The organism is Streptomyces sp. LN549 (assembly GCF_043203805.1).
Classification (GTDB): domain Bacteria; phylum Actinomycetota; class Actinomycetes; order Streptomycetales; family Streptomycetaceae; genus Streptomyces.
In genome coordinates, this window is the sequence record NZ_JAZHRI010000002.1 from 57,672 (window position 1) to 115,342 (window position 57,671).

Sequence of the window (57,671 nt, forward strand, 5' to 3'; positions counted from 1 at the left end):
CGGCCACCCTCAACCAGCTTTTGACGGACCGCACCGGACCGCTCCGCCTGACCTCACACAGCGGCAGCACTCCCTGGCACCCTCACCTCGACCGCGAGGACAACGCCCCCTGGGACGAGTGGCTCCTCGCCTCGTCCTGCATGGCCCTGACCGTTCTCGTCTGGGACCGCCAACGTCCGCCAGGCAGGATCTGCGCATCCCCCACCTGCCAGAACGTCTTCATCACCCAAGGCAGCGGCCCGGAGCGTCGCTACTGCTCCCGCCGATGCGCGACCCGCGAACGAGTCGCAGCCCATCGGCGCTCCCGCTCTGCCGAGCAGCCGAGCGAAGCCAAATAGGGCGCCAAGGTCCAGCGCAACATCGCTCAGCCTTCGATGAGAATCACTGAGCTCCGCCATCTTGAAGTGGCTGGTCAGCGGGGTGGCGTGACCTCGTTTCGGGGTGCTCGTGCTGGCCGTGGGCGGCAGTCTGTGTTGCAGATCGTCCGGCGGGTGTGGTTTTGCCGATGAGATCCCCGTCCTCGAACGGTCTACCCAGCGACACGACCGTTCTCGACAGGAGTGCCATGTCCACCATCCAGCCCGTGATCCTGACTGCCAACCAGGAGGTTCTGCTCGGCTTCTATAAAGAATTGTTCGGCGCTGAGGAGATCTTCCGGGTGCCGGAGGAAGGCCCCACCTTCTACCTCGGCCTGCGCATCGGCGACACCGACCTCGGGCTGGTGGCCAAGGAGAACCCGGGTACCGGGGCGGCGCCGCGGATCCTGCTCAGCATCGGTGTCGACGACGTCGACGAGACGCTCGCCCGGGTGGAGGCGCTCGGCGGCTCGGTCGGCGGAGGCCCCAATGACATGCCGTGGGGACAGCGCGTCGCCCACATTAAGGATCCCGACGGCAACCCGGTGAACCTCACTCAGCCGATCCCGGCCCGTTGACGCGGTTCCGGGGGGGGGCGGCGGCCTCTCGCAACAGTGCCGGCTCGTCCGGCTGCTGCAGGAGCACCAGGCGGTGGGCCAGGTTGCGAACCCAGACCGGCAGATGCCCGTCGACCATGTGCGGGCTCAGCTCACGCAGCATGGCGCGGATCGAATCTGCGTCAGCGAAGGTCAGTTCTTCGACGAAGTAGTGCTCTTGGCGGTCGCCGTCGCACTTCGGCGTAGGTCGGTACTCGTCCCCGTAGAGACACCAGGCGTGCTCCGTCAGGGTGCTGTGCATGTTCTGGAGCGTATGCCGCCTTGATCCGCCGGACAGAGCCTGCCCGGACCGCTCCGCGATGCTGCTCCGTTGGGCGAGACCGGAACGATGCCTCGGCGCCCCTCAGCCGACCATCTGCGAGGATCGCACAGTGCTGCGAACCGTTGAGATCACTGCCGAACTGACAGTGCCCCTCCGAGGTGAGGTCTTCCACAACCTCCACTGGCAAAAGAAGCTGGACCTGAGCTTGGACTGCTTCACCTGTGAGCGCAGCGGGCGCACTACTCACTTCCGATATGGCGAGGAATGCGCGGTTTGTTCAGGTAGTGAGAGAGCGGAGCATCCGGCTGCGGCTCGTGTTGCCGCCTTCGACGTCACCGATGAACGGGAACGGACGGTGCTCCGGGCTGTCGTCGACTACTGGTGGGCGCCGTTCCATGACATCAAGCGGGACCAGCCGGCGGCCGCGTTGACGCGCACGCCATGGGTTCGGCTGCACCTGGGATACCGCTGCCCGGAATCGCAGAAGGCCGAAGCGCTCAGCATCCAGAGCAACATGGTTCGCCCTGTGAGCCAAGCCTGCATCCACTGTGCTCACCCTCTCGCCACCAGCGCACAGTCCCCCGACATCCGCTTGCTGTCTTGATCCTCACCGGCATTATTTTCCCGGTCGCCGGCGAGCGCGTGAGTGTCGTTCCCGGTCGCTAAGTGGTCGGCTCCGGAAGTCCGTCGGGGGTTGATCAGGCTGACTGGGCGGCGGAGAATTCTTCCTGGTGATCGGTGGTGCGCCGGTCGAGTCTGGCCAGCAGATCGTCCAGTTCGGAGGTGGTGAACCTCCACTGGAACGGCTGTGCCGTGGCGTTGTAGCGGTCTTCGAAGTCTCGGAGCCGGTCCCTGACCTGGGTCAGGTTGGTGAAGTCGTTGGGTGAGACGACCTTGCGCTGCACCACGGAGAAGTAGATCTCCACCTGGTTCAGCCATGAGGCGTGGACGGGGGTGTGCACCAGGACTGCGTTCGGGAACGCCGTGGCCAGCCGGTCGGCGGCTTTCGTGCCGCGGTGGGAAGAGCCGTTGTCGACGATCCAGAACACCCGTTTCGCACTGGCGTAGGGCTCCTGGCTCATGACCTGGGCGACCAGGGCCATGAACGGCTCGATGCCGGTGCGGCCGAAGACCTTCGCGCGGTGGACGTCGTAGGCAGCCAGGTAGGCCAGCGCGCCGCCCCGCCCGTAGGTGTGGTTCACCCGCATGGCGCGGGCCGCTCCGGGGGACAGGGTGGGGTGGCAGCGGCAGCTGGCCTGGATGGAGGTCTTTTCGTCAGAGCTGACGACGTACTCCTGCGCGCCCAGTGGAACACCCTCGAACGTGGACGCAGAGACGGGGCCGGTAATGCCGCGTGCGGTCAGTTCGGCGGCCAGCTCGGGACATGACCAGCGCGACAGCGGGATGCCGGTCTCGGCTGGTAACTGGCAGGCCAGGGCCTTGGTCTCGGCGACCTGCACCGGGGCGAACCGGGCGGGGCGCCCAGAGCGTCTGGCGTCGGCCAGGGCCGGCAGGCCGCCCTGGGAGAACCGGCCTCGCCACCGACGTACCGTGTCCAGGTGCAGGCCCGTCTCCCGGGCGATCCGGGCGTTGGAGTGGCCCCGCGCCGCGTGCAGCACCACCTGCGCCCGGATCCGGGCCTGGTGAGGGGTCTTGTGACCGAAGGCCGCCTTTTTCAGGCGCTGCCTTTGCGAGGCGGTCAGGGATATCGGGCAGGCGGCGGCAACGGGCAAGGCAGGCAAGCCGATCAGCAGGAGTGGATCTTACCTGCGGGAGCTTGCAGTGCCCCCGCCACGACGACCGGGCGGGTTGGACGCATGCCCACCCGTGCCGGAGCCGATCAAGTCCCTCCTTCGCCCAGCTGACCGCCCGCGCCCGCGCCTGCTGCCCCAGCTCGCAGGTCTGGGCGTCCGTCACCGCGGCGGTTGGCCTGTGTGACGGCGAACTGGCTGTCGGACAGAGCGTCGGTCCCCGTCAGGGACTGCGGCCTCTGCACGACCCGGACGCCCCCAAGGACACCGACGACGGGAGTTCGGATGGGTGTGAGGGGGTCAGGAGGCCGACGTGGCCAAGTAGTCGCCGTGCTCCAGGTCATCGAGAAGTGTCGGATGGGTGGGAGACCAGCCGAGCAGCTCCTGTGTGTGGGCACTGGAGACGGGCGCGTCGAAGCCGTAGACCCTGGCCATGAATGGGCTGACGTAGTGCCCGGCGGCCTCGTCGGGGGTCAGCGAGACCGTGGGCAGGTCCAGGGCCCGGGCGATGGTCTGCGCGATGCTCTTCATGGTGACGCCGCTTTCGGCAACTCCGTGCAGCACGCTCCCCGCAGGGGCCTTCTCCAGGGCCAGGCGGAACAGGACCGCGGCGTCGAGCCGGTGTACTGCGGGCCACCGGTTGGTGCCGTCGCCGACGTAGGCCGAGACGCCGGTCTTTCGCGCGGTGGCGATGAGCATGGGGATGAAGCCGTGATCTCCGGGGCCGTGGACGGTAGGAGCGAGGCGGACCACGCTCGCGCGTACTGCCCGGGCGGCGAAGTCCAGACAGGCTCGCTCGCCCGCGATGCGGAAGGCGGCGATCCCGGCCGCGTCGGGTTCGTCCTTCTCGGTGGTCTCCCGGCCGGCGGGCATGACCAGCGTGCCTGAGGTGATGACGAGCGGCTTGCCCGAGTGTTCCAACGGCTGGCCGAGGGCCTCGATCGCGGTCCGGTCGCGCCTCATCATGTCGTCGAGGTCGGAGAAGTCGCCGCCGTAGGCCATGTGCAGGACGCCGTCGGCGGCTTTGGCGCCGCGGCGCAGGCTGTCGTGGTCGTCCAGGGAGCCGCGGCGTGGTGTGGCGCCCAGCGACTCCAGCCGGGTGGCTGCGGCATCCGAGCGCGCCAGACCAGTGACGTTGTGGCCGGCCGCGAGGAGCTCGGCGACGACGGTGGGGCCGGTCTGGCCGGAACCACCAGTGACAAAGATATGCATGAAACGCTCTTTCTGTGGGTGTGTGCACCGGGGCGCTGAACGGGTCCGGTGCGGGTGAGGCGGGATTGGCCTGCCTTCGAGGGCAGCAGCGCAGCGACCTGTCGCATGCGCCTCGTCAGGGCCTGCGAGGCGGAACGGAGACCTTGATCGCCTCGACGGCGTTCGGACCGAAAGGTCGGGGTCGCTGCCACCAGCGACGAAACCCTCCCACTCAACGACAGTCACTGGCGCTAAGTAGCGCCAGTGACTGACATTATGTAGCGCCAGTAACTGGCGTCAAGTGGTGCCAGCCGCTGGCGTATGCGGTATCTTCAAGGGGTGCCACGAAGCGGAGCAGAAGCGCGCCGCCGCCTTCAGCAGGCGGCTCTGGAGCTGTACCGGGAGCGCGGGTTCGACCGGACCACCACGGCTGAGATCGCCGCCCGGGCAGGCGTCAACGAGCGCACGTTCTTCCGGCACTTTCCGGACAAGCGCGAGGTGCTCTTCGGCGGCGAAGCCGACCTGCGCGCCGCGCTGATGCAGGAGGTTGCTGACGCCCCCGATGGCCTGCAGCCACTCGGCATTCTGCTGTGCGCCTTCCGGAAAGCCGGACGAATCCTTGAGGACAACCGCCCGTTCTCCGAGCCACGGCTAGCGGTCATCGCCAAGACGCCAGCCCTGCGAGAACGTGACTTGGCGAAGGCCGCAGCCCTCACCGAAGCCGTAGCAGAGGCGCTACGTCAGCGTGATGTCCCCGACCGGCTGGCCAGCCTGGCCGCACAAACCGGCTGGGCCACCTTCCACCACGCCGCCCAAGCCTGGATCGACGACCCCTCACAGAGCTTGGACGCACACCTCCTCCAAGCCTTCGACGATCTGCACGCCCTCTCCGCGACCGTCCCAACGGGGCAGGCGCGGCCTGAAAGCTGATACCGCTCCGCCCGCCACCACCTGTCACCGCGAGCAAGCGGGTTCCAAGACCTCGACGAAAGGAGGGGCCGAACCCACCAGCACCTGGGGCTTCGTCCCTTACCTCACCAGCAGCGACAGGTACGAAGACACCATCCTGCCCACGGGCGGCTTCGCCGGTGACCGAGAGGGAACCCTGAACCGTGCCTGCAGCCTCTACCTCGCCATGGCTGAAATCTGACCAATCGCTCCTCGCGGCAACGGCTCCGGAGTCAACCCCCGCAGGACTTTCGGAGCCGACCACTAAGGTGCGGCGGCGCATGCAATCGCTGATCACCGACATCCACGAACACGCCGACGCTGCCCGCTTCCTGGCCTGGCCTGGCGACTTTGACCTCGACCGGGGAGACCATGGCGAGGACGTTCACCTCGCGTCGTGCCCCTTCACGGGGCCGCCGGTACCGCCGGTCCGGCTCGCCGTCCGGCCCCAGGCCTGCGATCGCTCGCACGAAGAGTTCAGCAAAGTCCTCCTCGAGGTACTTGATCGTCGTGCGGCCGGGGCTGTCGCTCTCGTGCGAGGTTGATCTGCACGTCGACGAGCACGCAATCCGCGATCTGCTTGCCGGCGCGGTAGCTGAACGGGACCGCTGTGCACAGGCCCTCGCCTTGAGCTCACCGATAAGACCTCGACAGGATCCCGACATGCAGGTTCCAGGTGGTGTGATCCCATCGCTGCTTCAAGGGCCCGTTGAAGCGGTACTCGGCGTACATGCTCAGGGCGGCTCGGAGCTCCTTGCGGTCACGCAGCGGATGGACGCCGCGTTCCTTGAGGAAGGTCATCCACTCGCATAGGCAGCCCGCGTTGTTCTCCCACGTACGAACAGCTGAAGCTCCTTCGAGGGGAAGCTCCCTCAGCCACTGGTTGGCGTACACGGCGGGGCGAGGTGAGCCGAGGGCGTCCTCGAAGTCCAGGTCGTCGTCGATGAGGATCGGCATCCCGGTCCGGATGAGCGGCTGACGGGACACATTCCAGGACTCCCACCCCTTCGGAAGTGAAGCTGCTCATGTGCATGACCGGAGACGCTGGGTATCCGACACCTCAATGTGCAACAGACTCGAATGACCTGTCCTTTGACAGCGAAGTTGGTCCGGCCGGAGCCGCTGACCTGCGCGGACCAACTTCGCTGTCGAAGCTGCTCCGGAGCAAGTCACTTATCCCGATGAGCCGTTGCGACCGTCGTGGGCGACCAGCGGCCAAGTCCTTTCAGCCATCAAGCGGCGACAAGCTCTCTGCCATACCCGGAGCCCTCGGACTCGCCGATGCTGCGAATGACTGGCGTGGGCCCGCGCCAGAACCGCATGACAAGCTGAGTCGTGCGGTCAGGGGGTAAGTAGACTTGGTGGGGACGATGCCATGCTGGTTGAGGAATCGGCGGCGATCGCCGCGGCGAGTGCTTCGCTGCGCCATACGAGCATCGGTATGCCGGACAGGTAGTAGTGGGTGCCGCTGGTGAGGTGGCCCAGGGCAAGAAGCGATGGCTGGGGCCTGCCGTTCCGGTCGACGAGCCGTCCGGTTTCCGGCTGCACGCGCAAGCCGCCGTCCGGGTGCTGTTGTCCGCACCCGTTACGGATCAGCGAGTCCATCAGTTCATCGGGCGTGGCTGGGTGGGCCGCCGGTGGTGCGGTAGCGGCGGCGATCACAACGTCGGCTTCCACCATGTGGTGCAGCGCTGTGACCCGGAACCCCTGCTTCGCCGGCGTGACCTTCTCAAGGCCGCGCAGGACTTGCAACTGACAACCGTCCGCCATCTCAACGAGTGTGCCGGCTGTCGCCGCGGGCATGGGGGAGGTGAAGCTGGCCCACAGTCGGTGGTAGCGGCGAAAGAACTGCTGCCGATCGCTGCGGGGCAGAGTCGGCCACCAATAGTGCACGGTGGTGATCAGAGCCCAGGTGGTCACCTGAAGCCAGTCGACGTCGGGTACGTGTTCCCGGTCGGCGAGTTGTCGGCGTACACGGCTCAACCCCCAGTCCGCCATGGACATCTCGGAGGCGATTTGCCTTGGCGTGGCCCCGGCGCGAAGTGCTTCTGCCCGAGCCAGAGCAGCCACCGACGACAGCCGAAGAGGTGAGGACGAGCGCTCAAGGCGGTCCCGAAGGGTTTCTGGGGTCATCAGTGACGGCCGCCCGACCTGTCGTGGGCGGCGTACGGCAGCCAGGATGCCGTCACGGGAGAGCAGTGTGATCCGCCCCTGATGTCTTTGGGCGCGCAGTCCCAGGACGGCGTCGACAGCGGTGAGCCCGCAGCCGATGACGGCCACGGAGGCCGACGGATGAATGGTGTCCAGAGTGGAGGCCACGGGATAGGGACGGCTGATGTAGGAAGGGTGACCCGCGAGTTTGTAGGGGTCGTAACCGGACGGTTCTCCGACGCACAGCACCGCGTAGTCGCACGGGACGGTGGCCCCGTCCTCCAAGCCGACCAGTGTCTTGTCACCGTCGAGCGCGACACTCACGACGCGTTGGCGCAGCCATTCGACACGCCAGCCGGAGGCCGTCAGGTCGTCCAGGGTCTGAGAGAGAGTTTCCTCGAGGTAGCGGCCGTAGACATGCCGAGGCGGGAAGCTCTCCTGCGTCCACAAGTTGGAGGAACAGCTCTCGCCGGGGTGACGGGCGAGCCACCGCTGGGCGTGCTCTGGATCGTTCGGGTCCAGCGTCATCATGGTGGGTGGGGCGTTCACCACGATCTCGTCCCGGTCCATCCGGTACGCCCTGCCGCGCCACAGGTGGTCCGAGGGCTCCACTATCACGAGGTCAACGTTTCGAGAGCCGAGTGCGCGGGCGAGCGCCATGACGAGACAGGCCGCGGCCGTGCCCCCGCCCACGATGCAGATACGCATGCGCAGCTCCTAGGCTTTCGGGGGCGCTGTGCCGGCGGATGGGCGCCTGCGAGCCAGCGCGAAGCGGTAGGTGATGCTGCCGAGGAACCCTTCCTCGTGTGCCCTGCGCCGTGCTTCGTCCTTCAGCGAGCGGGCGAGGTCTTTACCGATCGTCCCGCTGTCGAGCATCGTGTCCACGCCTCGGTCGATGATGGTGTAGGCGTAGGCCGAGTGCGCAGCGGTGTAGTCGTGGGCACCTGCCTGCACGAGCTGGAAGCCTGCCGCCTCCAGCAGGCGGGGAAGGCATCGCAGGTCGTGCGTGTTCACGACGTACTGCGCACGCCAGGCGGCCACGCAAGCGTTCAACGGATCATGCGGGCCCAGCGAGAAGTCCGTCGATGCGTAGTCGCCGTCCAGCACGGCGATCTGCCCTGCTGGACGGCACACCCTGTATGCCTCTTGGAGCACCGAGCGGATGTCCGGAGTGTGGCTGAGCAACGTGTACATGAGGACCGTCGAGAACGACTCATCGGCGAACGGCAGCCGATACGCGTCGGCTGCCAGGAGCTTGAGGTTCCCGGCCGTTCCGCTCGATTGGCCGGCCATCCTCAACAGGTCGACGCTGTGGTCGATGCCGACAACTGTGGCGCCGGGCGCCCGGTCGCAGAGGTCGGCGAGAAGCTCACCGGAACCACAGCCGATCTCCAGCAGTGGCCCGGAGGTGACATCGACGGCCGTGAGGAAACGCTGCAGCATCTGGTACTGATCCGGGTCCTGCCTGCGGGAGTGCAGTACTGATGCAATCTGTTGCGTGGTCTCGCGATCACACGTGGCCAGCGAGGAGAACACGTCGTCGTTCATGAACGGTCACTTCCCGTGGTCTGTGCAGGCTCGACGCGGAAAAGGCCCGCTTCGTCCTCCAGCCTGCTCAGCACCTCGAGAGACTGCCGGACCACGGACTCCTCGGGATGGACGAAGTAGACGATCCCTGTCTTGCCCTTGGTCAGGGTGCTCTTCTGGATCGGTTGCCCGACGTACGGCAGTCCCTGCACACTGTGGAATCCCGGGAGCCGACGTACGGATGACAGACCTGGCACCGCTGCCAGAATTCCGGACTCCCAGCAACGCACGAACGCCTTGCCCATCACCTGCGGCGGGGCGTAGGCGTCGGAGAAACGGGCCTTGAACGACGCTGGGTCGTCGAGGCTCTCTGCCAGTAAGTGCTGCTGGCTGTTGCCGAACGCGGCGAAGTAGGGATCGGGGTGAAGCACTGGTCCCAGGATGCGTGCATTGACCTCGATGAGGCGCGGGCCGTCAGGGGTGAGGCGCACGTCCGCATTGGCCGCGCCATTACGGATACCCAGAGCGTCCAGGCAAGCGAGGATGTAGGACACCACCTCCCGCTCGGCTGCCCCAAGGCTAGGGCAGCTGACGTTGTACCGGCGCACCGGAAGGCCGTCGAGTTCGGCGATGACATTTCGTGCCACCTCACACACCACGTGCTGGCCGTCCAGACTCACCGTCGTCACCACGTACTGCTCACCCTGCAGGTATTGCTGTACGAGAGTTCTATCGTTCGGCAGGCCCACGAGGTTCATCTGTTGGTGAATGTCCAGGAAGTGTGTCACCGCCTCTGTTTCCGTCCAGCACACCCTGCAACCGTCGCTGCCGGAGCTTTGGCTGGGCTTTACGACCACGGGAAACCCAAGGTGCCGAAGAGCCCTGGTCAGGTCTTCCACCGTTCCCACTGCGGCCTGCCCCGCGCAGGGCACGCCGGCCTTCCGCAGAGCTTCGCCCATCAGAGCCTTGTCCCGCCGCGCGGCAGCCGTATCGTCTTCGTTGCGCGCCAGGCCAAGGGCTGCCGCAAGGTCATGGGCCAACGCGACGCCGAACTCGCTTGCAGGAAGGATGTGTTGGATACCCCGGTGGCGCAGGGCGGCTACCGTGTCCGCCATGTTTTCACTCGCGATCAGGACAGGCGCACTCGCGTCGCTTCTGGCCGTTTTTGAGAACCGCTTCTCGTACAGGTGCACGCAGGCCTGGCCGCGTTCCCTGAGGGCGGAGGAGAGGAAGACACCGCTGGAAAGGGGGTCAACCAAAGCAATCATGGTGGTCCTCTTGCTTACGATGTGGTGGACGCACCGTTCGTCTCAGCGGCAGCTGTCCAGGTGGGTGTGTGGATGTGTTCTTTTCGGGGTGTGGCCGGTAACTGGTGACGAGACGCGGCAGCAGCCCCGTACCAGAAAGCGCAGAGCGCACCCGCTACCCAACGCGGGCGTCCCCGACAACAGACTCCATAGCCGCTCTGACCGGTCCAGCTCCGTTGACCCGCCCTTTCGGCCCGGCACCGATACCTCCCGGAGCTGCGACGCACCGCGGCCACTCGACCGCAGCAGATCAAGGCTAGGAGCGATAGAAGAAGCCAATTCGGCAAAGCACCCAACCAAGCCATGGAACAGTCCGGAAACCCTCCCTTGACTCCTGCCGACCTGCTGAAGCCCGTGGGTGATCTCCGTCCCGTTACTGGCGGCTCACCCGGCGGGCAGGTTCGTCGCGCAGGGGCACACGGGCTGGGATGCCTTCGCGGTGGCGGAGGTGACCGCACTCGGGCCGGTGCAGGCGAGGTAGGGGACCAGGATGCCCAGGTGCGGCTGCGCGGCGACGTTCACGTCGAGGCCGGCGGTGCGAGGCGATGCAGGTGTACTGGACGGCCGCCGTGGTGGAACTGCTGCCGCCTGGGCTGGTCACCTGTGCGTGCACGGCGCCAGGCCGCTTCCCGGATGGCCAAACCGGCGTTCCCGCGCACCATGGATACCTCGTCGTCGCTTCGAGCAGACAACACGTGATTCCTCGGGGGCGGTGCCCGGTCCCGTCGGAGCACGCCAAGGGCACCACTGGCAGAGGAGGCTGGGCTGACAAAGGCACGGCGCGGTGAACGCTGGCTCATGGTCGGACAGGTACCGGTCGGAGCGTCGATCACGGCCCCTCTTCGTCGGCGGTCCCCAGCCTCGGACACGATGGAACGCACGTGACTCCGGCCGGGCCCCCTCGTCGACGAACACGGGTGCAATGGTCACCGACGGCACCGCCCTCCGCACCGCAGCAGATCAGCTCACAGCCCCTGCCCCGTACTCGTCAGGCTTCGCGCCAGGACCCCACAGGCTCCTGCCGAACGACCGCGAGGAGAGCTTCGATGTCGTCAAAGCCCAACGGCACGATCGGCAGTTTGGCGAGCTGACTGAGCCTCATTCCGGCGATCATCCGGTACCGGGGACTGCCCTCCTGCGGGTACGCGTCACCCATGGTCTTCCGCACTCGGTCCAGAAGACGCTCGATGGCGGGCCCACCGACGGCGTGCGCGCGCCACTCGCCGACGGTTGAGTCGGCGTTCAGGGCGTCTGCGTGCGCGTCCCCCTCGATCGTGACGGACGTGGTGACACGGATGTCCCGGCTGGAGGCGCCCACCTCGATGGTGTATTCGAGTCCTTCGACGAGCCAGGCGTCGGCGCCGATGTCGAAGTAGGCGAGGTCCGAGCGGGCGATGTGAAGGGTGACGTCGCGGGTCTCGGCCGGAGCGAGGAGCACGGCGGCGAATGCCCGCAACTCCCTGACAGGTCGACGTATTTGTGAGCCGGGAGCACGCGTGTATGCCTGCACGACTTCGTGGCCCGCGCGCGGGCCCGTGTTGGTGATCGACACAGTGACGTCGAGACCGGCGTCTCCTTGGGTCACCCGCAGATTGGTGTACTCGAAGGTGGTGTACGAAAGCCCGTGGCCGAAGGGGTAGGAGACTTCCAGATCGCGTGTGTCGTAGTGGCGGTATCCGACGAAGATCCCCTCTCCATATCGCGCGTGCCCCCTCTCTCCCGGCCAGTCGGCGTAGGCGGGGGTGTCGGTGAGGCGCAGCGGGATGGTTTCGGCCAAGCGTCCTGACGGGTTGGCCGTTCCGAAGAGGAGGTCGGCGGTGGCGGTGCCGCCGGCCTGGCCGAGTAGCCAGCCCTCCAGGACGGCGGGCACGCGGTCGATCCAGTCGGCAAGGCGGACGACACCGCCGTTGGCGAGGATCACGACCGTGTTCGGGTTGGCCCCTGTCACGGCAGCCAGCAACTCGGTCTGTTCGGATGGAAGTTCGAGGTGATCGCGGTCGTAGCCCTCGGATTCGAAGCTCGGCGGAAGTCCGAGGAAGAGGAGGACCACGTCTGCTGCCCGCGCGGTGCGCACGGCTTCCTCCTGCAGGGCTGCCACGTCGCCCTCCGGGTCGTCGACCGGGAACCCGGGAGCGAAGTCGATTCGGGCGGAGGGTGCGGCGAGGGCCAGCGCGGTGAGTGCGTCGTCCAGCTGGGTGGGGGTGACCTCCGAGCTGCCTGCGCCCTGGTAGCGGGGTGTGCGGGCGAACTCACCGAGCACCGCGATACGGGTGTCCGCCCTGGGGTCCAGCGGCAGCAATTCGTTGTCGTTCTTCAGTAGTACAGCTCCGCGGGTGGCTGCCTCGCGGGCCAGGGCGTGGTGGGCGTCCCGGTCGTAATAGGCATCGGGAACGGCGTGGGCCGTTGCCTTCAGAGCCAGTTCGGCGACGCGGGCGGTGCTCACGTCCAGGGTCTTCTCGTCGAGTTCACCGGAGTTGACCGCATCGACCAGCCGGGCGGGACCCAGGCCCGAGGAGGAGGGCATCTCCAGGTCGAGGCCGGCTGCGAGAGAGCGGGCGCGGTCGAGGACGGCGCCCCAGTCCGAGACGACGACGCCTTCGTATCCCCATTCGTCGCGCAGCAGGTCGGTGAGGAGCCAGTGATTCTCCGAGGAGTGGCCGCCGTTGAGGCGGTTGTAGGCGCACATCACCGTCCAGGGTTGGGCCTCGGTGACCACGCGGCGGAAGGCGGGCAGGTAGATCTCGCGCAGCGTGCGGGGGTCGATGTCGGAGCTGACGGACATGCGGCCGTTCTCCTGGTTGTTGGCGGCGAAGTGCTTGAGGGAGGCGCCGACGCCCTGGGCCTGCAGGCCCTTGACCCAGGCTGTGCCCAGTACGCCGCTGAGGAGCGGGTCTTCGGAGAAGTACTCGAAGTTGCGGCCGCACAGGGGGCTGCGCTTGATGTTGATTCCAGGGCCTAGCAGGACGTGCACGCCGTGCGCGAGACACTCGCGGCCGAGCGCGCGACCGACGCGCTCGGCCAGGTCGGCGTCCCAGCTGCTCGCCAGCGTGACGGCGGGCGGGAAGCAGGTTGCGGGGGCGCTGCCGTTGATGCCGAGGTGGTCGGCCCTCTCGTCATCCTGCAGGCGCAGTCCGTGCGGCCCGTCAGAGAGGCGTATCCCCGGGATCCCGGCATGTGGGAAGGATTCGGTGTCCCACCAGCTCGCGCCGGTTGTCAGGGCGGCCTTCTCGTCCAGGGTCAGCCGGGCCGCAGCTTCCTGCGCGGCTCCAGGAGTGGCGGAGATCGGCTTCGGCGCGTCGGTCACTTTGAGCTCCTTGGTGGTGCGGAGGGGGGACCCGCTGGAAGGTCGGGGGAAGTGATGGAGAGGCGCCCGGTGGCTGCCCCGTTCGTCGCCCCGGCCACCGCAAGAGCCGGTGTACGTGCTTGCGGCAGCGCGGTTGCGGTGCTGATGGCGCTCTGGTCGTGGACGAGGGGAGATCCGAGCAGCGGGCTACGCGGGAGGGAAGGCAGCCCCCACGATGCTCACCGGCGGAGTTCTCCCCCGGATGCCCGAACCGGCGGTCAAGTGCTGGGCCCGTCCCGGCAGGGTGCCGGGACGCTCGACGGGTCCTGCCCGGCACGTGGCCTTCCGGGGGTTGACCGCTCGGGTTCCGTTGGCCGCGAGTGGTCCGATGCCGAGAAACAGTACGCCGTACTGTTTTTGCTGGCAAGGGGCGGCCCTCCGATCCGGCACGGCCCATAGGCTGGCCCGGTGACAGCGAAGAACTCGTACGCCAAGGGCGCGGCCAAGCGGGAGGAGATCCTCCAGGTCACGCTGGAGATCTTCGGCCGGGAGGGCGAACGGAACACGACACTACGGGCGGTCGCCGTGGAGAGCGGCATCAGCCTCACAGGTCTGATGCACTACTTCGACTCCAAGGACCACCTGCTCACGGAGGTCCTGCGCGCCAGCGACCGAGCAGCGAAGATCCGCTTCTACTCCCCTGCCACCGTTCAGGACCCGGGCGAATTCCTGGCCCGGGCACTGACGGCGACCGCGGCCAACGCCGCCCGCGCCCGGCTGTACGTCACTCTGGCTGCCGCCGCGACGGACGCGGCTCACCCGGCGCACACCTACTTCAAGGAACGCTTCCACCTGCTGCGAACGGCCATCGCCAAGCACCTGGCGGCCGAGGCGGACGAAGGCCGTGTCGGCGCCGACGTCGATCCGGACTTCACCGCCTCCGCACTCATCGCCTCGTCCGACGGCATCATGCTCCAGTGGCTGAGCGACCCGGCGGTCGACATGGCCGGCCACGTCCGCCGCATCTGGCGGGCGCTCACCGGCTGAGTGTCCGCTTCACCTGGCCGAGGCCGTTCTGAATCCACAGTTCCCGCTGCTGGAAGCCGGCGTGTTGGCCGACCGGGCGGCCACGCGATAGCGATGGCAGTAGGAGTGGTGGCATAGGTAGGAGCCGCCCCGCATCACCCTTCGACTCCCGCTCCGCGGGCCGCGGGGGTCGGCCTCGGGTGACTGCGCGTAGTAGTGCGGGTCGAACCAGTCGGCGCACCACTCCCAGACGTTCCCGGCGACCTCGTGGAGGCCAAATCCGTTGGGCGGATAGGTGCGTACGGGCGCGGTGGCGAGCCAGCCGTCGGCCCCGGTGTTCACGTACGGGAAGCGGCCCTGCCAGATGTTGCAACGCCACTCGCCGTCCGGCAGCAGTTCGTCACCCCAGGGGAACCGCCTGCCTTCGAGGCCCCCGCGGGCCGCGTACTCCCACTCGGCCTCCGTCGGCAGGCGCCGTCCCGCCCACGTGCAGTAGGCCGCGGCGTCGTCCCAGGTGACGTGCACCACGGGGTGGTCGTCCTCCGCGTCGGACAGGGGGCCGTGCGGATGCCGCCAGTCGGCGCCCCGGACGTCGAGCCACCACGGGACGGCAGGATCGGCCACCGCGACGTCCCCCCGGCTCGCTGCCACCGCGAGATGGAAGACGGCCGAGCTCCCTTCCCGTTCGGCCCCGGTGACGTACCCGCTGTCCTCCACGAAGTGGCGGAACATCGCCACGGTGACCGTGGTGGCGTCGATGGCGAACGGGGCGACGTGTACTGCGTGGACAGGTCGTTCCCCGTCCGCCGGATACCCCTCACCGAAGGCGTCCCCCATCCGGAAGGCGCCTCCGGCCAGCCGCACCTCGGGGTGTGCAGGCTGGTGCGCGGCCGGCTCGGGTGGCGGGCCGGCGGGGACAAGCCGGGATGTCGATGTGCAGCAATCCATTGACGTCTCCATCTCCCGAGTATATGAATTCACACATAGGTGAGAACGCACATAGGAAGTCGGGCACATGAAGTTCGAGTACGTACTGCTGGGTCTGCTGGCTCGCCGCCCCTACGACGGCTACGAGCTGCGCAAGTGGCTGGAGACAGAGGGCCAGTTTCTGTGGGCCAAGGCACATCACAGCCAGATCTACCGAAAACTCGCCCAGCTGGAGACCCAGGGGTGGGTCCGGCACGAGACAGACGTACGTGAGGGCCGCCCGGACGCCAAGGTGTACCGGCTCACGGAGCGCGGCCACCAGGCCCTACTGGAGTGGATTCGTACACCGTACGAGCCTTCGACCCGACTCCAGGACATCGACTTCACCGCCCGCTTCAGCGTGACGGCGCCACTCGACCGGGAGGCCGCCGTCGAACTGCTCAGGACAGAGCTCACGTATCGCCGGGACCAGATCGCCAAGAACCGCAACCGGGACCGCACCCTCCTCTACGAGGACCCGGCGCCCGGCCTCGACCAGGCGGTCGACCGGGAGGTCCACGAGTCCCTGCACCGGCTGGGGGCGGGAGCGATGGACTACTGGGTCGACTGGCTGGAGAAGTCTCTGCACCGACTCACAGAAGGGAAGACCACCGGATGAAGGCCATCATGGTGATGTTCGACAGTCTCAACCGGCACATGCTGCCGCCGTACGGCGGTGACTGGACGCACGCCCCGAACTTCGCCCGGCTCGCCGCACGGGCCGTGACGTTCGACAACGCGTACGCCGGCTCCATGCCCTGCATGCCGGCCCGCCGGGAACTGCACACCGGGCGCCACAACTTCCTGCACCGCAGTTGGGGCCCGCTGGAGCCATTCGACGACTCCATGCCCGAACTGCTCAAGCAGAACGGCGTCTACACCCACCTGGTCAGCGACCACCCGCACTACTGGGAGGACGGCGGTGCGACCTACCACGGCCGCTACCACACCTGGGAGTTCTTCCGCGGCCAGGAGGGCGACCCCTGGAAGGGGCAGGTCGCAGAGCCTTCCATACCCGAGGACCTCAAGAAAGTGCGGTTGGGCGAGGGCTACCGGCAGTACTGGGTCAACAGGCCGCACATGGCAACCGAGGACCGGCATTCCCAGACCCTCACCTTCGACGCGGGCCTTGAGTTCGTCCGCACCAACCGGGACGCCGACCGGTGGTTCGTCCAGATCGAGACCTTCGACCCGCACGAGCCCTTCTTCAGCCCCCAGAGGTACAAGGATCTCTACCCGCACGACTACGAAGGCCCGCATTTCGACTGGCCCGACTACAAACGCGTCGTGGAGACGGACGAACAGGTCGACCATGGGCGGCTGGAATACGCGGCACTGCTGTCCATGTGCGACCACTCGCTGGGCCGCGTCCTGGACACCATGGACGAACTGGGTCTGTGGGAGGACACCCTGCTCGTCGTCAACACGGACCACGGACTGCTGCTCGGGGAGAAGGGCTGGTGGGGCAAGAGTGTCCAGCCCTGGTTCAACGAGCTCGTCCACCTTCCGCTCTTCGCCTGGGACCCGCGCACGGCAGCCTCCGGTGCCCGCCGCGAGGCACTTGTACAGACCGTCGACCTGGCGCCGACCTTCCTGGAGTTCTTCGGCATCGACCGCCCCGGCGACATGCAGGGCTCGCCCCTCCCCATGGCTGAGGACCTGCCCGCTCGAGAGGCCGGGCTCTTCGGTATCTACGGCGGGCACGTCAACGTCACCGACGGCCGTTACGTGTACATGCGCGCACCCGCGGCACCCTCCAACTCTCCTCTGCACGAACACACTTTGATGCCCACGCACATGCGCGGCCGGTTCTCCCCCTCCGAGCTCGCCGACATGGAACTGGCCGACCCGTTCTCCTTCACCAAGAACGTCCGCACCGTACGCGTACCGGGCCGGGCCCTCCTCAATCCGTATCACCACGGCACGCTCCTCTTCGACCTGGAGAACGACCCCGAGCAACACACCCCACTCGTCGACGACGCCGCGGAACTGCGCATGGCCATCCTGATGGTCGACCTGATGCGAGCCAACGACGCACCGCCCAGCCAGTACGAACGCCTCGGGCTGCCCGCAGAGGGGCCGGTGACCGACGCCCATCTGCTGGTCAGGTCGCAGCGCGACCAGGCGGCACGGGCGGCTGAGCCGCTGCCGCGTGCCGAGGACTACCCGCAAGGCCGCCTCTCACTTCGCACTCCGATCCAGGCCCTGGTCTCCGACCCCTTCGGCATCGAAGTCCTACGCACCCATCTGCCCGGTGTCGCCGACTCCGAAATGCTCCAGATGGTCGGAGCGACCCCGCTGATCGATGTCGCCGCGATGGCGGGCGCGATGATCCCCACCGACGCACTGCGCCGGATCGCCGAGGACCTCGCGAAACTCTGACACGAGCCGGGTGGGACGCCGGGTAATACGCGGCGAGCGGACCCACCTCGTGCATCAACCTTGCGGCTCCGGCACGCCACGCCGCTGGCGGGACACCTGCCCCATCGGCCCTCCCGCCCCGGCCTCCATTTCCGGCCGGCCCTCGCCCGACCCCTGTCGTGGACGTCTGCAGCCTGTCGTCGCCCCTTACTGCCTCCCCCGCCCGCCAAGGTCGCGGCGCCCTCTCCGGTGGGCGGGCTGCCTCCGTCTGCTCGCTGCTTGACCGCAGAGAATCGAGAAAGCACGATGCCCGAGCTCAGCAGAAGCCCCGCGCAACCCGTCGCGAACCCTCCAGAAACACCCGTGCAGGTCAAGGGACGCTGGCGCCAGCTCTCCCTGCTCGGCGGCACCATGCTGGTCGACAGCACAGAGGCCAGCCTGGTCAGCAGCCTGTTCCCACTTATCAGGCAGTCACTTGGCGTCTCGCTCGGCGCCCTGGGCATACTCACCGCGGCCAGCAAGATCGTGGGAGTGTTCACCGGACCGTTCTGGGTGTGGGCGGCTCAGCGCTGGTCACGCAAGAGCGTGCTTGTCGTGGCCACCGGGCTATGGGGCCTGTGGGGCCTGGCAGCCGGCTTCTCGCAGAACTTCACCCAACTCCTGATCCTCTACACCATATTGGCGGCCGGCTACGCCGCCGCGAACCCGATCATCACCGAGCTCATCGGCGACCTGTTCGGCAGCTCGTCCCGAGGCCGCGCGATCGGGTTCGTGTACGGGGCGATCTCTCTGGCCGGCGCGGTGATCGGTCCGCTCAAGGGGCAGCTCGCCGGGGTGGAAGAGGGGTGGCGCTGGGGGCTGTGGGGTATTGGCGGTTTCAACATCCTGCTGGGGATCGCCCTGCTGATCTGGTTCCGCGACCCGGGTCGGGGAGCCTCCGAGCAGCAGCTTGCCGACCTCGACCGGACGACCAGGGAGGCCGTCTCGAAGCTCTCCTGGGCCAAGGCGTTCTCGCTTCTCCGGATCCGCAGCCTGGTCATCCTGCTCGTCTCGCGTCTGCTCTCCGGACACCTCCTGATGGGCACGTTCGGCGTGGTGTTCCTGGTGGACGTGTACGGCTTCAGTACGCAGCGGGCCTCGCTCGTCATTCTTCCGTTCGGCGTCGGCTACTTCCTCGGCACCCTTCTGGGCGGCTTCGCCGTCGACCGGGTGTCCCGCCGCAACCCTCGCTCCGGACCGGTCGCGGTCCTCCAAGCAGCCCAGTTCGTCTTCGCCGTCTTCGCCTTCTTCGGCACCCAGTTCCGATACGACAGCATCCTCGTGTTCGGCGCCCTTTTCGCCCTGATCGGCACCGCGCAAGGGATGAATCCCAGCATCAACCGGCCGATGGTCATGGCCATCACCCCACCCGAACTCCGAGGCGCTGCGTTCGCGTTGTACGCCTCCATCGCCGAGGCGATCGCCTGGGCCGGCTACAGCCTCGGCGCGGGCTTCCTCGCCGACGCGGTCGGCCTGCGCATGGTGTTCCTGTGGGTCCTCGTCGTACTGATGCTGGTGAACGGCCTGTTCCTCACGCTGCTCTACCGGCCGTACGCGGCGGACACGGCACGTGTCCAAGAAGAACTGGATGCTCGCCGCAGGGACGTCCTGGCCCACCCGCGCTGACCCACTCCCCGAAGCCCCACCACGCCCGCACTCCTGCCACTCCCCTCCTGTTCTCTCGACGAAATGCGAGTCAACCCCATGGCCCACGCACGCCACCTGCCCGCCAGCTTCCTCTGGGGCGCCTCCACCTCCGCGCACCAGATCGAGGGCGGAAACACCAACAGTGACTGGTGGCAGTACGAGCACATGCAGACCCCGTTCATCAAGGAGCCAAGCGGCGACGCCTGCGACAGCTACCACCGCTGGCGCGAGGACATGGACCTGCTGTCCGAGCTGGGTTTCACCGACTACCGGTTCAGCATCGAGTGGGCGCGCATCGAACCCTCGCCCGGGGAATTCTCCCAGGCCGCGATCGCCCACTACCGTCGCATGGTCGAGGGCGCACACGAACGAGGACTGCGGCCCCTGGTAACGCTGCACCACTTCACCGCACCTCGGTGGTTCATGGAACGCGGCGGCTGGGCAGCCGCCGGCTCGGACGGCCTCTTCGCCCGCTATCTCACGGCAGCAGCGCCCGTCTACGCCACCGGCGTGGAACACGTGTGCACCATCAATGAGCCGAACATGGTTGCGGTGATGGCCGCCGTCCACCGCGCCCATCTCTCCGGCGACCCACTGCCTGCGACCGGGATGCCACTGCCGGACGGTGCCACATCCGAGGCGTTGATACGGGCCCACGCGCGCGCCGTCGAAACGGTCAAGTCCTGTGCCCCGCATGTTCGTACAGGATGGTCTGTAGCCAATCAGGCATACCAGACCCTCCCCGGGGCGGAAGATGCCGCCGCGGCCATCCGGCGCCAGTCGGAGGACGTCTTCCTGGAGGCGGCACGCGGCGACGACTGGCTCGGCGTGCAGTCCTACACTCGCGCCTTCATCGGCGCGGACGGTGTCCAGCCCGTCACCGAGGACGCCGAAGTCACCCTCTCGGGATGGGAGTTCTACCCACAGGCCCTGGGCCAAGCCGTGCGTGACAGTGCCGGGCTGGCCCCCGGCGTCCCGCTGATCGTCACGGAGAACGGCATCGCCACCGCCGACGACACCCGCCGCATCCAGTACACCTCAGAGGCTCTGGACTCCCTCACCAGCGCCATGGACGACGGCATCGACGTCCGTGGCTACTTCCACTGGAGCGCCCTGGACAACTACGAATGGGGTCGCTATGCACCCACATTCGGGCTGATCGCCGTCGACCGCGAGACCTTCACCCGCACACCAAAGCCCTCGGCAGCCTGGCTCGGCGCCATAGGACGCCGTCGCATCCTGCCCCTGAGGGAAGAGTGAGACCGGCACTATACCGCCAGGGCGGGGCGGGTTGATGGTGGCCGGCAGCCGGCATGGGCACGGACCTCGAGCTGGACCTTGTCGCAGAAATTGCGCCAGAGGCGCCATCGGTCGCTGACCTGTACCACGTCGGGCAGGGCGCGTCGGACGGCCTCGGCGTAGGTGGCCGAGCCGTCCCGGCACACGACCTCGACACCAGGATTCGCGCAGCCACGTCTCGAGCGTGTCCGCACTGCGGTTGGGTAGTACGTCGATCCGCTCGCCGGTCTCGGCGTCGGTGCCGTTCGGTTTCGTCGGCGTCGATCCAGAACCGTTCGTTCACAGGGCCCCACGCAGCGCGGTAGGCCTGATGGGTGAATTCGCCCGGGTGCCAGGCCGCTCCGTATGCATCGCCGAGAGCCGAGGGGAGGTTGACAGCCGCAGACGGGTACGCACAATTCCACGCTGTCCGCGCGTCGCACGCATCCGCGGGACCGTTCCCTACGGAAGTATCGCCACCAAGCGGGCGGAATTCCGGGACCGCCGGATTGCTGTTCCGACCCCCTTGCGGCAGAAAGGTAGCCCGTGCCTCAGCCGGACGTCGTCATCGTGGGCGCAGGGGCGGCTGGGCTGGCCTTGGCCCACGAACTATGCGCACCGACGGACGGCACCCCCGTGTCGGTCGTCCTCGTCGACGCTCCGCCAGGTCCGTTACGGCCTCCGCCTCGCACGTGGTGCTTCTGGGAGCCCGACGGTGGTGCGTACGACGACGTGCTGTCCGCATCCTGGGAACGGTTGCGGGTCACGGGCCCTGACGGGGCGGAAACCGTAACGTGCCCTGCTCCTTTTCGCTACAAGATGCTCCGCTCGGACGTGTTCGAGTCACTGGTCCAGCGACGGCTGTCGAAGTCCGCCAACCTTCGCCGGGTGGAGGCGACGGTGACCGGGGTCGGGGACGAACCAGGAGGCGGCGGCCGGGTCGTCGCACGTGATGCCCGGGGCGAGCGGATTCTGTTGCACGGGAGGTACATCTTCGATTCGCGGCCGCCCACCCGGCTGCCAGCGGCGCGCACCACCCTGTTGCAGCACTTCACGGGCTGGTTCGTGGAGGCAGACCGGCCGGTTTTCGATCCCGCGACGGCGGATCTGATGGACTTCCGTACTCCGCAGCCATCGCACGGCCTGTCGTTCGGCTATGTGCTTCCGCTGGGGCCGCGCAGCGCCCTGGTCGAGTACACGGAGTTCTCCCGAAACGTTCTGGACGCGCAAGGGTACGAGGGGGCGCTGCGTCATTACACCGGCGCCGTGTTGGGCATCGGGACCCATCGGGTGACAGCGGCGGAGAGGGGCGTCATTCCGATGACCGACGGCCGCTTCCCGTTGCGGGTCGGCAACTCGGTGTTCCGCATCGGAACGGCGGGAGGGGCCACCCGCCCGTCCACCGGCTACACGTTCGCCGCCGTCCAGCGCCAAACCAGGACCATCGCTGCGCAGCTACGCGGCGGCGGGCGGCTGCGGGTGGCGCCGGCCTACGGTGCGTGGCAGCGCGCCCTGGACGCCGTGATGCTGCGGGCGCTGGACAGCGGCCGGGTGGACGGCGCGGAGTTCTTCTCCGGGCTCTTCCGCACGGTTCCGGGCGAACGGCTGCTGCGATTCCTGGACGGCACTTCACACAGGTACGAGGACGTCCTGGTCGGACTGCGAACACCGGTCGCCCCGATGCTTCGCACCGTTGTCGAACTCCCTTTCAGGCCGAAGCGGCGGGCACCTGTGGGAGCGCCGTCGCCCCTCTTCAACCCCCCGCCACACCCGTTCCAGACGCCTCCTGATCAGGAAAAGAGCGAGCCATGACCCTGCTGCGCGACGACGACCTGTTCGCCGCGTTCGACCACGGCGCCCTCGCCTACGACCGGCTCACTGCGGTCAATCCCGGCTACCGACGCGACTTGCGGCGCTCGGCGCGCAGACTCGGACTGACGGACGGCGGCCGAGGCCGGCGCCTGCTGGACCTCGGCTGTGGAACGGGGGCATCCACGGCCGCGCTCCTGGCCGTGGCCCCGGAAGCGGAGATCGTGGCCGTGGACGCGTCCGCGGGCATGCTGGAGCGTGCCTCGGCCAAGCGCTGGCCGGCCAACGTCACCTTCGTGCACGCGGCGGCGGAGGCCATGGATCCGGCGCAGGTCCGCGGCCGCTTTGACGCCGCGTTCGCCGCGTACCTCTTCCGTAACGTCAGCGACCCGGATCAAGTCCTCTGCCTGGTACGTGAGCTGCTCGTCCCGGCCGGGCGGCTCGCCGTCCACGAATACACGCTGGGCTCCGGCCACTTTCACCGGGCGGTGTGGTTGGCGGTCTGCGGCGCCGTGGTGCTCCCGGCCGGGCGGCTCACCGGAGACGAGGCCCTCTACCGTCACCTGCGCCGCAGCGTGCTCGAGTTCGACACGGCCACCGCCTTCGCGGACAGGGTGCGACGCGCCGGATTCGGACACGTGCGGGTCCTGCCGCTGCCCGGCTGGCAGACGGGCATCACCCATACGTTCGTCGCTCAGGCACCGGGCGCCGTACGGGGGCGGACATGAGGCACGCAGGGGCCGGGTCCGACGGCCACCGGCGGGGCCGGGACCGAAGGGCCGCTGTGCTCCGCGGACCCGGCGGCCGTGAACGCTTCACCGGCAGTGCGCCCTCCGTGGCCGTGATCGGCGGTGGCATCGCGGGACTGTCCGCAGCCACGGTGCTGGCCGAGCGCGGTGCGCATGTGACGTTGTACGAGCGGGAGCCGGGTCTGGGCGGGCGGCTTGCGGGCTGGCCCACCGAGATCGCGGACGGCACCACGGTCACCATGAGCCGCGGCTTTCACGCCTTCTTCCGTCAGTACTACAACCTGCGCGGCTTGTTGCGCCGGGTTGACCCGGGACTGCTCACGCTGACCGGGCTCCCCGACTATCCGCTGCGGCACAGCACGGGTCTGTACGACAGCTTTGCTCGGGTGCCGCGCACTCCTCCCTTCAGCGCTGTGGGTTTCGTCGCGCTCAGTCCCACCTTCAGCTGGCGCGACCTGCTCCGGATGAGGCCGCGGGCCGCGCTGCCGCTGCTGGACGTGCGGGTGCCCGACGTCTACGAGCAGCTGGACGGGGTGAGCGCGCATGACTTCCTGCTACACATCCGGTTTCCGGAGGCCGCCCATCATCTGGCCTTCGAAGTGTTCTCGCGGAGCTTCTTCGCCGATCCGCGGGAACTGTCCGCGGCGGAGCTGGTGCTTATGTTCCACATCTACTTTCTGGGCTCCAGCGAGGGGCTCCTGTTCGATGTGCCGGACGAGCCATTCCCGCAGGCACTCTGGGAACCGTTGTCGCGCTATCTGGAGGGGCATGGCGCGCAGGTGCGCACCGGAGCGGCGGTGGAGAACGTGACACCCGTTCCGAGCGGCGGGCACGAGGTCAGCGCCGACGGCGGGACGAGGCGTCATGACGCACTGGTCCTGGCCCTGGACACCGACGGACTCCGGAATGTCGTGGCAGCCTCGCCCGGGCTGGGCGACATGGCCTGGCGCGCGAAGGTGGAGGGTCTCAGGACCGCGCCGCCGTTCCTGGTCTCGCGGCTCTGGCTGGACCGTCCGGTGGCGCGGGAGCGCCCCGGCTTCCTCGGCACCAGCGGTTACCCGCCGCTGGACAACGTCAGTGTGCTGGACCGTTGGGAGGGCGAGGCCGCGCGCTGGGCACGCCGCCACCGGGGAGCGGTGCTCGAATTGCACGCCTACGCAGTCGCACCGGACGCGGACCGCGCCGAAGTGCAGACCAGAGCGGTCGAACAGTTGTACCGGGTCTACCCGGAGACACGAAGTGCCCGGATCGTGGACGTGCGGCACGAATGGCGCGCGGACTGCCCGCTTTTCTCGGTCGGCGGCTACCCACACCGGCCCACGGTCCGCACACCCGACCCCACCGTGACGGTGGCGGGAGACCTGGTCCGCACGGAGCTTCCGGTGGCGCTGATGGAACGGGCCGCGACAAGCGGATTCCTCGCTGCCAACGCGCTGTTGGAGCGCTGGGGGGTGCGCGGTCAGACGCTGTGGACGGTGCCACGCGCCGGACGCTCGGCGGTGCTGCGTGGGCTGGCCGGGCTGGGCACCGGCTGAGGGGAACACGGCGAAGCGGCGTCGGACCGTGAGCCGGTGCGCCCAGCAGGACCCGGGCCGGACGGTCGGCGCGGTTCAGCCAGGCAAGCGCCCGCTGCTGCGCAGTTCCCATCGCCGCTCCGCGTACGCGAGATCGTCCCGCCACAGCCGACCGGCGGAGGCCCGCATGAGCGGGCGCAGCAGCGGGGCGGCGGCGCGGGCAACGGCGAACCCGCGGCGGTCGGAGGTGGCCAGGAGCGCCTCCGTCACCGCGGTCCGGGGCATGCCGGTGCGGTCGGGTCCCAGGGGTGTGGCATGGGACTCGACCACGGAACCCCGGCCCTCGCCGTGCGTGATGTGCATGACGACGGTACGGGGTTCCGGCGCGGTGAAGCGCGCACGCACCGGAACCACGACGCGGCCCACGATCTTGAAGGCGACATCGACGGCGAAACTGTCCTGCTCACCGTCCTTCGCACCGGAGGGCGTGCCGGTCACCGTCAGATCGACGAATGAGTACGGGTGAAACCACGCGCCGTGCCACGGGTCGAGCCGGTTGGCCACCACGTCCTCCGGCTCGCAGACGCCGACGCCCTCGTACACGGATTCGACGGAGTCCCGCACCCGCGGGCGGGGCGGAACGACCGGCCGCTCCAGCGGCGCCTCGCCGCCGACGTGGTCGAGACGCACCCAGGCGAGGACCCCGTCGTCGAAGGCCGGATAGGGCTCCCACCCGGCGAACGGCTCACCGTTCAGCGCGAGTCCGTGCCAGTGACAGACCAGCGTGCCACACCGGACAGGGCTGTCGCGCAGCGGCGCTCCGAGGTGCGGGCACATGCCTGGACCCGCGCGCAGCCGGCCCAGCGCATCGCGCCAGGCCACCACTTCGCTGCCGCCGACGGTACGTCCGACCGACCGCTCGGCCGTGACGGCGCGGGACGCCCCCAGGACGTACCAGTTGCCGGAAGGCCGTCCCAGCGCGCGTTTCAGCGCGTCGGCGATGAGGCCGGGCTTGGCATCGCGCCAGGTCGGTGGTTGCCGGTCCCACGGGACGGGGGCGCGGCGCAGCCGCAAGGGCATCCGGCCGCGTCCTTTTCGGTCGTCGCGTGTCATGCCACCTCCTCGCGCACCGGTCGGGCCAGGTCTCCGGGTGCCGGTGCAGCGGTCGTGGCGGGCCGCGTCGGCCGGGCGCGGCCGCCATCCGCTGCGGCCCTGGCGGCCAGGGCACGAACCAGTCCGTCGAGGGCCACGGCGGCCCGGCGCCCGTGAGGGACCACTGCCCGCCGGTGCAGGACGGCGTAGCCGTCGTCCTCGATCGCGTCGAGGATGCCGCTGTAGAGGACGAACGCGGTCCGGATACAGGGGCGTGAGACGGGCGCGAGCAGGGCGAGGCCAGGGAGTGCGGTGCGGTAGACGCAGCGGTTGTGAGCCGCGGCAGCCTGCATCGCACGGGTGATGCGGGCGTCGCGCCGACCGGTGGCCCTGCTCCATTCGAGGTAGTCGCGGTCCACTCCGTGCGCGGCCAGCAGATCGGCCGGCAGATAGAGCCGGCCGCGGTCGAGGTCCTCCCCCACATCCCGGAGGAAGTTGGAGAGCTGGAAGGCGACGCCCAGTGCGGCCGCGTACGGTGCCGCCTCGTCCAGCGGACCGACGGTTCCCAGCACAGGCAGCATCTGCAGGCCGATCACGGCGGCTGACCCGTGCATGTAGCGGCCGAGTTCCTCGTAGGAGGCGTATCCGGTCACGGTCAGGTCGCTGCGCATGGAGGTCATGAAGGCGGCGAAGTGACGGTGGTCGATGCCGTAGACCGCGGCTGTGTGGATGAGCGAGCGGATGACCGGTTGCGTGGAGGCGCCGGTGCGCAGGCCGTTGTCGAGGCGTTCCTGGAGACCGCGCAGCGCGTGGGCGCGTTCGTCGGGGGTGGCACCGCTGTCGAGGTCGTCCACGATGTCGTCGGCCCACCGGGCGAAGCCGTACAGAGCGTGCACGGCCGGGCGGCGCTCGACCGGGAGCAGCCGGGTCGCGAGGAAGTACGTCTTGCCGTGCCGCGCGTTGAGTCGGCGGCACGCCGTGTACGCGGCTCGCAGGGCAGGCTCGTGGATGCCGGCCGCGTCAAGTTCACGGGTGGTCATGCGGGGCCGCCTCTCGGCACGGGACGTGGACGGGGACGTGCGGACCGCGGACCGGTGATTCTCTCCGCGGCCAGCCTTCCGGAGATGAGGACGGTCGGCACGCCGACGCCGGGGGTGGTGCCGCAGCCGGCGAGCACGGCGTTCTCCGTGCCGCGTACGAGGTTGCGCGGGCGAAAGGGACCGGTCTGGGGAAAGGTGTGCGCGGCGGAGAAGGGCGTGCCAGCCGCGTGTCCCTGAGCGGCCCAGTCGACCGGTGTGACCAGACACTCCTCCTCGATCGCGGAACCAAGCCCGGCCATGCCGCGCTCGTCGAGGGTGGTGAGCAAGGTGTCGCGATAGCGCGGTGCCAGCTGCTGCCATTCGCGGGTGCCGGGTCCGACGTCGGTGTTCGGGCACGGCGCCAGGATGTAGTGGAGGTGTTTGCCGGGCGGTGCGAGATCCGGATCCGTGTCGGTGGGGCGGGTGATGAGCAGCGACGGATCCGACATCAGGGATCCGTGGGTGAGTTCGCGGAAGGTCTCCTTCCAGGCCGCGCCGAACGCGATGGTGTGGTGGGCGAGGCCGGGCCAGGTGCGGTCGGTTCCCGCGTGCAGGATCACCGCGGACGGCGAGTGGCGCAGAGCAAGCGGTCGCCGGGGGCTGCGGCCGAGCAGTCGGTAGCTGACCGGCAGGTCCGGGGTCAGGACGACTGCATCGCATGGGATGCGCTGCTGGTCTGTGACGACGGCAGTGATCCGTTCTCCGCGACGCTCCAAACCGGTGACAGTGTGTCCGTAGCGGAATTCGGCACCCGCCTCGATGGCCGAACCGGCCATCGCCTTCGGCAGGGCGTGCATGCCTCCCCGCGGGAAATAGACCCCTGCGATGGTGTCCATGTAGGCGATGACGGCGTAGGCGGCGAGCGCGCGGGCCGGGGGTACACCCGCGTACAGGGCCTGGAAGGTGAAGACGCGGCGCAGCCGCTCGTCCTTGATGAAGTGTCCGACGCGTGCGTCGAGCCGTCCGAAGCCTCCGAGGGCGGCGAGCCGGGCCAGGTCGGGGTGGAGGAGTTGGAGCGGAGAGTCGAAGTTCGTATCGATGAACCGGCGCATCTGCACCGCGTAGAGGCGCGCCAGCCAGGCCCGCAGTCTGCGGTAGCCGACCGCTTCCCTGGCACCCGCGAACTGCTCGACCGCGGCTTCCATCGCCACCGCGTCCGTGTGGACGTCCAGTTGAGTTCCGTCGGCGAACCGCGCCCGGTAGGCGGGGTGCAGAGGGATCAGTTCCAGCCGGCCGGTCAGACTGTGGCCGACTGCTGCGAAGGCCTCCTCGACCAGATCCGGCATGGTCAGCACGGTCGGCCCGGTGTCCATGCGGTAGCCGCCTCGCTCCAGCAGCCCGGCTCTTCCGCCGGGCGAGGAGTCTCGCTCCACCACGGTGACTCGGCGTCCGGCACCGAGCAGATGAAGCGTGGCGGACAGGCCCGCCAGCCCGGCGCCGACGACCACCACGTGGTCGGTGGGGCCCTTCACGGTCATCACCGGACGGTGCCTCCTTCAGGAGGGCCGGTCAGCGAGGGCGGTGCGGATGGGAGTACCTGTTCCGGCGGGTGCGGAGCGGACGCGGGCCCGACCGCAATCGGCCCGGCGGTATCCGCAACGGGGGCTGCCGTTCCGGACGACGGCGGGGTCGCGCGCGCGCCGCCGACGCTCTGCAGCAGTCCGAGGAGCCGGTGCCCGGCACCGGGCTCGACGGCAGCCCGGGCCAGGTGTCGGGCGGCGTGCTGCATGAGCCGGTCAGCCCTGTTCTCCACCTCGGCGCGCGCCCCGGTGTCCACGAGTACATCGCGGACTTCGGCCAGGGCTTTGTCGCTGAGTTCGGCCCGGCCCACGGCGGCGTCGAGTACGGCCCGGACGCCTTCACGCGCTCCCGCGCGCGATCGCGCCACGGCCATCAGGTAGGTCGGTTTGCCCTCTTGGACGTCACCACCCGACGGTTTGCCGGTCACTGCAGGGTCGCCGAAAACCCCAAGCAGGTCGTCGCGGAGTTGGAAAGCGAGGCCGGCGCAGCGGCCGGCCGACGTCAGCGCACGGGTGGTGCTCTCCGCGGCGCCCGCCAGAGTGGCTCCCAGCGTCAGCGGACGCGCCACCGAGTACAGAGCACTTTTCAGGTAAGCCGTTCGCAGGGCACGGGCCGCGGAACGTGATCCGGTGATCTGACCGCGCAGGTCGAGGTACTGTCCGGCCACCATCTCGGTTCTCATCGCTCGCCAGATGCTTCGCACCCGCTGCAAGACGGCCGGAGCCATAGCCGTCTCCGCGACGGTGTCGTCGGCCCAGGCAAGGGCGAGATCTCCTGCCAGCACCGCAGCGGACTTCCCGAACGAGTCGCTCAGCACCGAGTCGCAGGGCAGGCCATGGCTTCTGGCGAATTCGACGTGCACGGCGGGGCGACCTCGGCGCAATGGTGAGCCGTCCATCACGTCGTCATGGACCAACGCACAAGTCTGGATGAGTTCGACGGCCACCCCGAGGCGCAGAGCCGCATCGATGTCCGCCGCTTGGGAACCCGCACCGCATGCGCGCATGCCCCACCACAGGAACTGGGGACGCATGCGTTTACCCCCGCCGAGAGTGAAGTCGGCAACACGTTCGGCGACTTCTCGGGAGAAGTCGGAGTCGATCGAGGCAGCCTGATCGATCCTTTCCCGCAGAACAGCCTGTGCCTTGCCCAGAAAGGCTCCGGACACATCCTCGTCCACCGACATCGGGCCTTCCGGATCCGGCTGGCCGGGGGAGAGTGGCTGGTCATCGGCCCGGCTGCGGAGCATCACAACTTCCTCCAGTCGCGGTGTTCAGCGCATGTCGCCCCCTTTCCGAGCCTGCGTCCCGATTGGATGCGCTGCACGACTGCCTTCCAGCGGGGCGAACGGCTGGTCGTCCGAGAGGAACACGACAGGCTGCAGGTTCGCGCGCAACCACGGCGCGAACACGCGACCTCGGTGCACGAAGTGACCCGGCCGGGTGACAGCGCGCGTTCAGCGGGCCCGGGGGCGGGTGATGCCGTCAGCTCGGAGGGAAGGGCGAGTGCTGAAGCAGGTTCGCCAGGTGCGTGGCGTTGGCCGCCAGTGTCTTCGTCGTCGAGGCCACGCTCTCCGGCGTCACTTCCAGGTCCTGGTAGTCGGTGCCCGGCTGGGCCTCGACGATCCAGTAGGTGACTGCGCCCGGCGAGAGAGTGAACCCGAGATCGTTGAGGCCCTGGAACAGTCGGGTGACGGCGTAAGGGTGCAGACGAGCGCCACGGCGCTGACCATGTGAAACCTCTTACGTGCAGGCGCGTGAACGGACGCCTGCGGGGCGGGGTGAATCAGGGGGTGAGCAGGGTTTTGATCATGCCGTCCTGCTTGGCCTGGAAGGTCTTGTACGCCTGTGGGCCTTCTTCGAGGGGCAGCCGGTGCGTGGCGAAGTCGTCCACGCCGAGCGTGTCGGCATCATTCAGGAGCGGGAGGATGTCGTCGACCCACCGCTTGACGTTGGCCTGGCCCATGCGCAGTTGGATCTGCTTGTCGAAGAGCGTGAGCATCGGCACCGGGTCGATCGCGCCGCCGTAGACGCCGATGACGGAGACCGTGCCACCGCGGCGCACCGCGTCGACTGCCAGATTGAACGCCACCATGCTGTCCACCCCGGCGCGCCCCATCAGCTTCTCGCCGAGGGCATCGGGCAGCAGGGTGGCGAACTGCTGAACGGCCTTGGTGACCGGTGCCCCATGGGCTTCCATCCCGACTGCCTCGATCACTGCGTCGGTGCCGCGCCCTTGGGTGAGCCGCCGGACTTCGTCGCCGACGTCCTTGCCGTACTCGTTCAGGTCCAGGGTGTGCACCCCGTTGGCCCGGGCCCTGGCGAGGCGTTCGGGGACCATGTCCACACCGATGACCAGCTCAGCGCCCTGGTGAAGGGCGATGCGGGTGGCCATGTCCCCGATCGGTCCCAGTCCCAGTACGGTGACGCTGCCCCCCTGGGGGATGTCCGCGTACTGCACGGCCTGCCAGGCGGTGGGCAGCACGTCGGAGAGGTAGACGAACCGGTCGTCAGGCGGCCCGTGCGGCACCTTCACCGGCAGGGTGTTCCCGAACGGCACGCGAAGGAATTCCGCTTGGCCGCCCGGCACCTGGCCGTAGAGCTTGGAGAAGCCGAAGAGCGACGCACCGGTGCCGCGCTCGGTGACCTGGGTCGTCTCGCACTGCGACTGCAGGCCCTGGTCGCACATCCAGCAGGTTCCGCACGAGATGTTGAACGGCACCACGACCCGGTCGCCGGTCGTCAGGGCGGTGACCTCAGGACCGGTCTCCTCCACGATGCCCATCGGCTCATGGCCGAGGATGTCGCCCGGGTCGAGGTAGGGGCCGAGTACCTCGTAGAGGTGCAGATCGGAGCCGCAGATACCGGACGAGGTGATCTTGACGATGATGTCGGTCGGGTCCTGGATCTTGGGGTCGGGGACCGTATCGATACGGACGTCACGCTTTCCGTGCCAGGTGAGAGCCCTCATGATGGTGCGTCCTTCCTACCGCGGTGCTGTTCGTTCCGATGTTGCGTGGTGTCCGTTCTCCGGCAATGCCGGGTGCAGAACCGAAGTGCACATGCTCCGGTGGCCGGGACTTGTCACGCAGTGTTTCTGTCTCGTCGGTTCAGGGCGCCGTGTGCGCGGCTGAGCAGTGCGGATGACATCCGCCCTCGCAGCGCGGCGCGGGCGGCGTTGGCACCGGGGGCGCCGTGCACGCCGCCGCCGGGGTGAGCGGCGGCAGAGGCGAGGAAAAGGCCCTTTACGGGCGTTTCCGGCCGGCCGGCGCCGGGCGTGGGGCGGAACACCAGTTGCTGGTGGATGGCCGTGGTGCCGTTGTTGATCGCCCCGCCGTGCAGGTTCGCATCCATAGTCTGGAGCGTGGGTGGTGCCAGCAGGCGGCGGGCCCTGATCCGGGAGCGGAATCCCGGCGCCCAGCGCTCCACCTCGTTCTCCATGCGATCTGCCATGGCCTCTTGTTCCCGCAGGTCCCAGACTCCGGTCAGGCCGTCCTCTCCCGCGTCGCCCCTGATCCGGTGCGGGACGTGGGTGTACGCCCATGCGGATTCGGTGCCGGCCGGGGAGCGTGTGCCGTCGGCCGTGGTCATCTGGCCGAACAGGAGGAAGGGGCGGTCGGGTACGTGGCCGGTCACGATCTGCGCGGCAAAGCGGGTGAGGCCGTCGACACCGTCGGCCAGATGGACCGTGCCCGCCGTCGAGGCCTCTTGGGCGGTCCAGGGCACGGGGCCGCTCAGCGCCCAGTCCACCTTGTACGTGGCGAAGTCCCATTGAAACCGCACGAGATCGTCCAACAACGTGCCCGGCAGATACCGCGCGTCGACCAGCCCGCCGTACAGCGCGGGCGCGGAAACATCGGCGAGGACAGCACGGGATGCCGGGACGGACTCGCCCCCCACCGTGCGTGCGGCGACGGCTCGGCCGGCCCGCACCACGACTTCGCTCACGCGCTCATTGCAGCGGACCACGCCGCCTCGGCGCTCGAGCCGCGTCACCAAAGCCGACGTAAGCGAACCGGCTCCGCCGACCGGGACGGGAAAGCCGTAGGCCTGGCCGAGCATGGACATCAGCCAGCCGAAGCCGCCGCTGCCGGCCGACTCGGGGGCCAGGTCCGCGTGCAGCGCGTTGCCCGCAATCAGCAGCCTGCCTGCCTCTCCGCGAAACTGCTCCTCTCCCAGGCGCCGAGCCGGCAACAGAAGGGAGCGGGCCAAGCGCAGGCCGCCGGCGGTCCGGAGCCTTGCGGCGAGGCGGACTGCCGGGCGGATGGGCGGGAACGGAGTGAAGAGCGCGTTGACGATATCGGGACCCATACGGTTCCACGTCTCGCACAGGGCGAGCCAGACTGCCCCATCACCCGCGGCGAACATGTCCAGGCCAGCGGCCGTTTCCTCACCCCCGCGTTCGAGAAGCCCGCACCGCCCGTCGGCCAGCGGATGGGCCAGGACGCGAGGGGCGTGACTCCAGATCAGTCCCTCCTGCTGCAACTCCAGGTCCGCCAGCACCGGGGAAGCGGCCGCCAGAGGGTAGAACGCACTGAAGATGTCGCTGATGTACTCGGGGTGGACGCCACGGTCGCTGCGGACGGCGCCGCCCGGCTCCGGCTGCTCCTCCAGGACCTCGACGCTCCAGCCCGCGTCGGCGAGGAGATTTGCTGCGACGAGACCGTTGGGGCCTGCTCCTATGACAACCGCGTCCGGCATCGCTGCCTCCTCTTGCCTGCGGCGGCGCACGGGGGACAGGTGCCCGCAGGGATGGGGGTCAGATCTCCGCGGATGCGCGTCGCGGGGAGTGCTCGACGACTTCGGCCAGCCGGGCGAGCATGGAGCGGTGGCGCAGCTGGATCAGGGCGTCGACAGCCGTGTTGTGCAGCTTCCCGCCCGGTCCTCGCAGGGGGTGTTCGTCGATGAGGACGAGGGCGGCCTCACCCCAGGGTCGTACCTCCACGGCGATTCGCGCGGTGCCGAGCCATCCGCTGTCGACCTCTAGTTCCAGCACGAAAGGTGCCTCGCAACGCCGGACGATCGTGCTCCCCGACCCTGTCCACGGTCCGAGCCGCACGGTGTAAGCGATGCTCGAGCCGACCTGGGGCCACGCACCGGAGTGGGGCCGTGTCTCGGATGTGCCGACCACCCAGTCGCCGTACCGCGTGCCGTCTGCGAGTACCGCCCAGACGTCCTGCGGAGGACGTTCGATCAGTCGGTGACGTACAGCCATGAATCCTCCTTCCGAAGCACGGATTCACTCACAGCAGTCCGCGTGCCCGCCCTCCGCGGAACCACCCCTCCTTCCCACTGTGGCAGGTCTACGACGGATTCGCCGCTCGTCGGCCGGTGAACCGGGCACACGGGGGCTGGCTGAGGCCCCGCGAAGCCAGTGCTCTCCTCAGACCGGCCAGGGAGTGAGGCACATTCGGTGAAGCGCAGGGAGAGCCGCTAAGGGCTGTCCCGCAATTCCTGGTGGATCAGCGCGCGGCGTCAGATGCGGTGCATCGCAAGGCGGAGAGGCGCCCGCATACTGGATGTATTCGGGTGTTTCGACAACGCGGCGAGGTGCCGTAGCTGTCGTCGTGCGCCCGCCAGGAATTGCGGGACAGCCCTTAGGCACCGGCGGCGCCACTTGCGCGCCCGCCGGCCCCCAGGAGCCCGGTGGAGGAGAACTCGGTGCCGAGCACGGTGCGACGGGACCAGAGGCCGACGACGGGGGGCAGCCCCGCCCGCACCGCTTGTACGCCACGTAGCCATGACGGTACGTACACGGTGGCCGATCGCTTTTCGACGCCGGCGGCGAGGCGAGCGGCCACGTCGGCGGCAGGATAGACCTTGCGTGCGGGCCGAGGCATGTGCGCCCGCAGTTCACGCAGGACGGCGTGCTGGTCGGCGTCGCGGATCAGGTCGGTATCGGTCCAGTTCAGATATGCGATCCCTACGGCGACCCCGCGAGGGGCCACTTCAGCGCGCAACGCGTGGGCAAAGGACTCCACACCGGCCTTGGAGGCGCAATAGGCGCTCATCATCGGAGCGGCGCCGATGGACGCGAGCGAGGCGATCTGCAGGTAGTAACCGTGGGTAGTCAGCAGGTCAGGGAGGAAGGCTCGTGCGGTGACAGCACTTCCGATGAGGTTGACTTCGACGACTCGTCGCCAGGTGGCAGGGTCGGAACCGACGAAAGGACCGCCCTCCGCAATGCCGGCATTGGCGACGACGATCGACGGCGACCCGAGCTGTTGGCGGATCTCAGCGGCAGCGAGCGCCATGGCGCCCTCATCGGCGACGTCGACTTCCCAGCAGCGCCCCTCGATGGGCAGGGACTGAGACACTTCGCGAAGGGCTTCCCCTTCCAGACCCAGCAGAGCAACTCGTACCCCCTTGCGAGCCAGCTGTTCCGCCACATGTGCCCCGATACCCCGCGCCGCACCGGTCACTACGGCCACGCGGCCTCGAAGGGTCTGCTGACGGTCGGACATGGGCTTCTCCTTCGCCGGATGGCAGGCCCCGCAGGTCGGTGACCCGGGCCATGCTGCGTTGCTCTGCGATGGATTCTGGCAAGGACAGCCGTGCGACAGGATGGCGCCGAGCGGTGACTCCGATAGCAAATCCACGCGGCGGTGAGGCCTTCGAGGCTGGTGCGACGCCCTGCTCATCATGCTCAACCGGAAGGGCGCTGTCGGCAACATCAATCACGGAGCAGGGTGTAGCACGCAGACGTACCGGCTCACGAAGTCCGAGAAGGCGTTCCCGCGGTTCGACACGAGCGAGGTCGAGGGAAAACCATTGCTTCGTTGATGACCAGTGGCTCTGGCTCGCTCCCCCGTGAGTCGCGCGCTCGGTGATGGCTGATCTTGGTGTGTGTCTGGCCTAGGTCTCCGCGTGCTGGGAACCAACAGCCGACGAGACGTTCGGTTGGCCCGGCCGCTTCTGTCCTGTGACTCCCTCAGGAATGGCCCTGCAGATCCATGCTGCTTCCCACCTGACGGTGGCTTTGTCCTTCGCTCAGGCCGTAGAGCCACTGCGTACTTCGACAAGTGATTCGGCCGTCGCCTCACACGACCGATGCCCGGAAAGGATCAGTGGGAATGATCTCCGCCTCGTCGAAGAGCTGCTCCAACGCCTCATGACCCTGCTGCCTGCGGAACCCGATTTCGGCGGCCGTCACAGGCAAGGTCCACAGGATGCGGGCATGCCCCCCGGGCAGCGGACAGTGTTCAAGGTCAGGTCCGTGGAGATAGGGCAGGCTGATCAGCAGGTGGTCGCAGGTCGAGCCCGGCACCCATGGTTCACCGATCGGCATGCTGTGCTCCAGGTCGAGCTGATGCCCACCGCAGTGGTAGTACGTGATCATGGCCATGAGGTCGATAAACCGGTGGTCGCGGACGTGGGCGGTCATGACGAACTCAAGCCCATGACCGTCCTTCTCCATGGCGGCCCAGCACCCGGCGGTCACATAGGCCCAGCTATCGCTGCGTGGACCGGGGCCGACAACGAGAACCCGCAAGTCTGGCACGACCTCGCGCCGTTCCGGCCCCAGGTCGTGGACGACGACCTCCACGGAATGCCCCTCGAAGAACGCCCGGACATGTGACTCAACGGCCTCCACGGCCAGCAGCTTCGCATCACTCACCGCGCGATCATGCCAGACCCCAATCGAGGGTCGACCCCCAGCGCGCCCTCCGCCGCGAGCCGCCGGCCGGGCCGAGTGCGGGGCCATGTGGGGGGGCGGGGTGGACCGGCGGTCGAACGCCGTTCACTGCTCGCGGCGGTGTGTCATGCGGAGATCGTGGCTGAACTGCGGAAAATGGTCGAGACACCGCCAGCCGCATCCAGTTCCCGATCGGTGACTACGCACTCGAAGTGGAGCCGGTCCGTGAATGCGGGGCCAGGAGCGAGCCGACGAGCTTGTCACGGTCAAGGACTCAATGTTCCGCCTGGCCGAGGACATCGGAGTGTCGTACTCGCATCAAGGACGCCAGGTGGACCGAATCGAGATGGCCGAAGGACCGCCGGGTGTCGGGGGTGTCCCTCACCGTCCACAAGATCCCTGCGGGGATCTCGGACGAGGAGGAGCGTCTCGCCAGATCCTCACCCCGCCCGAGGGCAAGAATCGGTGGACGCTGGACGAGGCGAACCGCCGGACCGGCCGGCAGGTCGTCAAGCCCGTCACCCCGTTGGAGAAGGTCGGCGCGAGTCACCACCTCGCGACCGACGAGAATGTCGCGGCCCCCGTCACCAGCGACCTGTTGCGGCGGCCGACGGTGGTGGCCCAGGTCAAGCAGGAGGACAAGGTCCGCGTCGTTGAGGACTGACCCGCGACGACCATGTCGCTGCGAAGGTGACCACGGGCCTGCCGCGCAGGCCGAACCGGTCCAGGGTCATATCGGGCCCAGCACCTCACTGGGTGCGGCTGCCAACTCAAGGGTTTCGAGCACAGTAAGCAGCTGCCGCTCCTCGTAGCGGAAGTGGTTCTCCATGAGCGCGGCGATGCCTTCGAGGTGATGGTCAAGCTCCTCAGGCGGCGCGGCCCGGTCGACCGCGGCACGAAGACCGCCGAGCAGGTGGCCGATCATCGAGTGATCCTGCTCAAGCGACCGCAGCACCGGGCGCAGCTCGGGGTGCGCAGCCGCGATGGCCGGGAACAGGGTACGGTCCTCGCCCTGGTGGTGACCGTCGAGAGCCGTGCAGAAGCCGTGGCAATACAGCAGCAGTTCCCGTGTGGCCGCCTCACCGGGAGTGCCGTCGGCAAGGGAGGCGCGGGTCACGGACAACGCTTCCCGTAGTCGGCGGTGCACCTGGCGGAGTTCTTGACTCCAGGCGACGAGCCTGGTCGTCTCGCGCTCAGCCACGCGAGAGGGAAGGGTGCAACGAGTACATCGTCGTCCTCCTTCGATCCGGCGCCTCCATGCCTGACACGGTCTGCCACCGGCACGCGACGCTTCCCACACACTACCGCGCCTGTTTCCCCGTCGACACCGCTGCCGTCCCACACGCCCAGCACGACCCGCGCAACACCCTGATAAGCGCCGAAGTGAGCTGCGGGAGCCGCATTGTTCCTGCTCCGGTGCACCCAACTCGCTTGTCTGCCGCCCGCGGTGGAACTGGATGCAGGCCCGAACGCGCCATGGGTTACAGGACTGCGCGCTGACTACCAGCAGCTCGTCGAGACATACGGCGACGACATCGACGACACGTGTCCTGTCCCAGACGAGTGTGGGCAGGACGAGGCTGTGATCTGTGCTCTCTTCAGATGACCGGGGACACCACGATGATCGATGACCCGCTCAACCGCGGGCACGGTGATCCAAGTAGGCCGCTTCAACCGGCCCGTGGTCGCTCATCGTGTCCTCGGCGCCGTTGTAACGGCCGTGCTCGTCGCGGTCGGCGGGGTTGTATTTGGTTATCCGATGAGCGAAGTACGGCGGCACGCTGCTCCCTGGGCGGTGGGAAGGGGGTGCCAGCGTAGTTCGCTCAGGCCGGTTCGTTTGGATCAGCGTGCGGACCGGAGGACGATGCCCGCGATGTGGAGTCCGGCTCTGCAAGAAAGGAAGAAGCGATGACATTGCATTCCGATGTGGCCGAGTTGCTAGCGGGGGCCGGCATCCTCGACGTGGACGTCGACGATGCAGTCGCGGACGAGCATGTCCGATGGTCCGCGTACCGACGCGTCGTCTTGATGACCGCTTCCTCGCGGAGCCGCGACCGAGACCGCGCGATCGTGGCCACGATCCTGCGCGACCCCATCGAGATCGTGTCCAAGTCGGCGGTGGTCGCCCTCGTGGACAGGGTCGCGATGAAGGTGACCGGACCTGGCGAGTTCTGGCAGTGGTCGGCCGAACTACTGCCAGAGATCGACGAGCTCAAAACGGAGGGGTATCGCAAGTTTATCCGCCGCCGCATCCACGACTGGCTGTTCCATCTGTCCATCGAGGATGGTCACGTGCCGACACCGGTCGAGTTGGCGAAGGTCTCGGACTGGATGCAGCGCTTCCTCGCCGAGGAGGCGACGTCGCTGGCGGTACTCGCCCTGCTCGCCGAGTCAGGCCGCAGAAGGAAGACTCGAAACATCGCGAAGAACCGAGCCAGGAGCCGCAAGCTGAGAACGCAATGAGTCGGTAGTGGCAATTGGCAGGCGCGCCGACTACCTCACCCACAAGAACGGCGCCATGTCCGACGATCAGGAGGGAGAACACGTCACGGTGAAGGCGATACAGGCCCCGCCGGACCAGGTTGAACGGGCACGTTCCACAATAGAAGCTGAGCTCGAAGGCAGGCCTGTCGTCGACCATGAGCAGGCGGCGCCGCGGCCCGACACCGATCTCGTGCCGTTCCGTCTCGAAGCGCAACCGCGCCTCCGGGACAGAAAGGCCGAGGCTGCGCGGGTTGCCTGTAGGTGCTCGTCCTCTCCAGAACCCGCTGACAGCGCTGGACCTCGCTACGCCCGCCTCAGATCGGCCCGCACCAGATCGTGGTCGGAGTACGGAGTGAGATGCACGCGTTGCTCGAGCGGGGCGAAGCCGCGCAGGAAGATGTAGTCGAACTTGCTGCGCCAATCGGTGGTCGGATCGCACATACCGGCCGCCGAGGGACCGCACTCGGGGTCCGCGTCCGCGGCCAGGCCCCACATCCCGTTGAGTTCGGCGGCATCCGGCACCGCGTTGAAGTCACCGAGAACGATCGTGCGGTCATGCCGGGCGACCGCCTTCGCCAGTACGCCGGTCTGCTTCGCGCGGACTGATTCCTGACTCCGCTGGGCCAGGTGCGTGTTGAAGACCCGGACGGGCCGGCCGTCCACGAGGGTGGTGACGGCCATGTACCCCCGGTCCTCGGAACCGCCGTCGGGGTACTCCACGTTCACATGGTCGGTCATGGGAGCGGCCGAGAGGATTGCCTGGCCAAAGCCCCCCGGACTCCACGGCACTCCCCCGCAGCGGCTCCAACTCTGCAGAACTGATCCGTACTCGACGTGGTAGACCAGCCCGTACAGATACTGCAGATGATCCCTGATCCTCTCGACATCACCCACGCACGCTTCCTGCAGGCCGATGACCTGAGGCGCGTACGTGGCGATCTCCGCCGCCCGGCCGACGTTCTGGCCGCTCCCCTTGCAGGGATTGCAGATGTTCCACGTCATGACGCGGTTCGGCACGACCTCCTTGGGGGCGTCAGCCGGCAACGGCTTGGCGACGCAGGCACCGTTCGACGCGCTGGGACCGACGAGCAGCACGCAGGCCACGATCAGCGCGCCCGCACGCCACCGCACGCCGGTTCCGGTCACCTTCGCCTCCTCGAAGTGGAATCACACGCCATCATGTGAGGTCTCCCCGCACGAGGTTATGTGACGAGTTGCATGGGGCACATGAGGTACCTGGATCTCGTGGCGGCATCACTTCGAGCGGTGCCGGGCGCCGGCACCGTAGCGTGCGCCGATTGCCGCCGACGAGCAGCCTGCGAACGACACGTCGCGGCACAGCGGAACCTCTTCAACCGCATGGGCATGCTGTTTCACTGCCTCCAGAACGGTCACACCTCTGACGAAGCAATCGCCTTCCCGCAGCCCCCAGTCGGACATATCGCAGCGGCAGCTCGACGCCTACCGCGTGGGATGTCTTGTCGGCCAGCACCACATCCGGCGCCGCCGAGGAACGCGAAGGCGGGCCATAACGTGTGCGAAGGCGGGTGCGTCGCCGGCCTGTCCGACGGTGAGCACGAAGGCCAAGGGTCGGCAGCGGGCATCTGAGCCAGGGTGTGAATCTTTGTGGTCAGTCCGCCACGGGACCGGCCGAGGGCGTGGTCTGCAGGTTCGCCTGCTGGCGTCCCCTTGGGCACGTCGCCACCCGGGAGTCGACCGGCTGGCCTCTGTCAGAAACCCACCACGCCCTCATATGCTCCAGTCTCGGCTCATCCGCCCTGTTCCAGGAGGTGTCGTGCCACCAGCGGTCAAGTTCTGCTACACCTGCGACTCCGACGAACCGCACCGCCCCCTCACCGGGAACGAAAAGGCCTGGCTCAAGAACCGCACGGGCCGGAAGAACGTCGACGAATTCTTCATGTGCAAGGCGCCAAGCTGCCGCAACGTGCGCAGCGGGTTCAACAAACGCCCCTTCGATCCTGTTATCCGCGTGCCCCTGCCCGACTAACGCTCACAGCCGAGACAGGCAGGTTGCTGTTCTCCGCAGTCGCCGACCTCGGCTCCGTCGCGGCGAGACTCTTCGTCACCGCTTGCACGCCGCAGCCGAAGTCGACGACAAAGCACTCGGGCCTCACATCCTCCAGTGCATGGCCCGGCAGGCGTTCCACCTCAGCCACGACGAGGACGCTCTCGACCTCGACCAGTACGGTGCACGGCGCCACCGCTCCCCCACCACCTCGATGCTCTCAAGCCCGCTTCCACACCGGAGGCCACCGCACTCGCCGTGCCCCCGCGCGCAACACCTCCCCTTGTACCGGCGAGGGCGGTGGGCTGCGGGGGCGAACGCGGAGCGGAACCGGGGCTGTCCTGCAGTTCGCGCATCCGCGCAGCCCGATCATCGGGCGGCGCCGAAGCGATCACGACAGGACCCACCCAGGACGGTGTCCGCCGCGCAATCGCGGATCTCACACCTGGTCAGGTCGTCGGAATGATCGCTGTCGCGTTTCCGACGTAGTGCAGCGAGGCCGTTCGTGATAGCTGCGGAGGGTGACGGCCACGGATAGTCGCCCCGACCGGCCCCGACTGTCCCGCGACAGTCCGGCTGTGCGGCGCTTGCGCCATCCCTCGGCTCACCGGCCCCGCGCGGGAACCTCTCCAGTCGCTCACGAGGACGCACCGTGGAGCGCGGCTCAATCCCGTGGGTACCCGGCCAAACATCGCGCGGACGCGATCATCGTATCGAGTTAATGTCGCCGAATTTCCTTGGTCCCGGGCAGTGGACGGCCTCTAGGGTTCTCGTGGATCTGGACGGATTCCCGTCCTTACAACCCTTTTCCTCCTCTTGCCCGGCCGCGTCCGTATACGCACGTCGCCGCCCTGACCAAGGAGAGCTTGCCCGATGACTGTTGAACCGAGTTCGGACGTACGACTGGAACTGCCCCAGCAGTCCAGTCTGGGCACGGCTGCGGCCCGCAACCTCGCCACCACGACCAAGTCCGCCCCGCAGATGCAGGAGATCACCTCTCGCTGGCTGCTGCGGATGCTCCCCTGGGTGGAGACCAAGGGCGGCGCCTACAGGGTGAACCGCCGCCTCACGTACACCGTGGGCGACGGGATCGTGGAGTTCGTCCAGGACGGTGCCGGAGTCCGGGTGATCCCCCGTGAGCTCGGCGAACTCGCCCTGCTGCGCGGCTTCGACGACGTGGAGGTGCTGACAGCCCTTGCCGATCGGTGCGTCCAACGAGACTTCCGTACGGGAGAGACGCTGGTCGAGCGCGGGACGCCTGCGGACGAGCTCCACCTGATCGCTCACGGGCGCATCGGCCAGACCACCGTCGGCAGTTATGGCGACGAAGTCGTTCTGGACGTACTCGCCGACGGCGACCGGTTCGGGGAGAACGCGCTGCTGGACGAGGACGCCCGGTGGGAGCAGACAGCCACCGCCGAGACCTCGGGCACCCTGCTCACCCTGTCGCGCGCCGACTTCGCAGCCGTGCTGTCCACCGCTCCAGGTCTGCGGGACCACATCGAAGAGTTCGCATCGCATTCCCGCCACCGGCAGAACCATCGCGGCGAGGCGGAGATCGCGATGTCGGCCGGCCACGTCGGCGAGCACGAACTTCCCGGCGCGTTCGCCGACTACGAGCTCAATCCGCGCGAGTACGAGCTCTCGGTCGCCCAGACCATTTTGCGTATCCACACCAGGGTCGCCGACCTCTACAACGGGCCGATGAACCAGACCGAGGAGCAGCTCAGGCTCACCATCGAGGCGCTGCGCGAGCGCCAGGAGCACGAGCTGATCAACAACAGGGAGTTCGGCCTGCTCCACAACGCCGACTTCAAGCAGCGCATCCAGCCGCACTCCGGCCCGCCGACCCCGGACGACATGGACGAACTGCTGTGTCGCCGCCGAGGCTCCAAGTTCTTCCTCGCACACCCCCGGACCATCGCGGCGATCGGGCGTGAGTTCAACTCGCGCGGCCTGTACCCGGACCACGTCGATCTCGGCGGCCAGCAGGTGCCTGCGTGGCGCGGGGTCCCGATCCTCCCCTGCAACAAGATCCCCATCACCAAGGAGAAGACCAGCTCGATCCTCGTCATGCGTACCGGGGAGGAGAACCAGGGCGTCATCGGTCTGCATCAGACCGGACTCCCGGACGAGTACGAACCGGGTCTGTCCGTCCGCTTCATGGGCGTCGACGAGAAGGCGATCATGTCCTACCTCGTCAGCACCTACTACTCCGCCGCCATCCTCGTGCCGGACGCGGTCGGCGTGCTGGAGAACGTTCAGATCGCGCGCTGGCCCAAATAGCGGTTCCGGCCCGCCTAGACATGTGTGACGCCCTCGAAGCCGTTTGAGCCGGTCACATGTGCCCGGAGGGCTTCAGGACAGCCGCCCACCCACCGAGGAGCCATGGATGCCCGCACCTGAGCTGACACCTCCGCAATCGCACCTGTCGGAGGCCGCTTCCCACTTCGGGGCGCACGTACTGTCCGATGTCGCGAGCCGGGCCGGCGACATCAAAGCTGCCGTCAACGGCGCGCCCGGTGCGTCTCTTCCGCCCGCACCGCCTTCGGTCTCCACACCCGCGCCGGTTCCTCCCGACGCCCCGCCGCGCGGGGTACCTGCGACGGACACCGGCTTGGAACGGATCCTGCGCGGTCCCAGCGGCCTGGGAACGGCCGGCCTCCGTCTCTTCCGGCGGGAGGAGCCGCCGACGCCTTCGGAGCCATCCGTGGACACGGCGGAGGGCCGGCCGGTCCCGGGCCTGTACTACCACCCGATCCCGGAGCCCGACCCGGTGCGGGTCGAGGAAGTCAGCCGAAGGATCAAGGCATGGGCGTTGGACGAGGTCGCCCTGTATCCCGAGGAGTGGGAGGACCAGTTCGACGGCTTCTCCGTGGGGCGGTACATGGTCGGCTGTCATCCGGACGCGCCCACCGTCGACCATCTGATGCTCGCCACACGGCTGATGGTGGCGGAGAACGCGGTGGACGACTGCTACTGCGAGGACCATGGCGGCTCGCCCGTCGGCCTCGGTGAACGGTTGCTGCTGGCGCACACCGCCCTCGACCCCCTGTACACGACGGAGGAGTACCAGCCGCAGTGGTCGAAGTCGCTCCACGCGGACGCTCCTCGACGCGCCTACCGCTCGGCCATGGAGTACTTCGTCCGGGAGGCCGGCCCTTCCCAGGCCGACCGGCTACGGCACGACATGGCGCGGCTGCACATGGGGTACCTCGCCGAAGCGGCCTGGGCCCAGTTGGACCGTGTCCCGGAGGTGTGGGAGTACCTGGCGATGCGCCAGTTCAACAACTTCCGTCCCTGCCCCACCATCACCGACACCGTCGGCGGGTACGAACTGCCCGCGGACCTGCATGCCCTGGCGGGTATGCAGAAGGTCATCGCTCTCGCGGGAAACGCGACGACGATCGTGAACGACCTGTACTCGTACACCAAGGAACTCGACGCTCCCGGCCAGCACTTGAACCTTCCCGTCGTCATCGCCGAGCGTGAGGGTCTGTCCGACCGGGACGCCTATCTGAAGTCGGTCGAGGTCCACAACGACCTCATGCACGACTTCGAGACCGAAGCTGCGGCGCTTGCCATCGCGTGCCCCGTGCCCAGCGTGCAGCGCTTCCTCCGGGGCGTGGCCGCCTGGGTCGACGGCAACCACCACTGGCACCGGTCCAACACCTACCGCTACAGCCTGCCCGACTTCTGGTAAGAGAATGGACTCATCTGTGACCCACACCGAACTCACCGCCACCACCCTGCGCATTCCCGGTCCGACGACGCCCTACCAGGGGGACATCGCCCGCTACTGGGACGGGGAGGCCAGGCCCGTGAACCTGCGTCTCGGCGATGTCGACGGCCTCTACCACCACCACTACGGCATCGGTGAAGTCGACCACGAGGCGCTCGGCAACACCGCGGACAGCGCGAGCGAGAAGAGGCTGATCGCCGAGCTCCACCGACTGGAGTCGGCCCAGGCAGACGTCCTGCTGGGGCATCTCGGTGACATCGGGCGGGACGACACCCTGGTGGACGCCGGCTGCGGCCGCGGCGGTTCGATGGTGATGGCGCACCAGCGCTTCGGGTGCAAGGTCGAAGGTGTCACGCTGTCGGCCAAACAGGCCGAATTCGCCAACGGCCGCGCCCGGGAACTGCGCATCCAGGATCACGTCCGCGCCCGTGTCTGCAACATGCTCGCCACGCCCTTCGAGACCGGGTCGGCCGCCGCCTCGTGGAACAACGAGTCGAGCATGTACGTCGACCTGGACGACCTCTTCGCCGAACACTCTCGTGTTCTCTCGGTCGGCGGTCGCTACGTGACCATCACCGGCTGCTGGAATCCGCGGTACGGCCAGCCCTCGAAGTGGGTCTCGCAGATCAACGCGCACTTCGAGTGCAACATCCACTCACGCCGGGAGTACCTGCGGGCCATGGCCGACAACCGCCTCGTGCCCCAAGCCGTCATCGACCTCACTCCCGACACCCTGCCCTACTGGGAGCTGCGGGCCACGTCTTCGCTGGTGACGGGCATCGAGGACGCCTTCATCAACTCCTACAGGGACGGTTCCTTCCAGTACCTCCTCATCGCCGCCGACCGGGTCTGACCTGCTGTCGACCCGGCTCCTCTTCATGGGGCACGGCCACCGCCACCACCGCCGTGGCCGTGCTCCATTGCGCTGGGGGCCACTGCCCCACCCCTCCCTACTCGACCGTCGTGCAGCTCAGCCCGTGGCCGAACGCGTGGCGGGCGGTCACGGGCTGGTCGACATAGCCGCGGAAGCCGTGGTCCTACCCGTTGTAGTGCACCGGCAGCTGGCTGGCGCCGAGGAGAAGCTCCGCCGGCTCGATCGGGGCCACGGGCAGCGTACGGCCGTGGACCTTGGTATCCCCACCACGCGTCGTGATCGATGAACCCACGAAGACGTGGCTGCCGCATGGCCCTCGACCAAGATCGAGAACAGGTTCGAAGAAGCGTGCCTCAAACACCCTTGAGAACACGGTCAAGTGCCATCCGACCCGCAGGTCCCCAGTTCGGCTTGCCGCCGGGAAGACCCCGATCTCCGTTCTGCCCCATGAGCATCAGGAAGAGGCTCTTCATGGCGGCCAGCCCGCGGGCGCGCCGGATCGCCGCCTCGTCAGCATGCGCGTATGTGTCGAAGAACCGTGAGGCCGTGCCCGCGGGTAGCAGCACCCATGCGGCGGCGAGGTCCCACGCCGGATCACCGGCGAACATGTCGCCGAAGTCGACGATGCCCGAGAGCGTTCCGTCCGAGACGACGACGTTCGCAGGATGGAGGTCGCCGTGCACCCACACCGGCGGGCCCTCCCATGCGTGGGCCGCAACGGCGTCGTCCCAGACGGCCCGGACGTCGGCAGCGACGTCGTCGGGGGCAACGGCCTGGAAGAAGTTCTCGAAGCCGTCCGTGCAGTTCCTGGGATGGGCACCGCGGTCCGTAGCGTTCGGTGCCTCGGAGGGCGCCTCCACGTGGAGCGCCTGGAGGAAGCCCGCGAGCGTGTCGGCCGCGTGGTTGCCGCGGCTGATCGAGCCGTGGTCCAGCGGCTCGCCGGGAACCCACGTCATCACCGTCCAGTGCTTGGGAAAGCGCTCGGACGGTTCCCCGAACCGCACCGGGGTCGGCACCGGTAGCGGCAGACGCGGGGCCAGCACGGGGAGCCACCGCCGCTCCTTGAGCTGGGGCCCCGGGGTGGTGTCCATGCGCTGCATGCGTACGGCCAACTCGTCCCCGAGGCGCCACATTTGGTTGCCCCAGCCGCCCGCCACCTCGCGGATGGCCAGCCCGGCAAGGTCTGGATGTTGCTCCTGCAGCAGGTCGCGGACCAGGTCTGCGGTGATCTCGATCTCGGTATCGGTCATGCTGAGTCACAGTACTGAGGCGGCAGGCTGAACTGTTCTCGCTCTCCGGAACGCCTCGACAGCGGAACGAGAGCTGACCCGTACCTTGCCACCTCTGAGCCTCCCACCCCGTATACCGAGAGGGAGTGCGACACCATGCCTCAGTTCATGTACGTCCGCCACGGGATGAAGAACATCACGGCCGGCCAACTGATGCAGGTCCATCAGGCCGACATCGCGATCGAGAAGGCATGGGCGGATCCGGCATCCGGCACCGTGTACTGCCTCTCCGAGGCGCCTTCGGCCGAAGCGGTCCAGCGCCTACATGGATGTGCGGGCCACCGGGCGGACGAGGTCCACCCTTGCCCCTGGCCATCTGACGACACAGCTCTTTCACAGCACTAGATGCGCAGCGCTCCGGTGAACGGTCCGTGACCCACGCCCTCCTCCGTGACCGCCAGCCAGCCGTGGCCGCGCGTGGGTGTGTGCTCGCCGACCCCGGTCGGGTCGAGGGAAAGCTTGCGAGCGGCACGGTCGACGCTGGACGCCTGGGTGGCATTCGGTTCGTGGTCGTCATCGGGGTCGAAGTCCGGGTCCGCACCGAGGGGGTCCTCCCAGTCCAGCGGCTCGCCGAGCCATTCCGGCTCTCCGTAGCGCCAGTACCTGCGGCGCACCACGCCGTCGACGGCGAGGGCCCAGACCATCGAGTCGCTGTGGTCGTCCTGGAAGAAGAACTGCGCCTGACCGCATGCGGCGCTTACCCTGCCGAGCAGGCCGTCGACGTCCCAGTGCATCTCCCACAGCGGTGTGTCGGCGTAGACCAGCCGCCAGCCGTCCAGTTCCGGTGTGACGAACACCCGGTACACCGGCCGCTTCGTGCCGTCGGGGCCTGCCACCAGGGCTACGTCGTCCTCCATCGCGGCCAAGCCCATCGAGATCGTGCAGGGCCTTCTGTCGTGCAGCCCCATGGCAGCGAAGAGGCCCTCGTATGTCTCGCCGGGGACGGCCAGCCAGCGGTGCTCGGGGAGGCTTTCCGGGATGTCCTGGGCTGTTTTGATCCGGACGAGCCGCTCCAGGGCGCGTCGGTCCCGCTCATCGATCTCGGCCTCGCCGCCGATGAGGGCCAGCGCGTTCAGTGCGTGTCTCCGCAGGTGGGCGGGGCCTTCACGGCGGATGCCCCGCAGCACCGGGCCCGCCTGTCCGCCGATGGCCCGGATTGTCTTTTCGGCCTGGTAGCGCGTGTAGCGGTCGGCGTCGTCGAGGAACGGGATGACATCCACAACGGCAGAGGCGGCTGACTCGCCGAGATTCTGCAGACCCCACAGCGCCTGCTGCCGTATCTCCTTCATGGGGTGCGACAGCGCGGCCACATACTGCGGAAAGCACCGCTCGTCGAAGCCGCGCAGCACATGCCCGAGTTCCCACCAATCGGGCACCTTCTCGGCCCTGGCGCGTGCCGCCACCGCTGCGTCGAAGGCAGCGGGACCGATGAGGCGCAGGGCATCCCGGAGGCCCCACATCGCCTGGCGGCTCACCGTGCCCAGCGCGGCAACCAGGCCGGGGGCGGCGGCAGCACCGGGCTCGGCCAGGCGACGAACAACTCGCGCGGTCAACTCCTGGTCGCGACCCGCCCGTTCCAACTCTGCTATCAGTTCACCTTGATCCATCCAGCTGACGATAGGCGAATCGACTGACCGCCCCTTCGTGATCAGCCTCTCCTCGCCGGAGCGCACCTGGGTGACAGCCGGCCGGATCCGGACGTGGTTCGTGATCCGGTTCGCGTTGAGGCCCCCTCGATTCGTGGCAAGTACGTGCGACGGGTTCCCGCACGACGGTCGATCTCGGGCAGCCGGAGGGCGGGGGCGCCGGGCAGGGGGCTGGTGTGCTCACTGCGGCAGGTTGGCCCTGTCCGCCAGGCGGAAGATGTCTGCGCACGTGGGGGACGGCACCGGCTCACGAGCGGCGAGGATGGTCAGCGTATGGCGCACTTCCGTGCTCAGCCGATGGACTGGAGACTGGTCCGGCCTCCCTTGTAGGCGTTTAGGCGGAAGACTTTGACAGCGATTTCGTCGTGGCCGTCGGCGAAAGCGTCCGGGAGCCCGGCAAGTAGTTCGAAGTCGCGCTTGCCGGTCGCCGCGTCGGCCGCGGCGCTGAGGGGCAGAGTCCCGAATTCTGCTGCGGACAAGGAAGCGTCGACCGCGACAGCGTGGGCGGCCAAGGCCGCGAAGACCTCAATGAGCCGTTGCCCCACCGCCGTGTCGATGCCCCAGGACTGCAGCCGCTCTTGGCGGCGATCGTGACGCCACGGCTCCTGGTCCAGTAGTGGCAGCAGGACGCGACCCAGGTACACGCAGCAACGCCACAGCATGTCGTGGTCCGAGGTCATGTCCGATCCTCTCTGCAGCAGTTGGAGGGCCCACCGCCCAGGCGCTGCGGGCCCTCCAACTTCCCGCTGCATGCAGGGCACGTACAGCACGAGGCTGTTTTCGCCGTGCCGCTGCCCGCGGAGCCGCCCGAGCTCACGAGGGTCCTGTATGCCGACATCCGGAAGGCATGGTCGGGTCACCGGAGTGGTGCTCGCAGGTTGCCGCTGCGGTCGGTGACTGCCCCCGCAGCCGGCACCGCCGCGGAACCGGGAACCGAGGAGGCGGGATACCGCAGGCTAGGACGTGGCCGGTACCCCCGGAGTAGGCAGGAAGCCTGATCCGTGGAAGTACGTCAGATAACGGATCAGGATCTCGTCGGTCAACGGTGGCTGACGGACGCCCACGGCCGCTGCGGCCGCGGCTGTCCGCTGGGAGTCGAAGAGGCGCCGGTCCGTCGCCTCGTGCCGGGTCTGTCCCTCATCGCCGAGGAACAGCTGCGCCGCGTTGTCGGGTTGCGACGCCACACGGGCCCGCCACTGCGCCGCGGGAACGGTTCGCAGGTCATGCCCGAGGAGGGCGGCCGCTTCGAAGACCTGGTCCAGGCCCGGCGCATTCGGGTTGGTGAGGTGGTACGTCTCCGCACCGGTCCGGCCGGATAGGGAGAGGGCCACGACCGCGGCACTGACGTAGTCCACGGGGACCCAGTCGGTCGACCCGTACGGCAGGTCCGGGACCGCGCTCGCTTGGAGGCAGCCCTTGACGAGCTGCCAGAGGAGGTCGCGGTCCTGGCAAGCGCCGGTGGCGGTGTCGCCGCTGATGCGGCCGGGCCGGTGGATGGTGACCGGCAGCCCGCGTTCATGGGCCAGGCCGATGAGTTGCTCGGCGACCCACTTGCTTTGTGCGTACCCGTCCGGCAGGGCGGGAGAGGGGCCCGTCGGGGTCGACTCCGTGATCGTGACGGGGCGGGGGCCGGAGGCCGGGGCGTACACGCCGGTGGTCGAGATGTAGTGCATCCCGGGTGAGGCCGAGTCGGCGAGCAGGCGCAGCAGCTCCTCGGTGCCGGCGACGTTGGGGGCGCGCAGATCACCGTATGCGGCGGCGAAGTTCACGCGTGCACCGTTGTGGAGGACGGGGCCGAGGCGGCGGACCAGGGCGGTGCGGTCCGCGGGTGAGAGCCCGAGGCCCGGGGCGGCGAGGTCGCCCGGGACGGGGCGGATCAGGTCCGCGTACCGGGGGCGCCACAGGCCGTAACGCTCCAGGTTGGCCCGCAGCCGGTGTGCCGCGCGATGGTCGTCCTCGGCCCGTACGAGGCAGTCGACGGGGCCGCCGGTCGTCTCGATGAGGTCGCGCAGGAGGAAGGCGCCGAGGAAGCCGGAGGCGCCGGTCAGAAGAGGGCGGGCGGAGGGGCGCAAGGGCCTGCGTGCGGGGGCCGTGGTTTCACGCCCCGTCCTGGAGATGTCCGATGCCAGCCGGACTTCGGCAGCGAGGTCCGGGGTAGCCGCTTCCTGCCGGGGCTCCTCCCCCGCCTCGCTTCCCAGCAACCGGGCAACGCCTTCGACGGTGGGCGCAGCGAACAGGGCCCTCAGGGAGGGGCGCCGGCCGCACCGTTCCCCGATCCGCCGGGCCAGAGTCACGGCCAGCAGCGAGTGACCGCCCAGGGTGAAGAAGTCGTCCGTGACACCTACCTCGGGCACACCGAGCGTCTCCGCGAACACCTCGCACAGGGCGCGTTCGCGCGCGGTGCCGGGCTTACGGCCTCCTGCCGGTGCTGCGTGGTGGGGCGCAGGCAGAGCGCGGCGGTCCGTCTTGCCGTTGGGGGTGACGGGCAGAGCCGCGAGACTGACGTGGGCGGCGGGGATCATGTGGTCGGGCAGGGTAGCGGCCAGGTGCGCGCGCACCTCGCCCTCGTCCGGTCCCCGCGCACCGTCCGCGGGCACGGTGTACACGACCAGGCGCCGGTCGCCGGGGCGGTCCTCCCGGACGGCGGCGCAGGCCGCGGCCACACCGGGCATGGTATTGAGCGCCGCTTCGATCTCACCGGGTTCGATGCGGAACCCGCGGAGTTTGACCTGGTCGTCGACTCGGGAGACGTAGACGATTTCCCCGTCCGTCGTCCAGCGCACCAGGTCGCCGGTGCGGTACATGCGGCCCCCCGCGCGGTCGAACGGGTCGGCCAGGAAACGGGACGCGGTCAGAGCGGGACGGTCGTGGTACCCGCGGGCGACTCCGTCACCGGACACGTACAGCTCACCGACCACGCCGGGCGGCACGGGTTCGAGCCGGTGGTCCAGGACATGGACCCGAGTGCCGTTGACGGGGGCGCCGATGGGGACCGTGCGGTCGGGGGCGAGCGGACCGTCCGCGTGCTGGAACGTGCTCATGGTGGCGCAGACGGTGGTCTCCGTCGGGCCGTACGCATTGACGAGGAAACGGTCCCGCGCCCAGGCGTGCACCAGGGCCGGTGCACACGCCTCGCCGGCCAGGACCATCGTGGTGCCGGCGGGCAGCGATCCGGGCGGCATCACCGCGAGTGCGGCAGGCGGCAGGGTGAGGTGGGTGATGCCCCGCTCGCGGACCAGAGCGGCGAGGGTGGGGCCGGGCAGCAGAGCTTCGCGTTCGTCGATCTCCAGGCAGGCCCCGGAGAGCAGGCCCATGCACAGCTCCCAGAACGCCGCGTCGAAGCTGACGGACGCCATGTGCAGCACGCGGCTGCCCGGGGTGACGCGCAGCCGGTCACTCTGGGTCCTGGCCATGGCACCGACGCCCCGATGGGTGACCACGACGCCCTTCGGGCGGCCGGTGGAACCCGACGTGTAGATGACGTACGCCGGGTTCGCCGGGTCCGGGGACGGAGCGGGAGCGGTGCGGGCAGCGGAGTGCGCGCCCGTCGTGGAGCTGTTCCCGAGCTCGTTGGCGTAGAGGTGCGGCACAGGGGATGCGGGGAGGCGGCGGTGGATGGCGGGGGTGGTGAGCAGCAGACGCGGCCGGGCGTCATCGAGCATGTAGGACAGGCGCTGGGCCGGGTAGTCGGGGTCGAGGGGCACGTATGCCGCACCCGTCCTGAGGACGGCGAGCAGGGCAACAACGAGGTGGTGCGTGCGGGGCAGCGCGACGGCCACCCGGTCTTCGGGGCCGATGCCCTGTGCGGCGAGGTGGTCGGCGAGGGTGCTTGCGAGGGCGTCGAGTTCGTCGTAGGTGAGGGTGGTGTCCGCGTCGCGGACCGCCGGGGCCCCGGGGGTGCGCCGTACCCACTGCTCGAAGAGCTCGGGAAGCGTCGACCCGGGCAGCTCCTCGACAGGCCCGGTCCCCCAGTCGGCGAGGCGGGTGCGCTCGGCGGGTGTGAGCACGTCGTACGTGTGCAGCGGGCGATCCGGGTCTGCGCCGACGGTGCCGAGAAGCAGAACCAGCCGGTCGGCGAGGGCGTGGACCGTTGTCGCGTCGAAGAGTTCCGTGGCGTAGTCGACGGCGGCCCGCATGCCGCTGAGGGCGCCGTTGTCGTCGTACGTCTCGGTGAAGGTGAACGACAGGTCGAACTTGCTCACCCCGGCGTCGACCGCCACGCCGCTGACCGCGAGGCCGGGCAGGTCGATGGCGGCGGCAGCGGTGTGGTTCTGAAGGATGAGCATGGTCTGGAAGAGCGGATGGTGGCTCTGCGAGCGTGCGGGGTTGAGCAGCTCCACCAGACGCTCGAACGGAACGTCCTGATGCGCGTACGCGGAGAGGTCGAACTCCCGCACGCGGGCCAGCAGTTCGCGGAACGTCGGGTCACCCGTCAGGTCCGTGCGCAGCACGAGCGTGTTCACGAAGAAGCCCACGAGGTCCGAAGCCGCCTCGTCGGTGCGCCCGGCGACGGCCGTGCCGAGCGGGATGTCGTCGCCGGCGCCGTGCCGGGACAGCACGGTCGACAGGGCGGCCTGGAGCACCATGAAGAGGCTGCATCCGCTGGTACGGGCGAGGTCCGCGAGCTGTCGCGAGGTGGTGCGGTCGACGGCGAAGTCGTAGGTGGCTCCCGTGTGCCGGGGCACGGCCGGCCGGGACCGGTCCCAAGGCAGCTCGATGATCTCCGGAAGACCGCGTAACGCGTCTTTCCAGTATGCGAGTTGACGTGAGACGACGCTTTCGGGGTCGTGCTCGTCGCCGAGCAGGCGGCGCTGCCAGAGAGTGTGGTCGGCGTAGTCGACGGGCGGCGCGGTCAACGCGGGGTCCTGTGCGCGGACCCGGGCTCGGTAGGCGGCGCGCAGGTCCTGTGCCAGGGGTGCCAGGGACGAGCCGTCGGCGGCTATGTGATGGATCACGAGCACCAGGACGTGGGCGTCGTCGGCCAGGCGAAGCAGGGTCGCCCTGAGCGGGAGGCGGTGCTCGATGTCGATCGGTTCGGCCATGGCGGCTCTGATCCGGTCGGCGGCCTTGTGCTCATCGACGGTTTCCAGCGCGAACGGAAGGCGGACGTCGTCCGGGGCGGTGATGTGCTGGTGCGGTCCGTGGTCGTGCTCGGGGAAGACGGTGCGCAGGGCTGCGTGCCGGCGGACGACGTCGCCCAGGGCCCGGTGCAGGGCGTCCGTGTCGAGCGGTCCGTCGATGCGTACGGCGAAGGGGATGTTGTACGTGGCGGAGGGGCCTTCGAGCCGGTGGAGGAACCACAGGCGCTGCTGGGCGTACGACAGCGGGATCGTGGCAGGGCGCTCCTGGGGGACGAGTGCGGGGCGGGCAGGGCGGTTCTCGTTCTCCAGGGCGGTGGCGAGTGCGGCGACGGTGGGGTTCTCGAAGAGGGTGCGGATCTCGGTCTCGGTGTCCAGGACGGTGCGGACGCGGCCCACGAGCCGGGTGGCAAGGAGGGAATGGCCGCCCAGGGCGAAGAAGCTGTCGTCGACGCCGACGCGTGGCACGCCGAGCACGTCGGCGAAGAGTCCGGCGAGGATCTCCTCAAGTGCGCTGCGCGGCGTCCGGCCCGTTGTGCCGGACGGGGTGGCGGGTGCGGGCAGGGCGGCCCGGTCGAGCTTGCCGTTGGGGGTCAGCGGCAGCGCGTCGACGGGCTGAATGACGGCCGGCACCATGTAGGCGGGCAGGTGGAGTGCGACGTACGCGGCGAGCGGCCCGGGTTCCGGGGTCTGTCCCGGGGCGGGGACGACGTAGGCGGTGAGGGTCCTGTCGCCGGGCAGGTCCTCGCGGACCAGTACGCAGGCGTCACCCACGGACGGGTCGGCGCGGAGCACCGTCTCGATCTCGGCGGGTTCGATGCGGTGGCCGCGCAGTTTGATCTGCTGGTCCGCCCGGGCCAGGTAGTGCAGGGTGCCGTCGATGCCCCAGCGCACCAGGTCGCCGGTGCGGTACATGCGTGCCCCGGTGCCGGCGAACGGGTCGGCGACGAACCGGGTGGCGGTGAGGCCGGGCCGGCCCAGGTATCCGCGGGCGACACCGGCGCCCGCGACGTACAACTCCCCTTCGGCGCCCGGCGGCACGGGCCTCATCGCCGCGTCCAGGACGTAGGCGCGCATGCCGTCGAGCGGTCGGCCGATCGGAGCCGCGCCGCCGGGGACGTCGTCGGGGCGCACGCGGTGGGCAGTGGCGAAGGTGGTGGTCTCGGTGGGTCCGTAGACGTGGAGGACGACCGCGTCCGGGTGGGCGGTGGCGAGGCGCTGCAGGACGCCGGGCGCGGCGGCCTCGCCTCCGGTGGCGACCAGACGCAGCAGGCCGAGGGCATCCGTGTCGGTTTCGGCCATTACGTTGAACAGGGCTGTCGTCAGGAACGCCGCTGTCACGCCGTGCCGGGCGACGAGGTCCCGGAGCACGGTGGGCTGGAGCGTGCCCTCGGGCGCCACGACGACGCGGCCGCCGTTGAGGAGGGGGGCCCAGATCTCGAAGGTGGAGGCATCGAAGACGTACGCCGAGTGCAGCAGGACGGCGTCGGCCGTGCCTTCGGCCCAGTTCCGGTCGGCCGCGAGGGCTGTCACGTCGGCGTGGGTGACGCCCACGCCCTTGGGCAGTCCGGTGGAACCGGAGGTGAACATCATGTACGCGAGCCGGGTGCCGCCCGTGACAGTCGGGAGGGCTCCGGGGGTGTCCGGGCCTCCGTGCCGTACGCGGCCTGCGGCGTCGACGGTCAGCACGGTTATGTCCGGGTCCAGTTGACGTGCCCAGGGGTGTGTACGGGCGCTCTCGTCGACGATCAGGACCCGCAGGGCTGCCACCTCGGCCACACGGTTGAGCCGTTCGGTGGGCCAGCGCGGGTCGAGTGGCACGTAGGTGGCACCTGCGCGCAGGACGCCCAGGGAGGAGGTGACCGTGGCGGTCGAGCGGGCCACGAGGATGCCGACGCCGTCCTCGAATTTGGTCCCGCGCCCGGTCAGGGCGCCGGCCAGATCGTCCGAGAGGTCACAGAGCTGCCGGTAGGTCAACTGCTCGCCCGCGCCGGACACGGCCACCGCGTCCGGGTGCCGGGCCGCGCGCTCGGCCACGGCGTCCGGGATGCTCAGCTCCCCCGCTTCGCGGCGCAGTCCGGCGCCGATTCCCTGGGAGAGCAGTGTCTCGCGCTCGCCGTCCAGGAGGAGGGGAACGGCGTCGGCGCGGCAGTCGAGCCCTTGGGCCATCACCGTCAGCAGGCGTCGCATGCGGGCGACTGTGCGGGCCACCTCTTCGCGGTCCAGGACGGCAGCCCGGTATCCGAAGGTGATCCTCAGGGCGTCACCCGGCGCGATGGTGAGAGTGAGGGGGTAGTGGGCCGCGTCCGTGCCGCTGAATCCGGTGACGACCAGCCCGGGCAGTCCCTGTTGCGCGGTGCGCAGGGCCTCGTCGTCCATAGGGTAGTTCTCGAACACGGTCAGGGTGTCGAAGAGTTCGTCCAGGCCGGTGACACCCTGCATCTCGGTCAGTCCCAGGTGCTGGCTGCCGAGGAGGCGGCCCTGTTCCTCCTGAAGCCGGGCCAGGAGTGCGGCCAGGGTTTCGCCGGGCGTGGTGCGCAGCCGTACCGGCACGGTGTTGATGAACAGGCCGACCATCGACTCGATGCCGGGAATCTCCGGCGGCCGACCGGACACAGTGGCGCCGAACACGACGTCGGGCCGTCCGGTGAGGTGCCCGAGCACAAGACCCCAGGCACCCTGGACCAGAGTGTTGAGAGTGAGCCGGTGGGCGCGGGCAGTCTCGCGGAGCCGGTTCGTCGTGGCCGCGTCCAGGTCGAGGACAAGCGTTTCGGGCAGTTCTGCGGAGTCGGGCGCACCCGCGCCGCGGGGCCCCGCAAGCAGGGTCGGAACCTCGATTCCGGCCAGGGCTGTGGACCAGGCCTCCAGAGCGGCGGTGCGGTCCTGCTGCGCCAGCCAGTGGAGGTAGGTGCGATAAGGGGTGACGCGCGGCAGGGCGCTGTCGTCGCCCTCCGAGGCGTACAGCTGGAACAGTTCCCGCACGATGAGGGGCATCGACCAGCCGTCGAAGAGGATGTGATGGCTCGTCATGACGAGGCGGTGGCTCTGTGGCGCGGTGCGCAGCAGTGTGAACCGCATCAGCGGCGGAGTGGTCAGGTCGAAGCGGCGGGTGCGGTCGGCGGCGAGGAAGGCGGTGAGGCGTTCCTCCGTCGTGCCGGTGCCTCCCGCAGCGGTCAGGTCCCGTTCCTCCAGCGGCACGGGAACCTCGGCGGCGACAGCCTGTACCGCCTCGTCCAGGTCCTCGTGGAGGAATCCGACCCGTAGGTTGGCGTGCCGGCGCAGCAGGGTGCCGATGGCGGCGCGCAACGCGGGAACGCCGACGGGGCCTTCGAGGTCGAAGACGAACTGCGCGGTGTAGACGTCGACGGCGTGCGAGTCGTACAGGGCGTGGAAGTGCATGCCGGCCTGGAGCGGCGTCAGCGGAAGTACGTCTTCGAGTCGGAACCCGGTCACTTGCGGCCACCCCATTTGTTCTGCAGTCGGTCGATCTGTGCCTGGTCGAGCGAGACCAGGGGAAGGTCGGACGGCGTGTAGCCGCCCGCGTCGGGTCGTTGTGCGTGTTCCGCGATGGCGCGCAGCGCGCGGACGAACGCCTCGGAGAGAGCGCCCACGTCCTCCTCCTTGAGAAGGTCGCTGGGCCAGGTCCAGCGGGTCACCAGGCGCGGGCCGTCGGGCAGGTCCTCGGTGTGTGCGTTGATGTCGATGACGTGGTGCACGGGCATGTCCGGGTCCTGGCTTCGTGGCCCGCCGCCGTCGAGCAGGACGTCCCAGTCGGCGCCTTCGGTGTTATCCGCGGGTTCCGGCGAAGCGGCGTACCGTCCGAGGTAGTTGAAGCCGATCTGGGGTTCGGCCGCGATGGCCAGACGGGAGCGCGTCGCCGTGTTGAGGTGGCGCAGCATTCCGTAGCCGACGCCGTGGTCGGGCACGGTCCGCAGTTGTTCCTTGACGCGCTTGACGGCGCGTTCGACGAGTGCGCCGTCGAAGCGTCCGGGGTCGCGGGCGTCGACGGGTCCGGGATCGAGCCGGACCGGGTAGAGACTGGTGAACCAGCCGACCGTACGGGACAGGTCGAGGTGGTCGGCGATCTGCTCGCGGCCGTGCCCCTCCAGGTCGAGGAGGACGGTGGTGCCTTCCGGCCGGGGTCCGCCGAGGCGGGTGGCCCGGTCCGCCCGCCAGGAGCAGACGGCCAGGGCAAGGCCGGTGAGCAGGACGTCGTCCACTCCGGCATGGAACGCGCCGGGGACGGTGGTGAGCAGGGACTTCGCCCAGGTGGCGGGCAGGTGTGTGACCAGGGTGCGGGTCCCGTCAGCGGTGTCCAGGTGGGGGTCGAGCGGCCGGTATCCCAGCTGCGGGTCCGGCGTGCTGAGCACGCTCTGCCACAGCGGGAGTTCGGCTTCCCGGCCGGCCCCGCGCGCCTGGGAAG

48 protein-coding genes and 5 pseudogenes (2 of these 53 cut by a window edge) are annotated in these 57,671 nt (G+C 68.7%); 21 read left to right on the forward strand and 32 right to left on the reverse strand.

Going from position 1 to position 57,671, the window contains the following annotated elements:
• Together SH922_RS00335 and SH922_RS00340 are read left to right on the forward strand one after the other, a co-directional pair.
• On the forward strand, positions 1-338 hold the 3' portion of the coding sequence (locus SH922_RS00335; protein WP_393053102.1) for a CGNR zinc finger domain-containing protein. The gene continues 259 nt to the left of window position 1, outside the view; only the last 338 of its 597 coding nucleotides appear in the window; its start codon lies off the left edge, out of view; its stop codon occupies positions 336-338.
• 227 nt (positions 339-565) lie between these two features.
• Positions 566-934 carry a VOC family protein gene (locus SH922_RS00340; RefSeq protein WP_393053105.1) on the forward strand — a complete coding sequence of 123 codons (369 nt, stop codon included), beginning with the start codon at positions 566-568 and terminating at the stop codon, positions 932-934.
• Here the strand turns inward: SH922_RS00340 and SH922_RS00345 are convergent.
• The gene (locus SH922_RS00345; protein WP_393053108.1) at positions 909-1,214 is read right to left on the reverse strand and encodes a hypothetical protein; all 306 of its coding nucleotides are present in this window, start codon (positions 1,212-1,214) and stop codon (positions 909-911) included. The genes SH922_RS00340 and SH922_RS00345 overlap by 26 nt on opposite strands.
• Positions 1,215-1,344: 130 nt before the next feature.
• Between SH922_RS00345 and SH922_RS00350 the strand changes: the two genes are divergently transcribed.
• Complete coding sequence (locus SH922_RS00350) at positions 1,345-1,839, forward strand: hypothetical protein (protein ID WP_393053111.1); 495 nt, start codon at positions 1,345-1,347, stop codon at positions 1,837-1,839.
• Positions 1,840-1,933: 94 nt separating this feature from the next.
• On the opposite strand, the gene SH922_RS00355 is transcribed toward SH922_RS00350, so the two are convergent.
• Both SH922_RS00355 and SH922_RS00360 read right to left on the reverse strand, forming a co-directional pair.
• Positions 1,934-2,977: a helix-turn-helix domain-containing protein gene (locus SH922_RS00355; RefSeq protein WP_393053114.1), complete on the reverse strand. Its 1,044-nt coding sequence runs from the start codon at positions 2,975-2,977 to the stop codon at positions 1,934-1,936.
• A gap of 309 nt (positions 2,978-3,286) precedes the next feature.
• Positions 3,287-4,198, reverse strand: a complete 912-nt coding sequence (locus SH922_RS00360) for an SDR family oxidoreductase (protein WP_393053117.1) — start codon at positions 4,196-4,198, stop codon at positions 3,287-3,289.
• 318 nt (positions 4,199-4,516) lie between these two features.
• Here SH922_RS00360 and SH922_RS00365 point away from each other — a divergent pair, with 318 nt between their 5' ends.
• Positions 4,517-5,107: a TetR family transcriptional regulator gene (locus tag SH922_RS00365; protein WP_393053120.1), complete on the forward strand. Its 591-nt coding sequence runs from the start codon at positions 4,517-4,519 to the stop codon at positions 5,105-5,107.
• 299 nt (positions 5,108-5,406) lie between these two features.
• Positions 5,407-5,670, forward strand: coding sequence for a hypothetical protein (locus SH922_RS00370; protein WP_393053123.1), 264 nt, complete (start codon positions 5,407-5,409; stop codon positions 5,668-5,670).
• An 88-nt stretch (positions 5,671-5,758) separates the two neighbouring features.
• Here SH922_RS00370 and SH922_RS00375 read toward each other — a convergent pair whose 3' ends face one another.
• The 6 genes from SH922_RS00375 to SH922_RS00400 form a co-directional block, all read right to left on the reverse strand.
• Entirely contained in the window at positions 5,759-6,112 is a 354-nt protein-coding gene (locus tag SH922_RS00375) for a hypothetical protein (protein ID WP_393053125.1), read from the reverse strand.
• A gap of 354 nt (positions 6,113-6,466) precedes the next feature.
• Entirely contained in the window at positions 6,467-7,984 is a 1,518-nt protein-coding gene (locus tag SH922_RS00380; protein WP_393053128.1) for an FAD/NAD(P)-binding protein, read from the reverse strand.
• A 9-nt stretch (positions 7,985-7,993) separates the two neighbouring features.
• On the reverse strand, positions 7,994-8,824 hold the full coding sequence (locus SH922_RS00385; protein WP_393053130.1) for a methyltransferase domain-containing protein: 831 nt from the start codon (positions 8,822-8,824) through the stop codon (positions 7,994-7,996).
• Positions 8,821-10,071: an ATP-grasp domain-containing protein gene (locus tag SH922_RS00390; protein ID WP_393053133.1), complete on the reverse strand. Its 1,251-nt coding sequence runs from the start codon at positions 10,069-10,071 to the stop codon at positions 8,821-8,823. The genes SH922_RS00385 and SH922_RS00390 overlap by 4 nt, the downstream gene beginning before the upstream one ends.
• A gap of 423 nt (positions 10,072-10,494) precedes the next feature.
• Positions 10,495-10,632, reverse strand: coding sequence for a hypothetical protein (locus SH922_RS00395; protein WP_393053136.1), 138 nt, complete (start codon positions 10,630-10,632; stop codon positions 10,495-10,497).
• A gap of 466 nt (positions 10,633-11,098) precedes the next feature.
• Positions 11,099-13,414: a beta-glucosidase gene (locus tag SH922_RS00400; RefSeq protein WP_393053138.1), complete on the reverse strand. Its 2,316-nt coding sequence runs from the start codon at positions 13,412-13,414 to the stop codon at positions 11,099-11,101.
• A 447-nt stretch (positions 13,415-13,861) separates the two neighbouring features.
• On the opposite strand from SH922_RS00400, the gene SH922_RS00405 reads away from it, so the two are divergent.
• Positions 13,862-14,440 (forward strand): TetR/AcrR family transcriptional regulator, encoded by a 579-nt coding sequence (locus SH922_RS00405; protein ID WP_393053141.1) that lies wholly within the window; start codon positions 13,862-13,864, stop codon positions 14,438-14,440.
• A gap of 9 nt (positions 14,441-14,449) precedes the next feature.
• Here the strand turns inward: SH922_RS00405 and SH922_RS00410 are convergent, their stop codons facing one another.
• Positions 14,450-15,379, reverse strand: coding sequence for a formylglycine-generating enzyme family protein (locus SH922_RS00410; protein ID WP_393053144.1), 930 nt, complete (start codon positions 15,377-15,379; stop codon positions 14,450-14,452).
• 55 nt (positions 15,380-15,434) lie between these two features.
• Here SH922_RS00410 and SH922_RS00415 point away from each other — a divergent pair, with 55 nt between their 5' ends.
• The 4 genes from SH922_RS00415 to SH922_RS00430 all read left to right on the forward strand — a co-directional run bounded on the left by SH922_RS00415 (position 15,435) and on the right by SH922_RS00430 (position 20,692).
• Positions 15,435-16,004: a PadR family transcriptional regulator gene (locus tag SH922_RS00415; RefSeq protein ID WP_393053147.1), complete on the forward strand. Its 570-nt coding sequence runs from the start codon at positions 15,435-15,437 to the stop codon at positions 16,002-16,004.
• Positions 16,001-17,767, forward strand: coding sequence for a sulfatase (locus tag SH922_RS00420; protein ID WP_393053150.1), 1,767 nt, complete (start codon positions 16,001-16,003; stop codon positions 17,765-17,767). The genes SH922_RS00415 and SH922_RS00420 overlap by 4 nt, the downstream gene beginning before the upstream one ends.
• 342 nt (positions 17,768-18,109) lie before the next feature.
• Positions 18,110-19,411, forward strand: a complete 1,302-nt coding sequence (locus SH922_RS00425; protein WP_393053153.1) for an MFS transporter — start codon at positions 18,110-18,112, stop codon at positions 19,409-19,411.
• A 78-nt stretch (positions 19,412-19,489) separates the two neighbouring features.
• Complete coding sequence (locus SH922_RS00430; RefSeq protein WP_393053156.1) at positions 19,490-20,692, forward strand: glycoside hydrolase family 1 protein; 1,203 nt, start codon at positions 19,490-19,492, stop codon at positions 20,690-20,692.
• Positions 20,693-20,701: 9 nt separating this feature from the next.
• On the opposite strand, the pseudogene SH922_RS00435 reads toward SH922_RS00430, so the two are convergent.
• Positions 20,702-20,968: pseudogene (locus tag SH922_RS00435) on the reverse strand (transposase); the annotation flags it as partial.
• A 288-nt stretch (positions 20,969-21,256) separates the two neighbouring features.
• Between SH922_RS00435 and SH922_RS00440 the strand changes: the two are divergent.
• From SH922_RS00440 to SH922_RS00450, 3 genes are read left to right on the forward strand one after another with little or no spacing between them, the layout of a single operon-like run.
• Positions 21,257-22,522, forward strand: a complete 1,266-nt coding sequence (locus tag SH922_RS00440; RefSeq protein WP_393053159.1) for a lycopene cyclase family protein — start codon at positions 21,257-21,259, stop codon at positions 22,520-22,522.
• On the forward strand, positions 22,519-23,247 hold the full coding sequence (locus tag SH922_RS00445) for a class I SAM-dependent methyltransferase (protein ID WP_393053162.1): 729 nt from the start codon (positions 22,519-22,521) through the stop codon (positions 23,245-23,247). The genes SH922_RS00440 and SH922_RS00445 overlap by 4 nt, the downstream gene beginning before the upstream one ends.
• Positions 23,244-24,803 (forward strand): FAD-dependent oxidoreductase, encoded by a 1,560-nt coding sequence (locus tag SH922_RS00450; RefSeq protein ID WP_393053165.1) that lies wholly within the window; start codon positions 23,244-23,246, stop codon positions 24,801-24,803. Before SH922_RS00445 ends, SH922_RS00450 begins: the two co-directional genes overlap by 4 nt.
• A gap of 75 nt (positions 24,804-24,878) precedes the next feature.
• Here the strand turns inward: SH922_RS00450 and SH922_RS00455 are convergent, their stop codons facing one another.
• From SH922_RS00455 to SH922_RS00500, 10 genes and pseudogenes are all read right to left on the reverse strand, one after another.
• Entirely contained in the window at positions 24,879-25,895 is a 1,017-nt protein-coding gene (locus SH922_RS00455) for a DUF5914 domain-containing protein (RefSeq protein WP_393053168.1), read from the reverse strand.
• Positions 25,892-26,914, reverse strand: a complete 1,023-nt coding sequence (locus SH922_RS00460) for a phytoene/squalene synthase family protein (RefSeq protein WP_393053171.1) — start codon at positions 26,912-26,914, stop codon at positions 25,892-25,894. Before SH922_RS00460 ends, SH922_RS00455 begins: the two co-directional genes overlap by 4 nt.
• Positions 26,911-28,434 carry a phytoene desaturase gene (locus SH922_RS00465; protein ID WP_393053174.1) on the reverse strand — a complete coding sequence of 508 codons (1,524 nt, stop codon included), beginning with the start codon at positions 28,432-28,434 and terminating at the stop codon, positions 26,911-26,913. Before SH922_RS00465 ends, SH922_RS00460 begins: the two co-directional genes overlap by 4 nt.
• A complete protein-coding gene (locus SH922_RS00470) occupies positions 28,431-29,660 on the reverse strand; it encodes a polyprenyl synthetase family protein (protein WP_393053176.1) in 1,230 nt (409 codons plus the stop codon). The genes SH922_RS00465 and SH922_RS00470 overlap by 4 nt, the downstream gene beginning before the upstream one ends.
• 298 nt (positions 29,661-29,958) lie before the next feature.
• Positions 29,959-30,159: pseudogene (locus tag SH922_RS00475) on the reverse strand (NADPH-dependent oxidoreductase); the annotation flags it as partial.
• 100 nt (positions 30,160-30,259) lie between these two features.
• Positions 30,260-31,444 (reverse strand): zinc-dependent alcohol dehydrogenase, encoded by a 1,185-nt coding sequence (locus SH922_RS00480; RefSeq protein ID WP_393053179.1) that lies wholly within the window; start codon positions 31,442-31,444, stop codon positions 30,260-30,262.
• A gap of 113 nt (positions 31,445-31,557) precedes the next feature.
• Complete coding sequence (locus SH922_RS00485) at positions 31,558-33,174, reverse strand: phytoene desaturase family protein (protein WP_393053182.1); 1,617 nt, start codon at positions 33,172-33,174, stop codon at positions 31,558-31,560.
• 58 nt (positions 33,175-33,232) lie between these two features.
• Positions 33,233-33,688, reverse strand: coding sequence for an SRPBCC family protein (locus SH922_RS00490; RefSeq protein WP_393053185.1), 456 nt, complete (start codon positions 33,686-33,688; stop codon positions 33,233-33,235).
• A 382-nt stretch (positions 33,689-34,070) separates the two neighbouring features.
• Entirely contained in the window at positions 34,071-34,937 is an 867-nt protein-coding gene (locus tag SH922_RS00495; RefSeq protein ID WP_393053188.1) for an SDR family oxidoreductase, read from the reverse strand.
• Positions 34,938-35,512: 575 nt separating this feature from the next.
• Entirely contained in the window at positions 35,513-36,091 is a 579-nt protein-coding gene (locus SH922_RS00500; protein ID WP_393053191.1) for a suppressor of fused domain protein, read from the reverse strand.
• 230 nt (positions 36,092-36,321) lie between these two features.
• Here SH922_RS00500 and SH922_RS00505 point away from each other — a divergent pair.
• Together SH922_RS00505 and SH922_RS00510 are read left to right on the forward strand one after the other, a co-directional pair.
• Positions 36,322-36,501 (forward strand): annotated as a pseudogene (locus SH922_RS00505) (RacO protein); the annotation flags it as partial.
• Positions 36,456-36,773, forward strand: a complete 318-nt coding sequence (locus SH922_RS00510; RefSeq protein ID WP_393063423.1) for a DUF6192 family protein — start codon at positions 36,456-36,458, stop codon at positions 36,771-36,773. The pseudogene SH922_RS00505 and the gene SH922_RS00510, both read left to right, overlap by 46 nt.
• Positions 36,774-36,839: 66 nt before the next feature.
• Here SH922_RS00510 and SH922_RS00515 read toward each other — a convergent pair whose 3' ends face one another.
• On the reverse strand, positions 36,840-37,310 hold the full coding sequence (locus SH922_RS00515) for a hemerythrin domain-containing protein (protein ID WP_393053193.1): 471 nt from the start codon (positions 37,308-37,310) through the stop codon (positions 36,840-36,842).
• A 453-nt stretch (positions 37,311-37,763) separates the two neighbouring features.
• A pseudogene (locus SH922_RS00520) lies at positions 37,764-37,889 on the reverse strand (RNA-binding protein); the annotation flags it as partial.
• 128 nt (positions 37,890-38,017) lie between these two features.
• Here SH922_RS00520 and SH922_RS00525 point away from each other — a divergent pair.
• Positions 38,018-38,572, forward strand: a complete 555-nt coding sequence (locus tag SH922_RS00525) for a hypothetical protein (RefSeq protein WP_393053196.1) — start codon at positions 38,018-38,020, stop codon at positions 38,570-38,572.
• Positions 38,573-38,896: 324 nt separating this feature from the next.
• Here the strand turns inward: SH922_RS00525 and SH922_RS00530 are convergent, their stop codons facing one another.
• The 3 genes and pseudogenes from SH922_RS00530 to SH922_RS00540 all read right to left on the reverse strand — a co-directional run.
• Positions 38,897-39,739, reverse strand: a complete 843-nt coding sequence (locus SH922_RS00530) for an endonuclease/exonuclease/phosphatase family protein (RefSeq protein WP_393053199.1) — start codon at positions 39,737-39,739, stop codon at positions 38,897-38,899.
• Positions 39,740-39,847: 108 nt separating this feature from the next.
• Positions 39,848-39,988 (reverse strand): hypothetical protein, encoded by a 141-nt coding sequence (locus SH922_RS00535; RefSeq protein WP_393053202.1) that lies wholly within the window; start codon positions 39,986-39,988, stop codon positions 39,848-39,850.
• A gap of 150 nt (positions 39,989-40,138) precedes the next feature.
• A pseudogene (locus SH922_RS00540) lies at positions 40,139-40,266 on the reverse strand (IS5/IS1182 family transposase); the annotation flags it as partial.
• Positions 40,267-40,388: 122 nt separating this feature from the next.
• Here SH922_RS00540 and SH922_RS00545 point away from each other — a divergent pair.
• The 4 genes from SH922_RS00545 to SH922_RS00560 all read left to right on the forward strand — a co-directional run bounded on the left by SH922_RS00545 (position 40,389) and on the right by SH922_RS00560 (position 45,214).
• Complete coding sequence (locus SH922_RS00545; protein WP_393053204.1) at positions 40,389-40,601, forward strand: hypothetical protein; 213 nt, start codon at positions 40,389-40,391, stop codon at positions 40,599-40,601.
• Positions 40,602-41,492: 891 nt separating this feature from the next.
• The gene (locus tag SH922_RS00550; RefSeq protein ID WP_393053207.1) at positions 41,493-42,905 is read left to right on the forward strand and encodes a family 2B encapsulin nanocompartment shell protein; all 1,413 of its coding nucleotides are present in this window, start codon (positions 41,493-41,495) and stop codon (positions 42,903-42,905) included.
• A 106-nt stretch (positions 42,906-43,011) separates the two neighbouring features.
• Positions 43,012-44,322, forward strand: coding sequence for a family 2 encapsulin nanocompartment cargo protein terpene cyclase (locus tag SH922_RS00555; RefSeq protein ID WP_393053210.1), 1,311 nt, complete (start codon positions 43,012-43,014; stop codon positions 44,320-44,322).
• Between the two features lie 16 nt (positions 44,323-44,338).
• Positions 44,339-45,214, forward strand: coding sequence for a geranyl diphosphate 2-C-methyltransferase (locus tag SH922_RS00560; protein ID WP_393063424.1), 876 nt, complete (start codon positions 44,339-44,341; stop codon positions 45,212-45,214).
• A gap of 184 nt (positions 45,215-45,398) precedes the next feature.
• Here the strand turns inward: SH922_RS00560 and SH922_RS00565 are convergent, their stop codons facing one another.
• Complete coding sequence (locus tag SH922_RS00565) at positions 45,399-45,527, reverse strand: hypothetical protein (protein ID WP_393063829.1); 129 nt, start codon at positions 45,525-45,527, stop codon at positions 45,399-45,401.
• 61 nt (positions 45,528-45,588) lie between these two features.
• Positions 45,589-46,485, reverse strand: a complete 897-nt coding sequence (locus SH922_RS00570; RefSeq protein WP_393053213.1) for an aminoglycoside phosphotransferase family protein — start codon at positions 46,483-46,485, stop codon at positions 45,589-45,591.
• Positions 46,486-46,620: 135 nt separating this feature from the next.
• On the opposite strand from SH922_RS00570, the gene SH922_RS00575 reads away from it, so the two are divergent.
• On the forward strand, positions 46,621-46,869 hold the full coding sequence (locus SH922_RS00575; RefSeq protein ID WP_393053215.1) for a nickel-binding protein: 249 nt from the start codon (positions 46,621-46,623) through the stop codon (positions 46,867-46,869).
• On the opposite strand, the gene SH922_RS00580 is transcribed toward SH922_RS00575, so the two are convergent.
• The 4 genes from SH922_RS00580 to SH922_RS00595 all read right to left on the reverse strand — a co-directional run.
• Positions 46,866-48,131, reverse strand: a complete 1,266-nt coding sequence (locus SH922_RS00580) for a HEAT repeat domain-containing protein (protein WP_393053217.1) — start codon at positions 48,129-48,131, stop codon at positions 46,866-46,868. The two genes, SH922_RS00575 and SH922_RS00580, sit on opposite strands and share 4 nt — an antisense overlap.
• A gap of 329 nt (positions 48,132-48,460) precedes the next feature.
• A complete protein-coding gene (locus SH922_RS00585) occupies positions 48,461-48,850 on the reverse strand; it encodes a hypothetical protein (protein WP_393053220.1) in 390 nt (129 codons plus the stop codon).
• A 276-nt stretch (positions 48,851-49,126) separates the two neighbouring features.
• Entirely contained in the window at positions 49,127-56,701 is a 7,575-nt protein-coding gene (locus tag SH922_RS00590) for an amino acid adenylation domain-containing protein (protein ID WP_393053223.1), read from the reverse strand.
• A protein-coding gene (locus SH922_RS00595; RefSeq protein ID WP_393053226.1) for an amino acid adenylation domain-containing protein crosses the window boundary here: on the reverse strand, positions 56,698-57,671 show its final stretch. The gene runs 13,561 nt beyond the window's last position; only the last 974 of its 14,535 coding nucleotides appear in the window; its start codon lies beyond the right edge, outside the window; its stop codon occupies positions 56,698-56,700. The genes SH922_RS00590 and SH922_RS00595 overlap by 4 nt, the downstream gene beginning before the upstream one ends.

Bases quoted from the DNA above. Each gene is read 5' to 3' on its own strand.
- SH922_RS00525 (WP_393053196.1), top strand. From the start codon at position 38,018: ATGACATTGCATTCCGATGTGGCCGAGTTGCTAGCGGGGGCCGGCATC.
- SH922_RS00510 (WP_393063423.1), top strand. From the start codon at position 36,456: ATGGCCGAAGGACCGCCGGGTGTCGGGGGTGTCCCTCACCGTCCACAA.
- SH922_RS00415 (WP_393053147.1), top strand. From the start codon at position 15,435: ATGAAGTTCGAGTACGTACTGCTGGGTCTGCTGGCTCGCCGCCCCTAC.
- SH922_RS00410 (WP_393053144.1), bottom strand. From the start codon at position 15,379: ATGGAGACGTCAATGGATTGCTGCACATCGACATCCCGGCTTGTCCCC.
- SH922_RS00550 (WP_393053207.1), top strand. From the start codon at position 41,493: ATGACTGTTGAACCGAGTTCGGACGTACGACTGGAACTGCCCCAGCAG.
- SH922_RS00470 (WP_393053176.1), bottom strand. From the start codon at position 29,660: ATGTCGGTGGACGAGGATGTGTCCGGAGCCTTTCTGGGCAAGGCACAG.
- SH922_RS00445 (WP_393053162.1), top strand. From the start codon at position 22,519: ATGACCCTGCTGCGCGACGACGACCTGTTCGCCGCGTTCGACCACGGC.
- SH922_RS00340 (WP_393053105.1), top strand. From the start codon at position 566: ATGTCCACCATCCAGCCCGTGATCCTGACTGCCAACCAGGAGGTTCTG.
- SH922_RS00390 (WP_393053133.1), bottom strand. From the start codon at position 10,071: ATGATTGCTTTGGTTGACCCCCTTTCCAGCGGTGTCTTCCTCTCCTCC.
- SH922_RS00370 (WP_393053123.1), top strand. From the start codon at position 5,407: ATGCAATCGCTGATCACCGACATCCACGAACACGCCGACGCTGCCCGC.
- SH922_RS00385 (WP_393053130.1), bottom strand. From the start codon at position 8,824: ATGAACGACGACGTGTTCTCCTCGCTGGCCACGTGTGATCGCGAGACC.
- SH922_RS00420 (WP_393053150.1), top strand. From the start codon at position 16,001: ATGAAGGCCATCATGGTGATGTTCGACAGTCTCAACCGGCACATGCTG.
- SH922_RS00570 (WP_393053213.1), bottom strand. From the start codon at position 46,485: ATGACCGATACCGAGATCGAGATCACCGCAGACCTGGTCCGCGACCTG.
- SH922_RS00460 (WP_393053171.1), bottom strand. From the start codon at position 26,914: ATGACCACCCGTGAACTTGACGCGGCCGGCATCCACGAGCCTGCCCTG.
- SH922_RS00585 (WP_393053220.1), bottom strand. From the start codon at position 48,850: ATGACCTCGGACCACGACATGCTGTGGCGTTGCTGCGTGTACCTGGGT.
- SH922_RS00450 (WP_393053165.1), top strand. From the start codon at position 23,244: ATGAGGCACGCAGGGGCCGGGTCCGACGGCCACCGGCGGGGCCGGGAC.
- SH922_RS00360 (WP_393053117.1), bottom strand. From the start codon at position 4,198: ATGCATATCTTTGTCACTGGTGGTTCCGGCCAGACCGGCCCCACCGTC.
- SH922_RS00555 (WP_393053210.1), top strand. From the start codon at position 43,012: ATGCCCGCACCTGAGCTGACACCTCCGCAATCGCACCTGTCGGAGGCC.
- SH922_RS00580 (WP_393053217.1), bottom strand. From the start codon at position 48,131: ATGGATCAAGGTGAACTGATAGCAGAGTTGGAACGGGCGGGTCGCGAC.
- SH922_RS00495 (WP_393053188.1), bottom strand. From the start codon at position 34,937: ATGTCCGACCGTCAGCAGACCCTTCGAGGCCGCGTGGCCGTAGTGACC.
- SH922_RS00485 (WP_393053182.1), bottom strand. From the start codon at position 33,174: ATGCCGGACGCGGTTGTCATAGGAGCAGGCCCCAACGGTCTCGTCGCA.
- SH922_RS00480 (WP_393053179.1), bottom strand. From the start codon at position 31,444: ATGAGGGCTCTCACCTGGCACGGAAAGCGTGACGTCCGTATCGATACG.
- SH922_RS00490 (WP_393053185.1), bottom strand. From the start codon at position 33,688: ATGGCTGTACGTCACCGACTGATCGAACGTCCTCCGCAGGACGTCTGG.
- SH922_RS00430 (WP_393053156.1), top strand. From the start codon at position 19,490: ATGGCCCACGCACGCCACCTGCCCGCCAGCTTCCTCTGGGGCGCCTCC.
- SH922_RS00345 (WP_393053108.1), bottom strand. From the start codon at position 1,214: ATGCACAGCACCCTGACGGAGCACGCCTGGTGTCTCTACGGGGACGAG.
- SH922_RS00380 (WP_393053128.1), bottom strand. From the start codon at position 7,984: ATGCGTATCTGCATCGTGGGCGGGGGCACGGCCGCGGCCTGTCTCGTC.
- SH922_RS00455 (WP_393053168.1), bottom strand. From the start codon at position 25,895: ATGACACGCGACGACCGAAAAGGACGCGGCCGGATGCCCTTGCGGCTG.
- SH922_RS00575 (WP_393053215.1), top strand. From the start codon at position 46,621: ATGCCTCAGTTCATGTACGTCCGCCACGGGATGAAGAACATCACGGCC.